The sequence below is a fragment of the Macrococcoides bohemicum genome, from assembly GCF_016865215.1.
Taxonomy (GTDB): domain Bacteria; phylum Bacillota; class Bacilli; order Staphylococcales; family Staphylococcaceae; genus Macrococcoides; species Macrococcoides bohemicum.
Genome location: NZ_CP054482.1, coordinates 173,015 through 230,685, shown reverse-complemented (window position 1 = coordinate 230,685; position 57,671 = coordinate 173,015). Strand labels below are relative to the sequence as shown.

Here is a 57,671-nt window from a genome sequence, read left to right as displayed (position 1 = left end):
GTTGAAATGCAAAAAGATAGGGCTAAAATTATTTTAGCCCTATCTCATGTTTAAACTGCTTAATATATGATCTGGATACTTGTAGCTTCACATCTTTTGTCAGTTTCACCTGATACGTGTTATTGAACCATAGCTCTGCTGATTTTATGTGGTTTTTATTAATAATACTTGAACGATGTATACGCATAAATATATCTTCTGGCATTTTTTTCTCAAAAGCACTGAGCGGTTCATTAATTATATATTCATTTGTTAATGTGATGATATGTAATTTACCTTCTTCAACATATAATGCAATAATATCATGCGTATTAATTACATATATTTTATCGTCTATCTGAATAGAAATAGTCGCCGTGGACTGTTTCGTTTCTTCTGTATGCCCTTTTTGCACTCTACTTTGTGCTTTTTCAAGCGCTGCTGCTATTCTTTTCATTTCAAAAGGCTTTAATACATAATCTAGTGCATTTAATTCAAATGCTTTCACTGCAAATGTATCATGGGCAGTTGCAAATACGATCAATGGCGGAGTTTTCATTCTATTAATCTTCTGTGCTAAATCAAGTCCACTTTCATTGATGAGATTTATATCTAGAAATAATAAGTCATAAGTATCTGCAAGTAAGGCTGTTAACGTTTCTTCAACCGAATCCGCTTCTTCTATATCGTGACTGTCATCTATCTTATTAATGAGATACATCAATTCATTGCGCGCTAACGGTTCATCATCGACGACTAATATTTTCACTTATAATAACTCCTCTCTTTCATAAGGGATATGCGTATAAAATTTCGTTCCATGCTCTCCAGTGATAAATTTCAATTTCGCATCACTATTATATAGTCCCACTAATCGTTTATTTAAATTTTCTAATGCACTGCCGGTACCAGATGTAGAATTTACTTCAATAATTCCTATTTTATCACGCTTCTCTTTTAGAATGCCGTTTCCATTATCTGTTACAGAGATTTCAATTTCATCGATATCTTTTCTAACAACGACATCAATATTATTACCAGTTTTACGATTATGGAAAGCATGCTTGATGGCATTCTCTACTAGAATCTGAATGATAAATGGCGGTACTTGTGCATTGACACAATCTTCTGCTATCTCAAAATGAATATTGAAGCGATTTGGAAATCTTGCTTGCTCAAGCGATAGATAAGCTTCTACTTGTTGAATTTCTTTTTCTATCGTAATGGTATTTTGTCTTGCACCTTGTAAATTAGATCTGAAGAAATTACTCAAATTCAATAATAATTCACGTGCTTTTTCACTGTCTACGCGTATAAGGGCTGAAATTGTATTCATCGCATTAAAGAAGAAGTGTGGATTAACTTGTGCCTGTAAAGATTTAATTTCCGCATCTTTTAACAACTTACTTTGCATTTCAATTTCACCAAGTTCAATCTGACTAGAGAAGATATCCGCTAAACCTTCCGCTAAACGGCGTTCAACGTATGTGAGCTTTTTACTATCTGTAAAATATAGCTTTAAAGTACCAACTACTTCTTCATTAACATATAAGGGAATAACAATGGCACCTTCTAACGGACAACCTGGATGCGTACAACCAATTTCTTCTGTTGTATGTGCTTCTTTTATCTCACCTGAGCGTATGACCTCTTTTGAAAGGTCTGTAATAATTTTCTTTTTCGGAACGTGATGATCGCTTGCTGCTCCGACATGCGCTAATATATCCGTTTTATTTGTTATTGAAACGGCAGACACTTTCATCAGATCTTTAATAATTTGAGCCGCTTCAGTTGCACTCGATTCATTTAATCCTAATCTGAAATAAGGTAATGTCTGATTGGCTAAATTTAAAACTTCATGCGTCTGTACAGCTTTCATATGCTGTTCCTGTTGTAACGTTGAAATAATAATAGATAAAAATATTGCGGTACCCAAACTGTTAATGAGTGTCATCGGTAAAATAATAATTGATACTAAATTCAAAGCATTATCAAAATTTGAAGCAAAACTGATAATACAGATCATTTGAATGAGTTCCATAACAATTCCAATAATCATTCCCTGAATAATTGTAGGATATTGATTGTTCTTTCTCGCTCTATGCCCAAAATATCCAGAGACTAAACCGATAATAATCGAAGAATAAACGTATGTATATGCATCTATGCCTCCTATTAAATACCTGGAAATTCCAGATACAATACCAACAGTAAGACCTACGATTGGACCACCTACAAGCCCTGCAACACTAATCGTTAATACGCGTGTATTAGCAATCGCGGCATCATCTGAAATCGTTCTGAATATTTGGCTGGATACAACATGATTATCTCGTATCTCAACACCTGTAAAGTTAGAGACAACAGCAAATAAACCAAAAATGATAATTAACTGTATTTGTGACGATAATTTTTCGCGTTCGCTCATCACCTTTTTAAAATGTGGTATGTTCATTAATATATAAGCCACAAGTATAATTAACCCAACACGTTCAAGTAATAAAATAAATAGTCCTAACATGAGCGCCCTCCTTATTCATCAACATTATAACCATAATCAAAACAAAAAGGATAGGTTCCCCCTATCCTTTTCATATATCTATTTTTCGACAACCTTAATAATTTCATCTGTAACCACTTTAACCATCGCTTTTATACCTGGGTACTCAAGATGAATCCCATCTGGGGCAAAGTATTCCGAATGGCCTTGTGAAACTTTATACCAATCTATAATGTGTACATTTTTATATTTTTGTGAAAAACGATACATCTCTTCATTGACATGTGCTTCATAATCTTTCGGGACACGGGCAGTCACTAAAAATACTTGTGCTTTATTAAATTTCTTCAGTATTGTATTCATCTGAATGTCTTCAAAATCTCCATTCGTACCTAAATAAAGCACAACAATGGCATCTCTTCTATTAAAATCTGTATATTTATCTGCCACAGGAATAGCTTTATAAATATTTCGTCCAACTTCTCCATCAATTGTAGCATTAGGAAATACTTTTCTAATCTGATAATCAATATCTACGAGCACCGAATCTCCTATTAAAAGAGGGGTGTATGGATAAACTTGCGTGATTTCAGTAGATGGTTCTGACACATTATTTATTTGTAAAGGTGATATGCGTTTTATAGCTGGTGTGATTGATTTTGTTTGAGTTATGACAATCTTTTCATTATTTGGTGACTCTGCTTTCACCGTTTTAATTAAATAAGGTGTTGAAACTAGTAAATATAGACTTAATAGTATTGTTATAAATGCTTTAAATGATTTCACATCTATAAAAGTCTTTAATCCTTTTTTTCTAAATGGTTGTTCAATCAATTGATAACTCAATACTGCCATAATTACTGTAAGAATGATAGAAATAACATGAACATACCATGGAATTTGTCCCTGTATAAAATGAGATTGCATCAAAACAATGATAGGATAGTGCCATAAATATAAACTATATGAATATCGACCAATCCACGTTAGCACTGGTAAGCTTAAAAATTCCGACATCAATGTATCAGGATGAACACTAGACATTATAAATAACAAAGTGAATATTCCTAGTATGTATAAGCCTCCCTGAAATACTGATGCACTATGCTCGGTAAACTGAAAAAATGATCGCACTAAAAAGATTGCGCCAACTAATCCTATAATTTCGATAACCCAAACGATTACTTTAGGTGGATTTTTCTTCAATTTATATGCAGGCCATATCAGTGCCAGCATTGCACCTAACAATAATGTCTGAAGGCGTGTATCTGTACCAAAATAAATACGGGAAATGCTCTTTGACGGATCGTAGAGCATCCACATTATTGCCATCGAAATCAATGACACAATCAAAAACACAACAAATATATTAGATTTTTTCTTAAATATTTTAAATAACATCAATAAAACAAAGGGGAAAAATAGATAAAATTGTTCTTCGATAGCAAGAGACCACAAATGTTTCAACGGGCGAGGTTCAAGGCTCTGAAAATAATCCAGACCATCAAAAATATACCACCAATTTGAAACATATAATAACGCAGCATACATATCTTTTTTCACTTGAAATAACAATGCTCGATCAAAGAAGATAATATACTGTATGACGATAAACATCATAAATAGAACTGGAGGCAATAGACGTTTAATACGTTTATACCAGAAATGAGCTAAGTTGATAGATTGATCAGCTTCGTATTCTTTAATAAGCAGTGTGGTAATTAAATATCCAGAGATAATGAAAAAAGTATCTACACCTAAAAATCCTCCTGGCAACCATTTCGGATTAAGATGAAATATTATAATCGCAATTACTGCAATTGCACGCATGCCGTCTAAACCAGGAAAGTATTGTTTATTCATTGTAAAACAGACCACCTTTTTAACATAAACGTAACATAAATGAAATACTTTATTAATAATACAATTATTTCTATAAATTTACAACCCAAATTATGTTGTAATATGTTTAAATTTGTCATGTTTTCAACTTTCACTGTAGCATGTTTACATTAAAATATAAAAATTTCAATCTATTTTATTTATGATATTAATTACGATTTAGAATTTCATATCATTGGGAAATTCTATAATCAAGTTAGCCACCTACGGTGTGCTTTAAAAAATAAAAAATGAGCCATGTGCATCCATGTTAATATTGTAGTTACCACAACAAACAATAAGGAATGAATGCAAATGACTCATCTAAATGGTACCACTAATCATGTTAAAGGAAAACACTTAACTGAATTTGAAAGATATCAAATTCAGGTTTTGAAGAGTGAAAATTATTCAAATCGTGCTATTGCTAAAATTTTGAATAGAGCACCTCAAACAATTAACAATGAGATCAATAGAGGAACTGTTAAACAAATTAAGCGCGTAGTTTCTAATGGTAAAGAATATTTTTATGATTATGAATGCTATTTCCCTGATGTTGCTCAACTTAAATATGAAACAAATCGTATGAATTCTTACAGGACTCCAAAACATCAGCTATCTCATGCTTTTATTGATTGGGCTGATAAGATGATGTTGAATAAAAAATGGTCTCCCGATGTCGTAGTTGCCTATGCTAAAAAGAATAATATTTTTTGTGATTCTATTATTCCTTGTGTTTCAACACTATATAACTGGATTGAAAGAGGAATTATGAAGACCTCTAATATCGACCTTATAGAGAAGATTTCACGAAAACCAAATACAAATAGAAGACCTAGTCGAAAAAATAAAAAAGTATTAGGAAAATCTATCGAAGATAGAAGTCATGAAATCAATTCTAGAGATGTCTTTGGTCATTGGGAAATAGATACTGTAATTGGTTCTAAACTTAAAAATGAAAAAGCGTTACTTACACTTGTTGAAAGACAGACACGATTTGAAATCATCGTTCCTATTAAAAGTAAAACTAATGATGCTGTCACATTAGCATTAAGTCAATTAAAAGATCAAATAGGTAATTCATTTTCACGAATATTCAAGTCTATTACTTCTGATAACGGATCAGAGTTCTGTGACCTTACAGAGACATTACCTGATACTGAAATATACTTTACGCACCCTTATTCATCATGGGAACGAGGTACTAAAGAAAACCACCATAAATTCATTAGAAGGATAATCCCTAAAGGAATCAGTATGGGATCAGTATCTGATGAGATAATTTATCGTATCCAAAACTGGATGAACAATTATCCCAGAAAAATTCTAGATTACGAAACACCTACATACCTGTTTCTGAAGTCACTAAAATCCGAAGGATTATTAAGTGAACCATTAAGTTACTATCTCTATTAATTTGGATGTTGTGGCTAACTTGCAATTGAAATTTTCGATTTCATATCATTATAACTGATAGTAAATAATAATAATGAATAAATTACAGCCACCGATTCAAAGGAATCGGTGGCTGTAATTTATTCATTATTATTAAAATTTAATCTATATTAGAAAGTTTTTGCTAAACTTTCAGCTTTTTCAATTGCTGCAGCTTTGATTGATTCTGCTTGTTCTGGTTGTGCGTTATGACCTTCAATGATAATCTCTTCAACACTTGGAATACCGAAGAAGCCTAAAATTGTTTGTAAGTAACGGTTACCCATTTCGAAGTTTGCTGCTGGACCTTCTGAATAGTACCCACCACGTGCTTGAACGATAACTGCTTTCTTATCTGTAAGTAAACCAACTGGACCTTCAGCAGTATATTTGAATGCTTTTCCTGCTACGGCAACTGCATCAATATAAGCTTTAACGATTGCAGGGAATGATAAATTCCACATCGGAGTGACGAATACATATTTATCTGCAGCAGCAAACTCATCACTTAATTCGTTTAAGCGTGTTACTTTTTGTTGCTCAGTTTCAGTTAATGTTTCGAAAGCTTCTCCTGATTGTAATTTACCCCAACCAGCGAATACTTCTTTATCAATTAATGGGATAAACGTCTCATATAAATCGATGTGTTTAACTTCGTGATCTGGATGAGCTGCTTTATAACTTTCAATAAATGCTTTCCCGGTAGCCATTGAGAAAGAAACTGTTTCATCATTAGGATGTCCTGTAATGTATAATACTTTAGTCATGTGTAATAACTCCTCTTTTGTGTTTTTTTGGTTTAATTTTTATACCTGGTATATTTATTATATTATAATTTGCAAAATAGTCAACTAAAATGTTAATTTTTAAGCTATAAAAAAATCCGGGGTAATATTCCCCGGTTTCAAATTTATTATTTTCTCCAGAAAGTTGTAACTTCCTTTTTATCTTCTATATTGTATTCAATTATCTCTTTCAATAATTCATAATCAATTTCCTGGTCCCACTTCACTTTAAATAGACCAGCAGTTTGAGCGTATCCAGCTTCTGCTATCTTATCTTTAAAGTGCGCCATCGTTTGACTTTCCGGTGCTATTGAAATATGTGCTTTCGCTATACTGACACCCAGTATAAAAGTACCGTGGTCTGAATACATCGGTGTATTCCATTTATACTCACGTTCTAATTCTGGAAAATTTGTCTCAATCCATTCAAATAAATCCTGAATCTTACCAAGATGGTTAATGTTTGTTAATTTATTATAGAATGGTTCAAATTTATGCATAAATGCCTCCATTATCATTATTTTTTATTGTAGCATGTCTTCAAATGTCCAGCCTTTATCAGTCAGGACTTGTTTGTAAAATGGATCTTTGCCAATTAATTTTATATGATCTCCAATCGCTTCAACTTCATCTAAGTGATGTGTTGTTAAAATGATGAGTTTACTTTGTTTCAGCTGATTAATAAGTCGATGAATGTCATATCTCGATTTCAAATCAATACCAACAGTAGGTTCATCCAAAATAATTATATCCGGATTTCCAAGTAAGCCGATCAACATATTAACTTTACGCTTCGTTCCCCCGGAAAGTGACTGAACTTTCGCCTTATCTTCGCGAAGATTTAAAGCATCTTTATAAATATTTAGTAGATTATCATCGATAGAAGAAGTATACAGCCCTTTAAAAAACTTTATATTATCATGTACCGATAAATGTTCAAATAAAGCGATGTCCTGAGGAATATAGCCTAAATGGTTCTTTAAAGTTTTATGACTCAGGTCCTTACCGAAATAAATAATTTCTCCTGTATCTTGAGTTTCTAGCTTAGCAATCATGCGTAACAAGGTAGATTTTCCAGCACCATTCTCACCTAACAGGATTGTAACAGCCCGCTCTTCAAAAGTTGTATTCAACTGATTAAAAATTTCTTTTTTTCCATAACGCTTAGTTAAGTTTTTAACTTCTATCATATGTTCTCTCCTATCGCCTGCAACATATAGATGGTTACGAGCACCAATGTGAAAGTGATGGTCATAAATAGACGGTGACTCGTAGTATTGATTTTAAAGAGCAATAAACTTATTACGCATTCAAAAATAAGTGTGAATAATAAGCATACACAATAAAACATGACACTCATCATTTGATTCATAATCGCTGCTGCAATTATAATCGATAACATAATAATCACTGTGTGAATTGTGATATATATGATATGTAAGAACAACTTTGTCTTATTAAACATATACATGCGTTCAAGTGCGGCATTCTGTTTTAGACGATGGTGTAATATCACTTGTACAGATGATACAAATAAAATAAGCGCGAATATTGTACTTAGAGAAATTGACCTGTCTTGTGATTTTGAAACGGCAATTTGTTTCATACGACTTTCTGGTGTTTTCTGATAATACATCTTCTTAACTTCTTCAATATTTACTTGCCTCTCTTTATCAATATGATATTTCACAATATAAGGAATCTGAGCTTCAAATAATGTTTTACTTACTATTTCCTGGGCAATAGCTCCAATAAAGTCGTCACGATAATAAAGCTGAATCGTATCTCGTAAAGATCGTTGCTTTACTTGCTCATTGAAACCTTCAGGAATTGATAAACTTATCACGGCTTCTTTAGCTTTTACACGATCTTCTATAAAACTTTCTTCATCACCAATTATTTTAACTGTCATATCATGATTATTTTTAAGCATTGCAATCAACGATTCTGATGATTGAGAATGATCTAAATCCTGCACAGCTATCGGCATTCTAAACACTGCATTCATTTTTTGTTGCATTATAAAACAAGTGAGTAACATACCAGCAATCAGCAATGATAATAATACGTATGATTTCCATTGTTTTTGCACAACGAGGTATAAGATAGATTTCATCGTCTATACCTCCATATCAGCTGTATCATCAATAGAATCAGTAATACAAAACAAATAACGTAGAACAAACCAGGTGTCTTAATAAAATAGTTATTTAATATTAATTCCAGCACTTTATTAAAGATATGACTAAAAGGCTGATGATACAAGATACCGCCCAATACATCTTTAAAGTAAATCGAAGGTATCGTTGCTCCGGAAAGTAGAATGATAAGACCTGTTATCATTACTTTAAGAATCAATTGAATCGTTTCATTATTAACGAGTTCAATAAGCATCATCACCACAAAAATCATTATGAGATATAATAATAAAATAATTAAAAGAGGCATTAGGTTATAACTTTCAAAAGATACATCTAAATATTTCAATAAAAGATATAACACTATAATAGAAAATATAAATGTATACCATACACTTATTAAACCGCGCGTCAATGTTAGTTTTTCAAACGAAAAATGAAACAGTGATAAACGTTCCTTCAATGCATGTGCCTGATTCATCTTCAAAATATTAAACAGTGATAAAAATAATACATAAATACTGATAAAATAAACTGAAACAGTATAATACTGATAGTTATCGTAAAGTTTAATCGCTTGTTCATCAAATGCTCCGTTTCGATTCAAACCCGTAAATAGCATATCTGTCATCATCATTAGCATTGCATCATCATTTGATTCAGGATATAAGGCTTTATACGCTCCAGCCCCACCAATAGACAGCATTAACCGACTATATACAGAATTCGTTAATTGATAGATGATAATACTCTCAAGCGATGTTTTATCATACGTGTACACAGAGATAGGTAATGCACCTTGCTTATAAAATGCATCAGTCATTCCTTGATCGAACACAAAATAACCATCTAGATGATGTTGCTTTAATTCATAATTAGCCGTAACTGCATCAAACTGTTTCAATTCAATATCATTACCCATACTCTTTCCATCGCCAATTGCATCTAGTATCAATTTCGTTTCTCTAGATTGATCTTCATCTACTAATCCAATCGAAAACTTATCATCTTCCTGACTTTTCATCACAGATAATCCTATAAGTGTCGCAAACAATACAAATAGCAATACTAATATATAGACCAGTAAGTACCACTTTTTCATAAAAAAAGAGTGATAAATGCTGAACAGTTGTAGTTTCACATTTATCACTCCTAATTTTTAATATTTATACTTAAGTTTTTTTAATTTAAATCTTTAGAAACGTCTTCAAAAATTTTATTAAAGTTCTCACTAATATCATCTTGTATTTTTTGAAGATCGCTATCAGACATTGTGCTTAAATCTTTAGCACCATCAGACTTCACTTTTACATCTTGCTTTAATTTTGTTACAGCATCAATCATCAACTTAACTGGTTCATTTTGAACATTTACCGATAACTCAGCTTTTTGCTTTTGTTCATTATTGCCGATATCTGTTACTAAATCATTTGTATAATTTAATTTTAAATCCTGTCCAGCTAATTGAGATAAATCAATCGTTCCTTTGTCAGTACGTTTATCGCCATCTGTTTTAGAATTATTTACAAATGATATTTCTCTTGCACCATCTTGATTAATGACAATTTTATAATCATCTTTATAATTTTCATCTTTTTTAGTTGAATCCCCTGTTAACATGAATGCATCCGTGGCATCTTTAGCAGAACCTTTTACTTCTATTTTTAAATTATCATCGACTTTAGTTAATGCATCTAATTTAACTTCTTCTCCTTTACTTGTCATTACAACATTACGTTTCATAATTTGTTTACCATCAACAAAGATTGTTGAGATAACTTTTGGGAACTCAGATTCTTTTTGATCCTTCACTTCTTTTAGTGCTTTTTCTAACGCTTTATCGTAGTCTACACCTTGTGCTTGTTTTGTAAATAAATCTTTTAATTCTTTATCATCTTTCGCTTTTTCTAACATTGCAACGATGATTTTCTTTGTATCTTTTGGTTGTAATGTCATTGTTAACTTCTCTAAATTTTTCTCTTCATCAAAGATTTTTACTTTTTCTTTATCTTTTTTAAACTGATCATCTTCAACATTATCAGCGAATGTTTTGCTGTAACGTTCGATAATTTTATTCATATCTTCCTGAGAAAGTTGTGCGCCGCCTAAAAGATTATTCAAGTTTAATGAATCATTTGTCATACCTTCTACTGAAGTTGGATCTCCAGTTAATTTTTCAAATGTATCTTTAATTTTATCATTCGGAATGCTTAATACATCATTTAATACCGGTGCAGAAAAATATTGATTTTTGCGATCTGCCTGCCACGCAAACTCACCTAATTTATTATCTGCAATCGTAGGTGTAATGCTTAAATTTGATAATTTATCTTTACTGTTATGTGCAACATCAAATACGATATTTGATGAATCAATCACTGATTTTGAAATTCCCATTTGAGAAATAAATGTTTCCGGAATATCTGCACCTAACTTCATATTTACTGCATAATTATCATCCTGCATTTTTTCCTGGAATTTTGTTTCATTTTCAAATCGATTATTGAAATAATCTTGTAAAGACTCCATTGATTCTTTTTCACTTAAAAAATACGCATTTTTCGGTGTGTTCGTTAAAAAATAATAAGCCGCTGCGCCCCCACCACCGATTAATAATACAAGTGCCGCTATGATTCCTAGGAGCAACCCTTTTGACTTTTTCATATCATATCCTCCACTTTTGTATTTAATATCTCACTCAACTTCATCATATCAAAATAAAAATCGTTGCGAAATACTTTTCTCAAAATTAACCATAAATAATATTATTTATGAAAATTAGTTTACTTAGTAATGAAATAATGTAAAAATTATTTTTAATTAACAAGTTACAGCGAAAGATTAAATATTATTTTATATGCTTTGATTTTTATTATGACTTAAACGAATTACTTTGAAATGTAATAGATACGCACCAAGTGCCATTACAAATAAAGATAAAATTGCAATACGACTTGCTAACGGCCCATAATCTTTTAAAAGCAACGTTATTGTCCCATAAACGAAAGGTCCAAATACTGCTGATAATTTACCGCTCATAGAGAACAAGCCAAAGAATTGTCCTTCATGTGCTTCAGGAGATAATTCAATAATGAGCGTTCTTGAAATAACCCAGATTGATCCCATCGCAATTCCGAATAGAATTGCACAAATATAAAACGCCGATTTAGGTAAAGGAATGCTGGCAATAATAAGCGCAATCATTAGTACAAGTGCGACATAATGCAACGCCTTTAAAGAACCGATTTTTTTAGCGATGTAACCAAATACAAATGCACCAAGTACACTAAAAATAGTTGCTATCATAAAGATTTTGATAAATTCACTTGATGTAAACCCGACTACAGTAGTGGCATAGGGTTGCATCATACTTATCGCAGTCGCCAAAGCATCATTTAAAAAGAAATAAACGATTAAAAATACGTAAATCGCAGGTTCATTCTTAGCTAACTTAAAAGTCTCCAACACTTCTTTATATCCGGATGTTAAGCTTGATTGAGACACATGTTGTTTCATCGTCTTTTTATTTCCATCTTTACCAAAGATAAAAATCGGTATGCTAAATACTAAAAATAAAATAGCGGTTGGAATAAACGTCTTTCCTGCATCTTCAGTACCTATTAAAGTCATTATCGTGAGCACACCAAATAATGTCCCCATATAACCTAACGCAACACCAAATCCGGATAACACGGAATGGTCTTCTTTCGGTGCTAAACTACTCATCATTGCATCATAAAATATGAGACTCGAGTTATACATAAATTTCGCAATCGTAAATAAAATGATGATAATCAGGAATGAAACCGGTATGCCGAACATCTGCTGTTTAATATCTGCTTCATAGATATAGCCCATCAGGAAGGTACAGATGAACACAGCTAAAGTAAAAATGATAACCCATTTCTTTTTCTTTTGTGTTCTATCGATATACACGCCATATATGGGACTTAAAACAATGAGGAGCAATGCTGCAACACTCGCTGAATAAGCTATCCAGGTGGATGATACCTGCTCAGTTACTGGATCAACACCAAATTGCTCTGTTACAAATTGAGGGAAAAACAATGTCACGATATTTGCACTAAAAATTGTATTACTGAAATCATAGAGTGCCCAGCTAAAAATAGGTAATGATAATAACAATTTAATATCTTTCTTCATTATTTGCTCCTTATGATTAGTATTACTCATAGTTTAGCGATTGTTTGACACAAAAGCTATAAATTTTCTGTTTAATTATTGTAAAGAAAAAGAAGTGAAGCGATATATTAAACCCTTCATTTAACTTTAAAATCCTATAAGTCCATTAATGCATAATGAATTTGATGATATCTCTCCAGTGGTTTTAAATCAATCAGGCGTGTATTACTACCTCGTTCAAAATATTTAGCACAGTGTTCAAAGTTTCTAAATTCTTATGAAAGTTTAACTGCTTTATTCCAGCTACGATATTACTGTAAAACCAATTAACATGGAATATATCTTTATAATATCTATAACAATCACTTGAGTTCATATAAAGGTATTAAGATATAGGTATAATATAAACAGATAATAAGAAAAAAAATAAACGCCAAATAAAAAAATAACCACTATAAAGTGATTATTTCTGTTCTTTATACCATTCACTATTTTTATACTTAAGATGATACTTAGCATTTCTCATCAAAAGATAAGCTTTACGTTTTACTGAACGATCTTTTGCATAAAATAGTGGATTATAATATTGATGTTTGTAAATGAGTTGTTTGATTTCTTTACGTAATGATTTTTGTTTTACGTATTTTAATATAATATCTTTAGGTACTACAGTAAATAAATGAGTTGTGTCCAAATATTTCACCGGATGAGATTGATTTAAAATTAAATCTTCTACATAACATCTCGCAATTGAATAGCCTGTTTCTTTGACGTAAGAACTTGAACGGCCGGCACGTAAATTAACCTCGAAAAACTTGTATTTTCCATCTCGATGATCATATTTTAAATCAAAGTTAGCAAATCCGGTATAATGCATACTTTCCATCATCTTGATCACTTTATCCATCAAATCTTTATCATATCTTGAAATGAGTGCTGTATAATTGCCGATAGCTGTCATCGCGGGTTCTTGTAACAATACTTGTGCTAGTGTAATCACTTGCGCTTTTCCATTTGAATCACCGTAATAAACGATGTCCCACAAGTCCTGATCGCTTCCTTCAATAAATTCCTGAATAATAATATCCTCACGATATCCATTATTATGAAGTAGTTCAATCGTCTCATTAATTCCAGCGTAATCATCAAGGACATAAATTTTCTGTTTCCCTTTAAACTTTAAATTAAAGTACGCTGTGCCATCATCAACTTTAATAATTGCCGGGAATCGGATAGGTTCATTAAATGTTTCGATGGTAGCTAAATTAAAGTGGTATGTCGTAGGAATATCAATACCGTATGAAGCAACCGTCACATAGAAATGTTTCTTATAATATAATTGGTTAAATAAATCTTGTGTCGGAAAATTAAATGTAAAATCTTCTCTCAATTTTGCTTCATGTTTAATTAGCACCTTAACATATTCATCTGTCGTTGCGACAAGCAATAGTTTACGATTTTTCTTACGATATTTCTTTGCAATGCGCTCAAATGTTTCTATGAAAACTTTGTCATCATAAATCATTTTATCGATATAGTAATCGCTAATAAGACTAGAAAATTTTGTGAATGATAAATAGTCAGCTGCCACGACAACTGACTTTTTCTTATAATCTTTATGAAAACTTGCTGCTGCAGCATACGCATGTATGTTTGCACCCAAAATTATTGGGATAAAGTTAATTTTAGCCATGTTCATTATCCTTTATATAGTAGTTTAATCTAGACTTTCCAAGCTGCTTAGTTCATTATATTTTTGTGTGGAAATGAATGCAAGTATACATTCACCAAGTATTGTTAAAATACAAATATTTTCTTTAACATATTATAACATTAAATTTTTAAAGCACACGATATTCTGATTTATTATCGTTCTAATAAACCTTTTCCCTGATAAATTTTCTCAGTATACTTTTCTATACGATTCCTTTTCGTCTCACTGCGATTTGCTTTACTAATTTCAATGGCGTACGCACGTTGACGACCAGGTGTTAATTTATAAAACGCTTCTCTTAAACGTTCGTTCTCTTTAAATGCTTCTTCTAATTCTAAAGGGATTTCTAGTGGTCCATGTTCTTTTTTAGGAGGTTTTACGCCTGATTTCTCAATTCGAATTGCTTCTTTTATATAACAATGAATCATATCTGCTTTTTCTTCAATCTCTTCTACTGACGAAAAGCGTAGCTGACGGTCAACTTGAACATGTTCAGTTTGCTGAATTAAAAGATTGTATTTATCTTCCAGCATTACGCCTTTCCATTAATATCAAAACCATATTTTTGATACACTTTTTTACTTTGATCATTCTGTAAATACTGATAAAGTTCCTCAGTTTCCTTTTTATATTTAGTGTCTTTAATTTTAGCAATTGGATATGTAATCGGTTCATGTAAATCATCTTGAATTTTGAGTGTATACTTTATTTTATTTGTTGATTTGAGGTCTGATGTGTATATGATGCCCGCTTCAGTATTACCGGTTTCTACATAGGTCAACACTTGACGTACGTCCTTCGTTAATACTAATTTTGATTTGACTTTTTGATATAGTTTTTTGTTTTCTAAGGCTTGTTTACCATATTCGCCTGCAGGTACTAATTCCGGATTGCCAAGGGCAATTTTTTTTATTTTTTCTTCTTGTAAATTATCAAGAGATGTTAATTTATCTTCTGAAATAAGTACAAGATGATTTTTAAGTAAAGACTTTGTATCTTCTTTATCCACAGCTTTATTTTTTACTAAATCATCAACTTTATCCTGTGCAGCTGAAAAGAATATATCAACTGGAGCACCTGACATAATTTGTTGCGCTAATGCACCGGATGCACCATAATTAAATTTAATATCAATATGCTTATGTTCAGCTTCATATGATTTTTCGATATCATTTAATGCATTTTTTAAACTTGCTGCAGCTGACACAGTGATGATTATTTTTTCATCACTTTTTATACTTTCTTTTCCTTGATTTCCACAGCCACTCAATAATATACACGTAAGAAATATTAACAATGGTTTTTTCATTATTAGCCTCCTAGTATTATTATGTATATTTTACCATATAAAAAAAGACATACTACGTAAAAACGTAATATGCCTTTTAACTTAAATCAGTATTTAATTAATTTCTGATTAAATAATCAAAAGCACTTAATGCTGCTGTTGCACCAGATCCCATAGAAATAATGATTTGTTTATAAGTTTGATCTGTACAGTCACCTGCAGCAAAAATACCTGGTACATTTGTAGCACCATTTTTATCAACGATGATTTCACCACGGTTATTTCTAGCAACTAAGTCTCCAACAAATTCAGTGCTCGGCACTAAACCAATTTGAACAAATACACCTTCAAGATCAAGTGTATGTTCTTCATTTGTATTGCGATCAACATATGTCAATGCTTTTAACGTCGTATCCCCAGTTAATTCTTTTGTTGCAGCTGATTTAATTATTTCAGCATTATTTAATGACGCTAAACGATCTTGTAATACTTTATCTGCGCGTAATTCCTCACCAAATTCTAATAACGTTACATGTTTAACAATACCTGCTAAATCTATTGCTGCTTCAACACCAGAGTTACCGCCGCCTACAACTGCAACGTGTTTACCTTCAAATAAAGGACCATCACAGTGCGGACAATATGCTACACCTTTTGTTTGATATTCAGCTTCTCCTGGTACATTCATGTTACGCCATTTTGCACCTGTTCCAATGATTAATGTTTTAGATGTTAATTTACCACCGTTCTCTAAAGTAACATGTACTAAATCATCAATTTTTTCTAACTTTTCAACACGAACAGCATTCATAACATCAATGTCATAACTATTAATATGTTCTTTTAAGTTTTGAGAAAATTCTGGACCTGTTGTTTCTTTTACTGTAATAAAGTTCTCAATACCAGCAGTATCATTTACTTGACCACCGATACGTTCTGCAACGATACCTGTACGTAAACCTTTACGTGCTGCATATATTGCTGCACTACCACTTGCAGGTCCTCCACCGATTACTAATACATCAAATGTTTCTTTCGCATCAAATTCGGAAGCATCTGTTCCACCACCAAGTTTACCGATAATCTCTTCAATAGTCGCTTTACCACTACCAAATTCTTCACCGTCTAAGAACATTGTAGGAACAGCCATAATATCTTTAGATTCTTCTCTAAATGCTGCACCATCAATCATTGTATGTGTAATATTTGGATTTAATACCGCCATCATATTTAAAGCTTGTACAACATCTGGACATTTCGTACAAGTTAAGCTGATGAATGTTTCAAAGTTAAATGGTCCTTCTAACTTTTTAATTTGATCAATTACAGATTGATCTGCTTTAGGTGCACGGCCACTTACTTGTAATAAAGCTAAGACAAGAGAAGTGAACTCATGTCCAAGTGGCACACCAGCAAATGTAATACGTGCTTCTTCTTCAGGACGTGCTAGTGTGAAACTTGGTGTGCGTTTCAAAGGTGCTTCTTTCAAAGTGATACGTGAAGACATCTCTTTTATTTGAGTGAGTAAGTCCATCATATCTTGGCTTGTTTTGTCATCTCCAGCACTCGCCGTAATTACAACGTCGCCTTCCATTAACTCTAAATATTGAGCTAATTGTTGCTTTAATGTATCGTTTAACATTATAATTCCTCCTCTAAAGGATAAATTTCTATATTTTATTGCAATAGATACCACAACGCAAAAACTTACGTTGTGGCAGCATTTTAATATTTAATTGTTAACTAATAACTTTATAAATTACAATTTATTAAATATATAATTCGGACTGATAAGTATCCGCCAAAATCTGATTAGATTTTACCAACTAAGTCTAAACCAGGTGTTAAAGTTTCTCCGCTTTCTTTCCATTTTGCAGGACAAACTTCACCGTCATGGCTAGCTACATATTGAGCAGCTTTAACTTTGTCTACTAATACTGAAGCATCACGACCGATTCCATCATTGTTGATTTCCATTGTTTGAACAACACCATCTGGATCGATTAAGAATGTCGCACGTTGTGCAAGGCCTGCTTCTTCATCTAATACATCAAAGTTGTTAGCAATAACGTGAGATGGATCACCAATCATTGTATATTGAATTTTGCTGATTGCTTCTGAATGATCGTGCCATGCTTTATGTGTAAAGTGAGTATCACAAGATACAGAATATACGTTAGCTCCTAAACCTTGTAACGTTTCATATTGATCTTGTAAATCTTCTAATTCAGTTGGACAAACGAAAGTGAAATCTGCTGGGTAGAAGCATACGATATTCCAGCTACCTTTCATTGATTCATTTGATACTTCAACAAATGCATCTGATTTTGGATCATAAGCATTAGCTGTGAATGGTAAGATTTCTTTGTTAATTAATGACATGTGTAATTCCTCCTGAGAATTTATTAAGTAATTTCAAATAATCTCTAGATTAGAATTATTCTAATCTCTACAAAACTTATTATTACATGACGAACGTATTAAGTCAACCAACTCAATCTTTAAAATTATGAAAATTATTTGTCGTATTTTTATTTTTTCTAAAATAAAAAGAATTACTAAAACTCATTTGTGGAAAATTACTTTTTACAATATCAATTACAGTGCCTCATTCTCATTTACTTGATAATCAAAGTAACAAATACAGCCAGGATAACAAGCGGAATAATATAGCGCAACAAGAAAGCCCAAATTTTAAATAAACCTCGATATTTACCATCCATTAATTCATGCTTAGCAATTGCAGTATCTAGTTTGTAACCCGCAAATAACGCATAACATAATGCTCCAATCGGTAACATAATGTTCGAAACTAAATAATCCATATTATCAAAGAATGTTCCTGCTAAAAATTTCATTTGACTTAAAGTACCGTTCGATAATGCAGAAGGTACACATAAAATAAATAATAGTAATGCGATGAAATATACATATTTTTTTCGTTTCTTTTGTTCGTGCTTAATTGCGTTCGAAACATTAATTTCAATTAATGAAATAGACGATGTAATAGTTGCAAAAAAGAATAGCGATAAAAATATAAGATAAAAGATACTTCCAAACGGTAACTGATCGAATACATACGGTAAAACGATAAACAATAAACCCGGACCTTGTGCATTATCGATGCCTAATGAAGCAGTTGCAGGAAATATTGCAAGTCCTGCAAGTATCGTAACCAGTATATTTAAACCGACAACAGAAAAGGCAGATTGAACAATGTCTGTCTTCTTATCTAAATACGATGCATATGTTAACATGCCACCAAATCCTACTGAAAGCGAAAAGAATGATTGACCCAAAGCAAAAAGTACTCCTTCAGCATTCAGTGAATTAAAATCAGGTTTCAGAAAATATACAACGCCATCCATTGCATTTGGAAGCGTTAAAGAACGAATGATAATCACAATAAATGCAATAAACAACATAGGCATCATTATTTTTGAAGCTTTTTCAATCCCATCCTGAATGCCACGGGAAACAATTATCGCAGTAAGAAAAATAAATAATGCAGCGCCAAGTATTGCATATATCGGGTTACTAATCAGATGACCAAATAATCCCTCGTAATTCTTCGTGTGTTGATTTGTAACTATTACATAAACAGTCCTCATCATATAAAGTAAAATCCATCCACCAATCACACTGTAAAAACTAAGTAAGAAGAAAACACCGACATTACCTAGATGACCTATTAAATTATAAAATCTATTGCCTGTAATTTTTCCGAACACTTCTGTGCTATATGTCTTTCCGTGTTTACCTATTACGAATTCTGCTAATAATAACGGCATACCTATAAATAATGTAAATATCATAAACAGTACTAAAAACGCTGCACCACCATTATCAGCCATGACATACGGGAATTTCCACATCGCACCAAGTCCTATTGCCGAACCTGCACTTGCTAAAATAAATCCAATCTTCGATCCCCAAACAGATCTTTTTTCCATGTGTAATCCCTCATTTCATATAATTTTTTAAACAAAAAAGAGGCCAATGCATATGCATCGACCTCAAAAAAAGAGACCTTATGCATACGCAACCGGCCTCAAGTAACGCGAATGAAGCCGTCATAGATACTTATATCTATGACGGGCATAAATATAAGTTATGACAGCTGCCACCACATATTTAATTTTGTACTGTGCTGTACAAAAGTCTTCATTCTAATTACCTCGCTTGTTTAAGATTACTGATTATTCTATCAGTATATTGATTATGCGTCAAACAAATCTATTTAACGTACATCCGTTATATGCGTTATAGGAAAATACATCGCCAATAAATAAGCAGTTACAACCATTATTAAAAAGACAACTATCAATAAAATATCCCGATAGCTAAATGGAACATGATAATAGTACGTTCTAGTTCCATTATGGAATCCTTTTTTCTCCATTGCGACAGACAAACGATGTGCACGTCTAATATTTTGACTTAATAGTGGTATAATCAAATGCTTTATTCGATTCAACCCTCTATATTGGCTCGAATCTATAACATGATAACGCATTTTCAATGCATTGCGTAATTGGAAGAAAGACTCAAACATCATCGGCACCATACGGATGGCTGCCATAAATGCATAGGCGTATTTAGGCTTTACCTTCAAATGCTGCATTAAACTATAGAATACTTTTACAATTTCACTTGTAAAGGCAATACTTAAACCAAAGAAACTGACTGTAATCGTTCTAAGCGATAAATGTATTCCTCTATATAAACTTTCTTCTGTAATATGCACAATGCCCCATTTAAAAAGCGTAGTACTTCCGTCACCATAGAAAACCATAAATAATGATGAAGTGAAACTAAACAACATCATCACACTTACAAAAGCTATAATAAGTTTCAAACGCACACCACTAAATCCAATCATAAAGATAAACATAATAATAGCTAGATAGAGCATCCAGTCAAAATTATGAATAAATATGACAAGCACAAATAGTAAGACTCCTAATATCAACTTAGTAATCACATTCACATGATCCATAAATGTATGATAAATCTTAAACTGTTCGTACATTATCACCCCTCCTCACTTCAGAAAGTATGCCACCCTGAATGCGTAACACGGTAGAAGGGTATCGCTTTATGATTTCATCATCATGCGTCACCATAATAATCGTCTGTCCGGATTGCACACGTGCTTTAAATAACTCAATAAGTTCGAACGTATTATGACTATCGAGACCAAATGTCGGTTCATCTAGTAACACAATATCAGCTTTTGTACTTAATGCCGTCGCAACACTCAATCTCCTCTTTTGTCCCATAGAAAGTTCAAAAGGATGACGATCTTTTAGATGGTACAGATTTAATTGCTTTAATAAATGCGTTGTTTTTTCTCCTGCCTGAGCTTTATCTAAAAATTGAAAATTAAAGAATATTTCATCATATACACTACCCTGGATAAATTGCAGCTCAGGATTTTGGTAAACAAGATACATGTTACGTGCTGCATCTTTCACCTTACGCAATGGTTTTCCATTATATTGTATTAAACCATCATAAGGAATAAGTTGCATCAAAGATTCTAATAATGTTGTTTTTCCTGTTCCATTCTTTCCGGTAATCGCAATCCATTCATGACTATTCACGACAAGTCCATCAATTTGATATAACTTTTTTTCTTTTCGCTTTACAGTAACATCTTCAAGCTTGAGCTCAAACTTGTGAGATGGATAATCATAATGCAATGATTTCGGTGCAAATTGATACGCATTTGGATGCCATACACCATACTTGTTTAATAAGTCTTCATGGTTATTAAGAATAAATTGCGGGGTTCCTTGCGTAACCAATTTACCATTCGCATCCATCAATAAAATCCGATCAACATATTGCCAGATATGTTCAACCTTATGTTCTACGATAAGTACTGTCTTATCCTGCCATAAATCAATCATCAATTCCCATAAATGCTTTGTCGCATCGCTATCGAGCATCGCTGTAGGTTCATCTAGAAACCACGTATCAGCATTCTGCAACAATGACCCTGCAATTGCTAGTTTCTGTTTCATACCACCACTGAGTTGATTGATTTGTTGTGAAGGTCCAACATCCAGACCAACTTTAATCAAAACATCATTAATCAAGTGATTCATTTGCGATTTATCAACGTTTTGATTTTCCAGTATAAAAGCTAGTTCTTCATATACTTTAGGCATACAAAATTGACTATCTGGATCCTGAAATATAACACTAGCATTCATATCACGTTCTAATACATCATATTTCATCGGCAAATCGATCAACTCAGGGACGATACCACTTAGTACGTTCAGTAATGTGCTCTTCCCAGAACCTGAAGGTCCTAGCAATAATACTTTTTCTTTATCTGCTATCGTAATATCGATACCGTCAAATATCTTTTCTTTTTCACCGGGGTATTTCAATCTTAAATTTCTAACAGATAACATCATCTATAAACTATCGTAATCTGATTGAGTTGACGTTCTAAACAGCTTCGTTACACCTGTCTGATCTAATGCTTTTACAATTAAATACGATAATACCCCGGTTACCAGTGCTCCACTAATCAAACGCATAATTATATAAAGCAGTACGTTCCATCCCGCTACTTCAGACATATATCCATAGAAATACTCAATCGGCAGACTTATAATTGCAGCAGCAACACCCGCTAATATACACACCATCATGCTGCGTGATTGATATTTAAATAACATGAATACAAACTCACAAGCCAACCCTTGTAAAAATGCAAATACAAACGTCGGAATGTCGAATTTCCCCATTACGATTGTCTCTCCTGCACCCGCTGCAAACTCTGCCAGTAATGCAATTCCTGCTTTTGGAACAATTAAATACGCCACAACTGCAGCCATAAACCAAACACCATATATTAACTGTTCAAAATGTAGCCCTAATGGTTTCATTGCCTCATAAGGTAACCAGACAAAATTGTATGCCACCGCAAATAATACTGCTACTAACACTGTCACTAATATATCTGACAACTTCAAACCCTGACTATTTCTGTTCATTTTCATTCCTCCATAAAAAATACGCACCCTTCTATAGAGAAGACTGCGTAAGGAAAAATAGACACATTAATACTGTGACTATACACTTCCCTACGCTAGTATCATCTAGATCAGGTTCAAAGGGTCTAAGGCTACAGCCTTATCTCAGTTTTTTTATAAAACACCCCTAGTGCGCTTATTTAATTTGTTATTTTTACAGTACTCGCGAAACTAAATTTTGTCAACACGAAATTTTATTTCATCAATATATTACTATTCAAATATTGATTGCATAAACATTCATTTAAGCTCATAATGTGATTAACAAATTGACTAAAGGAGCTCGCTTTATGAATAAAATTGTAATACGCAAAGTTACAGAAAACGATCTCAATACTCTAATCAATATAAGCAAAAAAACATTCGATGATACTTTCAGACCGGATAATAAGGATGAAGTTATCGATCATTACTTAAAGACATCTTTCACTAAAGAAAAGATGATGACGCAGCTTAATGATCCACATTCAGAATTTTATTTTGCTTTAATTGAGGATCAAGTTGCTGGTTACTTAAAAATTAATACCAATGAAGCTCAAACAGAAAATATAACGGATAGTTCACTCGAAATTGAGCGAATTTATGTCGACAAAACTTTTCAAAAACAAGGTATTGGTAAACATTTATATGAAAAGGCAGTATCACGTGCACAAGATCAGAACATCAAAAAAATATGGCTTGGTGTTTGGGAATATAACCATAATGCATTAGATTTTTATAAAAAAATTGGCTTTAAACATATCGATTCTCATGTCTTTCAAATGGGCGACGAAGCACAGACCGACTATATAATGATGCTTGATTTAGTATAATGTTCACCTTTTCACAAATTGACTATATACACGTTACTCAGTAACAGATATAATAATATTGTATTTATAACATTCATGTTTATTCATAAAATCTTGTTCAACAGGAGGCTCTACAATGGCTATTGAAATTCCAGCTAAAACTATCGAAGATACTTATGCTTCGAAAGGCAACATTGAAAATGTATTAAACCAAGTAGCAATGAAAGAGGTAATGGCAGATAAGACACCTGGGCGCTATATGTTAAAAGCGATTATGTCAGGTTTTTTACTAGCTATTATGGCAGTGCTTCAACTTGCAGCAAAGACACAATTTGCTGCAACTGAAAATGCAGGGCTTATCAATTTAGTAGGTGCAATTGCATTCAGTATCGCACTCGTAATGATCGTACTTACTAATTCTGAATTATTAACAAGTAACTTTATGTTCTTTACAGCGGGTTATTATTTCAAAACAATCACAATGGGTAAAATCATAAAAATATTTACGTTATGTTTCCTGGGAAATATTATTGGTGGATTTATCTTATTTGGAATGATGACAGGCACTAAAGTTATGACACCTGAAATGGTAGCAGCATTAACTAAAACAGTAGATGCAAAAACAATTGAATCAAGTTGGCATGCAATTTTAATTAAAGGGATATTCGCTAACTTCTTTATCAATATCGGTATTTATATTTCTTTACAATGTAAGGAAGTATTAGCTAAAGTATTCTTCATCGGTATCGGAGTAGTTATCTTTGTATTTATGGCTTACGAACACGTTGTTTACAATGCAGGATTGTTTGCCGGAATGATGTTCTACAATATCGATGCATTATCTTGGATTGACGTTCTGAAAAACTTATTTTATGCATATATCGGTAACTACATCGGTGGTGGTTTATTTATCGGATTAGTTTATGCATACTTAAACGGTAGAAGAGACGATGTCATCAGAAACTAAATAACTTTTTATTTGCGTGAAGTTTACACTTCACGCATTTTTTCACCTTGCAGTAAGCTGGGTATCTTCCCCCTCTACCTGATTACCTTGTACAAATCCAAGTTTTAAATACATGTCATGTGCAACGATATTAGGGACATCCACAAGTAACGTTATATATTTAATATGCGGAAAATTACTCATAATAAATTCCGGTAAAGCAAATAATGCTTGTTTTGCATAACCTTGTCTTAAATGTCTGTTGTCAGTCGAAAAAGATCTTAAATATATACTGTTATCTACTTCAAATTTGCTTTCAAATTCGCTATGTTCATGTAACACAAAAATACAACAGGTATTCCCTCTTCATTTAGTCCAAAAATTGGTGTGCGATTAGTATCTTCTTTTGCTACATTGATATTTATTTCAGGACTTTTCACAAACTTTAGTTGTTCTTCAGTTAACTCAAATTGTTCAAGTAAATCTTCGTGGTAATGGGTAGATTGAATAAGTTTCATAAATTCCTCTCTAAAGTCATCTTATTTCATAAGGATTATTATTAAATTATAACAAATAGATATAAATACTGTTTACTTCTATAGTTGCTAGGGAATACATTCAAAAAGTATATGGAGGGTTTCTATGGACATTAACCAATATAAAGTAATACCTAATACTAAATTTGATTTTAATAATTATAAATCAACAGAAAATGAAAAACAAAATAATGATAAGATAAAAGCGGATATCGTACCTGTTTTAACAGAAAAACTTGAAAAACTCCATCTAAAATTACATGCTGCTGAAAAGAATGGTATCATCGTTGTATTGCAGGCGCTAGATGCTGCCGGAAAAGATGAAGTTATCAGTTATATCTTCTCTAATCTAAGTGCACAGGGATTAAAGACTACTTCTTTCGGTAAGCCGAATGACACAGAACTTAAACATGACTATTTATGGCGTTATCATGAAGGTTTACCTGAGCGTGGGCAAATTGGAATTTTTAATCGCTCATACTATGAAGATGTACTTGCGCCAAGAATACATGATTCTGTTGCGACACACGAAACACCAAATAATGAAGTAGATGAATCAATTTGGAAAACACGATATCGTCAAATCAATGATTATGAACGTTATTTAACTGAAAATGGATTTGAAGTGATTAAATTCTTCTTCAACATGTCAAAAGATGAGCAACGTGATCGTTTACTTGAGCGAATGACTAATAAAGATAAGAACTGGGAATTTTCATTCAATGACGTAAAAGAGCGTGAGTATTGGGATGACTACCAAAAAATATTCTCTGAAATGTTAGAAGCAACATCTACTGAACATAGCCCGTGGTTTGTTTTACCTGCAGATGATGAATGGCATACAAGACGTATCGTTACAGAAGTTATGATAGATACGATAGAACGATTAAAGCCTGAGTTTCCTGAAATTTCACAAGAAAATCAAGAGAAACTAGAGGAATATATCAATAAATTAAAGCATAACTAACAAATGATTTTAAAATAAATGTTTGACAATTCAGAACAATCGTTTTAGAATAATGTTTAATTCTTACAACTAAATATAACTTATCCAGAGTGGTGGAGGGACTGGCCCCATGAAACCCAGCAACCTATTCAATTAGGTGCTAATTCCAGCAGGTATAACCTGAAAGATGAGCTTATGAGTCTACTTCTTTGAGGTAGGCTCATTTTTTGCTCCTCTTATTAAATTTAGTGTGGAATACAATTTAATGCCAGGAGGAATTTATAATGACAAAACAGTACAGATTTGAAACTTTGCAAGTTCACGCAGGACAAGTCATCGACAAGGAAACGAACGCACGTGCACTCCCTATTTATCAAACAACATCATTTACATTCAACGATACGGAACATGCTGCAAATCTCTTCGGTTTAAAAGAATTAGGTAATATATATTCAAGACTTACAAATCCTACAACAGCTGCTTTTGAGACACGTGTTGCTGAACTTGAAGGCGGCGTGGCTGGTGTCGCAGTCGCTTCAGGAATGGCTGCCATTACTTATGCAATACAAACTATTGCGAACAGCGGTGACCACATTGTAGCAACTACAAGCTTATATGGCGGAACACACACTTTATTTGAACACACATTCAAGAAATTCGGTATTGAAGCAACACTCGTGGATACGACAAATTTAGAACATGTAAAAGAAGCATTAAAAGAAAATACGAAAGCTATTTTTGTAGAAACTATCGGTAATCCCGAAGGAAATGTTGAAGATATTGAAGCACTTGCAAACATTGCACATAATCATGGTATTCCTTTAATCGTCGATAATACTTTTGCTTCTCCTTATCTGTGTCGTCCAATTGAGTTTGGCGCAGATATTGTCGTACATTCCGCAACTAAATTTATAGGAGGACATGGTACTTCAATTGGTGGGGTCATTATTGACAGTGGCAATTTTGACTGGAATAACGGTAAGTTTAAAAACTTATCAGAACCTGATCCTAGCTATCATAATCTCGTTTTTACCGAAGCTTTTGGTGAAGCAGCCTATGCTTTTAAGATACGTACAACACTACTCAGAGATACTGGTGCAGCAATTTCACCGTTCAATTCATTTCTATTAACTCAAGGATTAGAAACACTTTCTCTTCGTGTAGAGCGTCACGTGGAAAATACAAAAAAGGTAATCGCGTTTCTTTCAAATCACGATAAAGTCGCGTGGATTAAATATGCAGATACACCAGAGAGTCCATACAAAACATTACAAGAAAAATATTTACCTAAAGGTGCAGGTTCTATCTTTACGTTTGGAGTTAAGGGTGGACGTGAAGCCGGCAAGAAGTTTATCGAATCACTTAAGCTCTTCTCTTTACTTGCAAATGTTGGAGATGCAAAATCACTTATCATTCATCCCGCTTCTACTACACATGCACAACTTACAGAAGCTGAACAGCTCGCAGCAGGTGTAAGTCCAGAAACGATTCGAATTTCTATTGGCATTGAACATATTGATGATATCATCGCAGACCTGGAACAAGGATTAAGTGTGATTTAATTGAATATTCCTCGTATCCTTATCATTAATTTAATGCCAAATAAATTCGAGACGGAACTGCAGTTTAAACATCATTTTAATACAGCTATGATTGATTTTTTATATTTAAAGACACATCGAACTAATACCGAAAAGAGAAATTATGCTAAGCAACATTATATAAATTTCGACCAAGCTAAACAACACGATTATGATGCGTTAATCGTGACAGGAGCACCTGTAGAGCATCTCCCTTTTGCATCTGTATATTATAATGATGAACTTAAAAGCATCATAGATTGGTCTAAAGCACAACAACAAACGCGTTTATTTATTTGCTGGGCAGCACAATTTGCACTACATCACTATTACAATATTGAGAAATTCACTTTTAAAGGTAATAATAAATTGTTTGGCGTTTATTCTTATGATGTTCTGGCAGATCATCCTTTAACAAAAAATTATCAAAGCTATTATATACCCCAATCTCGTTATACTAATTTTGGGATACAGGATATTAAAGATAAGACTGACTTAACCATAGTCAGCACTCATCCTGAATTTGGTGCAGATTTATTAATTTCAAAAGATAATAAAGACATTTATATAAATGGTCATTTAGAGTATGCACCTAATACGCTTCATACGGAATATATTCGTGATTGCAAAAAAGGGCTAACAATTTCATTACCTGAAAATTACTACGCTCATGATAATTCTAGTAATTTGGTAATGCGACGTTGGAAGCCTTTTGCTGATTCATTTTTCAATGCCTTTGTAACTATGGTTAATACTGATAAAAGCAAGTAATAATATTAAAAATTCACAAAGATTTAATCATTGTGTTAATTCCTATTAAATACATTCCTTTCGTTAGAATTACTTAATTATTTGCGTTACGATAAGAGTAATACTATACGCAAAGGAATGTTCATTATGAAAAATGAAAAATGGTATCAACTCACAATCGATGACACGATTCTTGCATTTCACACCTCTATAAAAAGCGGTTTGTCCCATGAACAAGTTGAAGCAAACCGGTTAACTTATGGTCTTAATGCACTCCCAGCAAAGCGAGACAAACCTAAAATCATTAAGTTTTTCGGTCACTTTAACGATATTTTAATATATGTATTACTAGTTGCTGCAGCTATTACAGGATTTTTAGGACACTTTCTTGATATGTCGGTTATCATTCTTGTTGCAATTATTAATGCAATCATTGGTTATGTACAGGAATCTCGTGCTGAAAAAGCTTTAGAAAGCATTCGTAAAATGATGACGAGTGAGGCTGTAGTAATTCGTGATGGCCGTAGTCAAACTATTCCCGGCGAACAATTGACAATCGGAGATATCGTTATTTTATCATCCGGTGAGAAGATACCTGCAGACTTACGTTTAATCGAGGCGAATAATCTAAAGATTGAAGAGTCTGCTTTAACCGGCGAATCTGTCCCAGTCCAAAAAAATACACGTAAAATCTCAGAAGATGCTGCACTCGGTGATAGAAAAAATATGGCTTATTCAAGCTCATCTATTACTTCAGGTTCTGGAATAGGTGTAGTTGTTGCAATCGGAAAAGACACTGAACTTGGTAAAATTAATCAGGCAATGACTGACACAGAACAGATGACGACCCCATTGATGCAACAAACGGGTCAATTCGGTAAATCAGTGAGTATTGGTATTGTTGTAATTTCTATCGCAATTTATTTATTTGGTTTGTTTTATCACAATTATCCAGCAGACGAACTACTCTTATCTGTTATCGCGCTTGCAGTTGGTGCTATACCTGAAGGATTGCCTGCTGTTATTTCAATTATTTTAGCACTTGGCGTACAGTCGATGGCAAAGAATAATGCAATCGTAAAGAACTTACCTTCAGTGGAAACTTTAGGTTCAGTTTCAGTTATCTGTACCGATAAAACTGGTACGCTTACAAAAAACGAAATGACTGTGACTTCAATTGATTTAATGCATAATCGTTATAAAGTTACGGGCACAGGTTATGAGCCAATCGGAGAAATTATACCCGAGCTAACTGAAACACCCGAAACAGAACAAGAATTATACCAGTTCCTAACATGCGTCAAAACAGTCAATGAAGCACGTCTCTCACAAGATGAAAATGGTCATTTTCAAATTACCGGTGAGCCTACTGAAGGCTGCTTAATGACACTCGCCCATAAAACGGATTTAGAAATTCCAAACTTACAGGCAATCGATAAAATCCCTTTTGATTCACTATATAAATATATGGCATATCTCGTCGAAGATCAGGGCAAGAAACGTATTTATATTAAAGGAGCACCTGACAGAATATTCGATCGTGTATTTACCAATTCTGATGATAGACAAGTATGGGAAGATAAATTAAGTGTAATCGCTAAAGAAGGTAAACGATTAATTGCTGCAGGATATAAAGATGTGCCTAATGATACAACTACACTTTCACATGACGATTTACAAAGTGGCATCACTTTACTTGGGTTAGTAGGGATTATAGATCCACCACGTGAATCTTCAATAAAAGCGGTAAATGAATGTCAAAAAGCTGGAATTGCAGTAAAAATGATTACAGGTGACCATAAAGAAACTGCAATGGCGATTGGGAAACAACTCGGAATCGGTGATGGTACAAAGGCTATCGAAGGTCGCGAACTAGATAATATGGATGAAGAGACACTATACCAATCAGCGATTGAATACGATGTGTTTGCAAGAACAAGTCCGGAGAATAAATTACAACTCGTAAAAGCATTGCAAAAACATGACGAAATAACATCGATGACCGGTGATGGTGTTAACGACGCACCAGCATTAAAACGCGCCGATATCGGTGTTGCAATGGGCATTAAAGGAACTGAAGTGTCTAAAGATGCTGCGCGTATGATACTGGTTGATGATAATTTTGAAACAATTGTAGATGCGGTACGTGAAGGACGTCGTGTCTATGATAATCTAAAGAAAACAATACTATTCATTTTACCGACAAACGGTTCTCAAGGATTACTCATTTTAGCAGCGATTCTATTTGGTATTTCCATACCACTTACTCCTGTCCAAGTACTTTGGGTGAACATGGTAACAGCGATTACCATATCTTTTGCGCTTGCATTTGAACCACTAGAACCTGGTGCAATGAACAGAAAGCCAAGGCATAAATCTACACCGCTACTAAGTAATTATTTCTTATTTAGAATACTACTCGTATCAGTCATTGTAGCTGGTGGAATACTTCTTGCAAATATGTACTTGAGTCATCTAGATCTACATAAAACTGTACTGAATACAATCACATTGCAATCACTAGTATTTGCATTAATCTTCCATCTATTTAATTGCCGACACTTAAATCAATTTGCAATCAATCAAGATTTCTTTAAGAACAAAGTCGCATTTATCGTATCTGGTTTACTCATCACACTACAATTACTCATTACGTATGTGCCATTCTTTAATACGATATTAAAAACTGCCCCACTGACATTTTCACAATGGATGATTCCCATAGGTATCGGAACTGCTGTTTTTATCCTGATTGAAATCGAGAAATGGGTCACAAGAAACATATTTAAATATGAAGCATAACTATGATGAGAGGCTGGGACAGAAGTGTTCTGCCACAAGCAAAAACCGAACAAAACTAATAAATCGTTCTTTGATTTATAGTTTTTTGTTCGGTTTTTGTCGTAGGGGCAACTTCTGTTCCGCCGTTTAAGCTGTTAAACAGAAGAGGGCTAAGACTCATGTCGCACCCGCTTATTTATTAAAGTAATTCAATTATTATCGTTGTTCCTTTATCTATCTCACTATCGATATCGATAGTAAAGTCATGTACATCTAAAATCACTTTTACGATTGCCATTCCTAATCCATTTGATGTGATATTATCTTCGTTCACATTCGACTTATAGAAACGCTCAAAAATCATTTTTCTCGTCTCATCAGTCATCCCATAGCCATGATCTTCAATAATGAATAGTTTATTATCCTGTTCTTCTTTCAGTTCAATATGAATTTCACTGTCATTCGGACTATATTTAATCGCATTAGATAATAAATTAGTAATCATTTGATAGCATAGTTCTCTATTTCCCAGGACATATACATCTTCTAACGTGGTACTCAAAAATATATCTTTCTGATTAATTGTATACATATTATCTCGAATAACTTCCTGAATAAGCATTTTAAAATTAAAGTTTTGTTTCGTTAATGATATTTTATTCTGCTCAATTGAGGCTAAAAGTAATAACTGCTTCGTCAGACCACTTAAACGTAATGATTGATGTTCAATCTGATTAAGTAAACTCAAATCTTCTGTATCTTTGAATTTATTTATTTGCCCGATTAAGTTAGTAATCGGAGATTGTATTTCATGACTTACATTTGCCACAAATCGATGATTGATTTCTTCATGTTGCTTAATCTTCTTACTCATCTCATTCATTTCTTCAGCAAGAACACCTAATTCATCTTTACGATTAACCGTTGTTTGGTAACCACTTTGTTCACCAATGCGTTGCGCGGCTTTTTTTAGTTCGATTACCGGGTGCACAATATATTTTGATGAAATAAAGACAAGTAACATCGATATAAGAATAGTTAATACAAGCAATACTGCTAAAAATGAGCGGAATTCATTCATACTTTCGCCAACATCGGGTCTTATAAATACTGTATATTGCTGATGATTGATGCGCATTTTCGTTCCTACTGTATTGCTTGACTCATTATCAAAAAATCCAGTGATGAATAGATTGAATGGTCGATTTTTAATACCGTGATAAACGCCGTCTCGTTCCATTTTAATTTCATCTAATCTAAGGTTATCTATCCTGAACTTTGTGCCATAATTCTGTTTTGAATCGTTGTTATTAATCACCAGTACTTGAAAATTCAAATTTCCAAGTTGGGTAAAGAATTCTTGTGGTTTTATTTGAGGGTGTTTTTCAATATATTTTTTTTGAGATAATAGTACTTGCGTCACCCTCGCATCATTTTGTTCTTTCAATGTGACGTGATAATACATATTAGCAATAACAAAAGCAATTACTGCACTAATGAGCATGACATGGAGCGTTGTAACAATAAACCTTGTTGATAAATGTTTAAACATGATGCACCTTGTACCCTACACCACGTACTGTTACGATTTCCATTTGCGTATCATAATTTTCTAATCGCTTCCGTATGCGTTTAATATGAACATCCACGGTACGTTCATCTCCCTCAAAATCCTGTCCCCAAATTGCTTCAATTAATTGCTCTCGAGTAGCGATATTAGGTTGGTGTTTAACTAAATAATACAGAAGTTCAAATTCTTTTCGCGGCAAATAAAGTGTGTCCTGATGAATATGGAGTTCATATGTATCCTGATCAAGTTCCACATTACCTATTTTTATTGATGTGATATCTAAGTTATAACGTTTTAAGATTGCATTCGCTCTAAAAAGTAATTCGTCAAACTCAAAAGGCTTTGTAACATAGTCATCGCTACCCGCTTCAAAAGCGATGCGCTTATCACCCAATGCATCACGTGCTGTAAGCATAATAACCGGTAATTGATAACTTTCTTTTATGGTTTCACACAATTCAAATCCGTTCATCCCCGGCATCATAATATCAACTACACACAAATCTATCTTCTCATTTTCCAGTACTTTAAGAGCAACCTCTCCACTTTCCGCACTAAATACTTCATAATGATGTTTTATAAATCCTTCCACTACTTGATTTCTTATACTTTGTTCATCATCTACAATTAAAATTTTATTTTTCATCCAATATACTCCTTTGTTCATATTCTGTTCATATTGATTGTTTATGATAACACTATCAACAAAACGAGAAAGGTGATCATTATGAATTTAGCACTTAAAGAAATTAAGTATTACAAAATGAAATATGTATTGATTGCTGCAATCATATTTCTATTAGCATTCCTGGTATTATTTGTTTCAAGTTTAGCACAAGGTTTAGGAAAAGATAATATTTCATTTATAGAACATATGGATGGTAAGTATTTTGTCGTATCAGAAGATGCAGATAACAATTTGCTCAACGCACCACTTGATAAAGAAGATGTAAAAGTTTTAAAAGATTTTAATATTCCTTTAGTTCAGATGCAACCGATTAAAATTCAAAACAACGATAAGTTTTTACTGACTACCATTTCTAAATTACATGCATTGCCAAAAGATGGCGATGTCGCTTTAGATGTTCATCTTAACAAATCATATGACTTAAAAGATAAACTAAATATTGTAGATAGCGAAGAAAATTTACGTATTTCAGACTTTGAAAAATTTCAAATGTATTCTCACATGCCTGTTGGTCTTGTTAATCAAGCAACTTATAACAAAGTTGTACCTCATGAAGCAATCAACACAGCAATCATTAATCAGCATGTATTAGACAATGTTTCAATTAAAGATTTAAAACAAAACTTAAAACATTCTAAAATCATAACACCTGAAGATGCGATGAAAGCTATCCCAAGTTATGAAGCTGAGCAAATGCCTTTAAACTTAATGGTATTTTTCTTATTTTTAATCTCAGCTATCGTCATCACGGTATTCTTCTATATCATTACGATTCAGAAGACAACTGAATACGGCATTTTAAAAGCGATTGGAACAAGTCATAAAAAACTTATATTTAAACTGATTCAGGAAGTATTTATTATAGTAATTTTTAGTGTGTCATTAGCTATCATTATTATTACCGCTATCAATAACTTTATGCCGCCAGGCATGCCATTTTATCTAAATAATAATCTTATTATGATTCTAGCTGGACTGTTCTTATTTGTATCGTTTATTGGTGTAATGTTATCTATCGTCAAGGTGCTTAAGATTGATCCAATAGAAGCAATAGGAGGAGAATAATATGATTCACGTGAAACATCTTTCAAAATCATTTAAACAGGGTGATACTGAAGTTACAGTATTAAAAGATATAAATTTTGAAGTCGCACCAGGTGAAGTCGTTTGTCTATATGGTCCATCTGGTTCCGGGAAAAGTACACTACTCACGATTATTGGTGCGTTACTTAAACCAACAAGTGGTGATGTACTAATTGATAATAGATCAATAACTACATTGAAACAGCATGAGCTTACACAACTTCGTTTAAGTGAAATAGGCTTTATCTTTCAAGCCTCACATCTTGTACCATTCTTAAAAGTGAAAGAACAACTTATGCATGTAGCGCTTGAAAATAAAATGGAGAAGAAAAAAGCGAGCAAACGTGCTGATGAATTACTCAATACTTTTGGACTTGGACATCGTACAAAACAATATCCAAAAAATTTATCAGGTGGAGAAAAACAACGTGTTGCCATTGCACGTGCCTTTATGAATGAACCTTCATTAATTCTTGCTGACGAACCTACAGCAAGTCTTGATTTTGAGCGTGCAACACAAGTGATTGAAGCGATTCGTGAACGTGTAAAAGCACAACAAAGTGCTTGTATCATCATCACTCACGATGATCGTATTTTTAAATATGCTGATCATCTTTATCATTTAGAAGGTGGAAAGATGGCAAAAGAAAGATAAGTATACACAAAATAAACCAAAGACATATTAACGTCTTTGGTTTATTTTTATGGGAGAATTTCTTATTTTTCTTTAATGTGTAACTTCTGAAGTTGCGATACCAGTCACTGACTTAACTTGAACTTCCTTAAATTTCTCTTCTGTATCTGCCTTACCTAAAAATGTACCTAGAAATGCAGCGATGAAACCTGCTGGTACAGAAATAATCGCTGGATTTGCAAGCGGGAAAATAGGGTCCATATTAATAAAACCTGTTCCTGCCGGATTCATAACATTCGGACTTAAAATCACTAATATAATAGATGTCAAAAGCCCTACAACGATTCCTGCTATAGCACCTTGCGTATTAAATCTCTTCCAGAATATCGTATAAACGATTACCGGTAAGTTTGCACTCGCTGCTACACAGAATGCCAAAGATACTAAGAAAGCAACGTTCATATTTTGTGCAAATAGCGCTAATATAATTGAAAGAATAGCAACTGCTAATGAGGCAATCTTTGCTGCACTCATTTGTTCTTTCTCACTAATGTTACCCTTCTTAATAATCTCACCATAAATATCATGTGCAAATGCAGAAGCACCCGATAACACAAGACCTGCAACAACCGCTAAAATCGTTGCAAATGCTACTGCGCATACAAATGACATGAGTAAATCTCCGCCAAGTTTATCTGCCAGTAACGGTGCAGCCATATTTCCAGCAGGATTCGCTTTTAAAATTTCTTCTCGAGATAAAAGACTAGCAGCACCAAAACCTAAGAATATGGTTAAGATATAAAATATACCGATAATCCAGGTAGCCCACATTACAGAACTTCTTGCTGTTTTAGCGTCACTTACCGTAAAGAAACGCATTAAAATATGGGGTAAACCTGCCGTTCCAAATAACAGGGCAATAATCAGTGAAATATTATCAAGGGGTGATTTACCTTGCGAACCTGGATTAATATATTCTCCTTTAAAGTCAGCTGATTTAATATTTTTCATCTGACCAAACATTTCAGCAATGCTGAAGTTAAAGTGTTTTAATACTAGAAAAGAAATGATGAGCGTTCCAACCATTAGAAGAATTGCTTTGACCATCTGAACCCAACTTGTTGCCGTCATCCCACCAAACAATACATAAACCGTCATCATAATACCGACTATAATAACAGCCCAAGTATATGGAATATTAAATAACAGTTGAATTAATGCACCTGCTCCAACAAGTTGTGCTAACATATAGAATATTACAATCGTGATTGATGAAACTGCAGCCATCGCACGCACTTTCTTTAATTCAAAACGTGCTGCGATCATATCTGCTAAAGTATATTTCCCTAAATTTCTTAATGGTTCAGCAACGATGTATAATACAATTAAATACGCCGTTAAATATCCAATACTATAGAAGAAGCCATCGAATCCCCAAAGTGCGATAGCTCCGGCAATACCTAGAAATGATGCTGCCGATAAATAATCTCCTGCAATCGCTAAACCATTTTGCCAACCCGTTAAACCTCCACCAGCAGTATAAAAATCTTCAGCAGAATTCGTTCTTTTTGAAGCAAAATATGTAATAAGTAGCGTTAAACTTACAAAAAATAAAAACATGCTAATGACTGTCATATTCATGAGCGAGACCCCCTTTTGTACTCATTAATGATTCGCTCACTTGCGGCATCGAACTGCTTCGCTTTACTCATATAAATTGTGACTAATGTCCAGACCATCACAAATAATAATAATGCATAAATCCATGCCCATGAAATATTCCAGAAAGCAATATTATTCAAAATTGTCGTATAACCTGTCAGAATCGGAAAGAGCAATGTAGCAACGATAAAGAACAAAGTAATAGGAAAAATAAACTTTTTTCTCGTCGCAACTAGATCATTGAAATCTTTCGATGCTGCAATTTTGTTATAATCCTGTTGATTCATGAAATCATCTCCTCTTTATGTAGTATGAAAAATTCCTCCCAAGTTTCATTTTATTGATTTGTCAGAATATTGTCAATTTTTGAAATAAAATAACCGTTGATATATTAATCAACGGCTTTATACGAATATTTAAATGATAATAGTGCCAAAACAATAAATATCCCCCCTACAATCATTAATGCATTATATGGTAATTACCAGGCAATAATAAGACCGCCAATTGCTGCTCCTAATGCCATTCCAAATTGGGTAGATGACGTACTAAATGTTTGATTGAATCCTGCATTTATATCTGCAATTTGAATTAAGCGCATTTGTGTCGGTGCATTCATAGACCATCCAGTTAGGCCAAACAACATGACATTGATACTTAATGTCCATACATTATACTGTGTCACAATAAAAGCAAGCAGCACAAAGAAATAAACTGTCATTAGCATCGTTAATGTCTTTTTAACCCCTAGTTTCTCTGTAAATATACTTCCTAAACCACTTCCAGCTATGCCACTTATACCGTACAGTAAATATAGAAAACTCACTATAGATGCTTGTAAACCTAATTGATTAAAGTAAGGCGTTAAATACATATACAAAATACTTTAACCTACAAAAATAAGAACGATTGCATATGTGTAAATAGTATTCGATGATCTTTCAAAGCGCCCCACTGATTAAAAAATGACGTCGTTTCTTTACCTAGAGATTCAAGTTCTGCCATCACTTCTTCAAACGTCATTTTTCCATCCCCTAACAACTCATAGTATAATGAATATTACATTTATTATACTGATTACAATGGAGGTACTCCAATGATAAAAGTAAAAAATCCAGATCCAATATATTTAGAAGGAAATGAACACGCAATACTTCTTCTCCATACATTTACAGGAACAGTTAGAGATGTTAAACAACTGGGTCACTATCTTCATGAACAAGGTTACACAGTCCTCATTCCGTCGTATCCAGGGCACGGATTGCCTATCCAGGATTTTGTGAAATACGATATCGATGACTGGTGGAAAACTGTTGAAGAAAGCTATTTAAAATTAAAAGATCAATATAACACGATTTCATTAGTCGGTGTCTCTTTAGGTGGTTTATTTTCACTTAAGCTCGCAGAAAAATACGATGTTAATCAACTTATCGTGATGAGTGTACCAATGAAAAAAGATACAGAAGGAATTAAATACCGTTTAAAACAATTTGCACCGAGAATGCATAAGGTCATCTCTTCTGAACCATTCTCAGAATCAAATTATCAGCTTATCGATAATTACACAGGTGCCAGTAAGTTTGTTGATTATATTGAAAATATAATCAACAACTTAAGTAAAATTAATAGTCCAACTATCATACTTTATGGTGATCGTGATGATATGAGCTATCATGAAAGTGCTCAATTCATTTATGATAGTATTCAGTCCAAAAAATTTATTAATCATTATGGTAATGCTGGTCATTTAATGACAGTAAGTAAAGATAAAGAAAGAATTTATACAGATATATTGCATTTTTTAAAGCAGGATAACTAATATCCCGCTTTTTTACATAGATTTATATTCTGTTTCAAGTGCATCGGCCAACATTTGTATTGCAATTAATATTAATACCACAAATGTACAAGGCACCATAAATGTCCACCACGAAGAATATAATTCTGTCATATGGTACCCTAATAACGTCGTAAGCTCCGGCATAATGAGTGTAAAATCGTTACCTAAACATGCTTCAAAACCATCACATGTCTTCGTTCCCCCAAAGAAAATACGGAAAAATGAAATATGGCTAAGTACCATTAATGCTTGATATAACATACGTACAAAGATAATCAATAATCTATTCTTTATATTAGGATAGACATGACGGATTAATTTTTGTGTCTTGCTGGCACCGATTACTGTTGCCGCATCCATATATTCTGTATTTAATACCTGCCTTACCTGATCTCTAACGACCACCATCGTCGTTGGTACCATCACTAGCGCAATCACGATTAACATGTAACCTATTCTAAACGTCATATCGTAGCTGAACTTACCTTTTACAGCTGTCAGCACTGGAAATAACAACATAAATGTAACGATTGCCTGTGGTATAAAGTAATAAGCATTTAAAAATCCATCTGTAACAATATCTACCGTTCCTTTACGAAAAGCGAGATAACTTCCAAGAATAACGGCAATGATAAAAGAAATAAGTACTATCCCAATGACAAAGATAAACGTGATGCGATAACCGTGCCAGCTTTCCATAAATATTGAAGCACCAAAACGGTCTGTACCGAACCAATTCACAACGCCTGGTGGCACTGGATTTTTTATTTCACTTGTCATCACGTTAAATTTATATACTTTTACTTTGTTCTGAAAAATATCAAAGTAAAGGACACTTGTAATAAAAGGTAAGATGAGGATAATTAATGCCAGCCAAATCTTTAATAATTTCCTCATAACTTCACCCCAGTTCTAAATTCAACGAGTTTCTGAATGACAAATAAAACGAGATATATCGGAACAAACATCAGTACTAATATCGTCATTAACATAATTGGAGCATGATAGTAATATAAAAATTGTGTTGCTCCAAAATAACCTAATATCACTTCCATAATTAATAGACTGGAGAGTGTCATCCAGACAACTTGCTTAAAATTGATGTAAAATGTTATCCATACATTAGACAGCACATGTCTTAACAGGATTTCAAAATCATTAAGTCCTTTTGCGCGTGCGAGTACCACATAATCTTTGTCAAGTTCCTCGGTAATTACCTGATCCAAAATTTTATAAAGCTGTACAAAAGGAATTACAGATAGCATGATCGAAGGAAAAACAATAGCTTCTTGTTCCCCATAACTTGCTACTTCCATTATCAATATACCTGTTTGCTGATAGAAAAAGATAATAAAGACAATGACACAAGGAATATAAAAAATATCCGGTAAATAACCCAAAATTTTTACGATATGTTTCATTATGTAATCAATCACCTTAAACCTTTTGGCAATGACAACACAAAATATACTTAAGATACTTCCGAGCATTATACTCAAAAATAAAATAAGCATCGAATTTCGCCATGGTCTAATAATAAAGGATAAAAATGGATTTTCTATGTAACTGCCGGGTGTCTTAAATGTAACTTTATCAATATGTATCAATTGTTCAAGAAACTGTGGAAAAGCATCAAAAAAATGAGATAAATCAAATTTAAAATTCTGATTAAAAAGTAAAATAAAGGAACTCAATAGAAAAAAATTAAGCAATACTAATATTATTTTAATTACATTTACAAATAATTTATTCAATATCGTGTCACTCCTCTCTGAATATTAAGCACAAAAAAGACAGCGATGGCTGTCTTTATGTTTAATGTGCTTTTTCATCAAAGTGTTCTTTTCTTAAACGTTCCGGATAATCTTCTAACCAGAATGTCGCGTTCGGTAATTCTTTTGGGTCTGGATGATACACTGCATAGCGACCTGATCCTTTTTCTTTCTTTTGTTTTTCAAAGTCTTTCAATGCACGTAATGCTGGTTTATGTAGAATCCAGATTGCGATAATGTTACACCACGCCATTAATCCTACACCAAGATCCCCCATTGCCCACGCAACGTCTGCTGTTTTTATTGCACCGTAGAATGTTGCACCAACAATAATTAAACGTGTGACGTTAATTAAAAACTTATTTAAAGATACACTACCATTTTTCGTCAAATAAGATACATTGGTTTCTGCTATATATGCATATGCTAATATGGTAGTAAATGCAAAGAAGAACAGTGCAATGGCAACGAAATATGAACCAATACCCGAATATGCCGGGTCAAATTGATAACCACTTCCATGGAATGCTTTATCAATACCCGCTTGAACATACATTGCTGTTCCAGAGTAGTCCTTCTCTCCATCAGCATTTAGTGCATATACACCGCCATCGTTAATTAAGTTCGGCATATCACCCTTCATCGCGCCGTCCGTTGTATTGAATGTACCTGATAATAAAATAATTAATGCTGTTGCAGTACATACAAACAACGTATCAACATATACCGAGAAAGCTTGAACTAAACCTTGTTTAGCAGGGTGTGATACTTCTGCTGCTGCTGCCGGATGAGGCCCTGTACCTTGACCAGCTTCATTAGAATAAAGTCCACGTTTAACACCGATTTCAATCATTGCACCAAGTATCCCACCAAACGCTGATTCCATATTGAATGCTGACTTGAATATTAATGCAAATAAACCAGGAACTTTATCAATATTAAGAACAATAATAACAACCGCTAATAAAATATATAAGATTGCCATAAAAGGGACTACTGCAGTCGCTACAGATGCAATCCAGCGAACGCCTCCAAAAATAATTAATGCTAAAATCACCACAAGTGCTATACCGATAATCCATCCTTCGAATCCAAAAGCATTCTTCATAGAACTTGCAATGGCGTTAGATTGAATACCAGGTAATAATAATGCTGTTGATACTATTGCCAGTATTGCGAATAATATCGCATAACCTTTCGCAAATCTGCCTTTCATTCCTGCTTCAATATAATATGCGGGACCCCCACGATACTCACCGTTAATCTCTCTCTTATAAATTTGAGCTAGTGTAGATTCGATGAATGCTGAACTCGCACCCAAAAACGCTGTCATCCACATCCAGAATACAGCTCCCGGGCCACCGATATAAATTGCTGTTGAAACACCGACTATATTACCCGTCCCTACACGTCCAGCAAGCGATAAAGCAATTGCCTGGAAACTAGAAATTCCTGTAGGTGACTTCTCCCCTTGAAACATCAGTCGGATCATCTCTTTTAAATGCCTGACTTGAAAGAACTTCATCATTAATGAAAATGAAATCCCTGTAATTAACAACCCATACACTAACGGTTTACTCCACACAATATCATTTAGAAAACTCACAATACCTTCCATAACTACACCCCTTTAATGTATTAACGAGAAATACTTACTTCTATATTATATAGTCACATATTACATGTTGCAATAGTATTTATTTATTATTCTGAATATTTAATTAAATATTCATTCTAAAACATTGCGATTTAGGGGTTCAATGATTAATAAATAATCATTTCCAATGAATAAATAAGCGATAATCGATATAATAGTATAAAATACCAATACTGATGGAGGTTGCATATGAACATTTTAATTACAGGCGGTACAGGACTAGTAGGTTCAGCTCTTATAAACACTATTCAGCAAAAATATAAACATGCGCATATTTATATTACAACGAGAAGCGATAAACAAAGTTCGAATGGCATCAGCTATATCAGCTGGAAAAAAGATGATTGGTATAAGGCAGTACCACAATTAGATTTAGTAGTTAATCTGGCTGGGGCATCTTTAAATAAGAGATGGACGAAAGAACATAAAGAAGCGATCATCAAAAGTCGTATTGAAAGTACTGAAAAGCTTATTCCGTTATTTGAATCTCTCAACAAGAAACCTTTCTTTATATCAGCAAGTGCGGTAGGTTACTATCCAGCTTCTAAATCATTAACTTATGACGAAACAAATACATTCTTACCATTTGATTTCTTATCAAAGACTGTTTATCTATGGGAACAAACAGCTCGAAAAATTGAATCTTTAGGGGTAGAAACAGCAATCTGCAGATTTGGGATAGTTTTTTCTAACCAAGGCGGGGCATTGCCTTTGATGATAAAGCCTTATCAATTCTTTGCAGGTGGTAATATTGGTGATGGACAGCAGCCATACAGCTGGATTCATATCGAGGATCTTGCAGAAAGTATGCTTTATATTTATGACAAACAATTAACAGGTATATTTAATATGACTTCTCCTCAACCTGTAACACAACAACAGCTCGGAACAGTAATCGCGCGTGTTATACACCGACCACACTGGACGAAAGTACCCAACAAAGTAATGGACATTGTACTAGGAGAGCAATCCGTAATGGTTACAAAAGGACAAAGCGTATTACCGCATCATCTATTGCAGGCGGGATATACATTTAAATATCCTAACGTACAGTTAGCTCTGGAGCAGTTGTATGGTGAATAAAGAAGGAAAGAAAGCAGTTGAAAATCTGTGGCGAAAAGAAAAGTATAAAGTGATGTACTATAATCAGAATCAATATAACTCTATTCGTCAACTGATGCGTGAACAACTGGATGATATACACATATTAGAACAGATTATTTATGAAACATATCGCATGACACCAACGAGAGGCTCGAAGTTAAATAGCTATCAGCATATGTGGGGATATTTTAAAAAAATTGCTACTGAAGATGAAAAATCACAATATCAAACATTTATTCAAAACTTTGATAGCAACGAATCAGAACTTCATATTTTACTAAAGCAACTTGCTGAAAAATATGATGTACAATATTTAAAAAACAGCAGCATCTTATTTTAAAGATGCCGCTGTTTTATTTTATATTAAATTGCTGTTTTAATAAATTTACATCCTTTGTCCAGAAGTAGCGAACATGATTTGCCTGGTACGCGACCTGAATTAAACCATTTGTCATCCAGGCAGATAATAACTCAAAAGGCACACCCATTGCATGAATTTCTTCATCTGTCACAAAATCTTTGTGCATAATATCCCTCTTTAATTGTATGAATTAGTTCATATTTTCAACTACAATACAATTAAAGTCAATATTATAAAGATAATTTATTTTACTGTTTAACAGCACTATATCCACCTTTAATATTTATAATATCGTTATATCCTAATTGATGTAACACACTCACTGCTATCGCACTTCTGACACCTGATTGACAATGAACATAAATTCTTTCATCTTTTTTAAATGGTATTTCCTCTTTTTCTAATTTACCAAAATGCACATGTTTTGCATTATCAAAATGTGATTCTTGCCATTCCAGATTGTTGCGTACATCCAAAATATTAATTTGTGAATGATCGATTGATTTGAAATCTTGTGGTTCAATTTGATTCATTGATTCACTAGACGCATTTTTAATGTAACCAATCACATTATCAAATCCTATTAATTTTAAGTCATTTGCTGCGTTCTGAACTTCTTCGAACGAACCGATTAACTGAATCGGTGTTTCGTAGTCCAGATACCATCCTGCAAACCCTAAAAATTTACTGTTATAAGGCACGTTAATGCCGTCACTTAAGTTATTTAGGTAAATTTCTTTTGCTCTTAAATCAATAACTTTAACACTGTCAAATAATTTTTGTAATGGCGGCACCGGTTTATTATCCATCAATGCTACACCATCGCGATTCATATGTTTCATTTCTTTGAAATAATATGGTGGTTCTGGTTGCTCACTTGTTAATGTTTTAATGAAAGTTGCTTCATCTTTAATTTGAAATGCCCAACTCTTTTCACGTTCATACCCTAAAGTTGTTACCGGAACTGAACCAAGTGACTTACCACAGGCACTGCCTGCACCATGTCCCGGCCATATTTGAATATAATCTGGTAATTCATCCATCTTTTTAAGTGATTCAAACATTGCTTTTGCACCGATTTCAGTAGTATCTTTTATGCCGGCTGCTTCCTCTAATAAATCCGGACGACCGACATCTCCTACGAAGATAAAGTCTCCAGTAAAGAGTCCCATCGGTACTTCTGTTGCATTATCAAACAATAGAAAACTAATACTTTCAGGCGTATGTCCTGGTGTATGGATCACTTTAAGTTTTACATTGCCGACGTTAATAATAACGTCTTCTTTTAGTAATTGATAATCTCCATTAATATGCTGATATGACCAGTCATCTCCACCTAATCCAGAGACAAATGCTTTAGCATTTAACGTTTCATTCGCTTCTCTTAACCCAGAAGCAAAGTCTGCATGAATATGCGTTTCAGTTACTTTATTAATCGTCAGCCCTTCTTGCTCTGCAGCTTCAATATAAGGTGTAAGATCTCTCAGCGGATCGATGATGATTGCTTCTCCTGTCTTTTGACAACCTACTAAATAAGACATTTGTGCTAATTGCTGATTAAAAAATGATTTAAAATACATTGTTTCACCTCCATTATCAATTAAATAAATAAGTTTAAGTTTGCTTTTTCAGTATCACCTAAGTATGTTGCTACACCACCATATTCAACACCTTCAATTAACTCTTCACGTGAAACAGCCATAATATCCATACTCATTGTGCAGGCTACCATCTTGATGCCCATACTTTGTGCTTTTTCAATCATCACTTCTAACGAATCTACTTTCTTCTTATTCATAACATGCTTAATCATTCTAGACCCCATACCACCCATATTCATTTTAGAAATAGGTAATTTTCCTGCATGTTTCGGCATCATTTGACTAAACATTTTATCTAAACCTTGTTTATCTACTTTTATTCCTGGGCGTTTGATTACATTAAGACCCCAGAAAGTAAAGAACATCGTCACTTCTTTACCCATAGAAGCAGCACCGGTTGCTATAATAAATGACGCTAAAGCCTTATCTAAGTCTCCGCTAAACACAACCATTGTAGCACCAGTCTTAGTTTCAACTAATTGGTGACCATTACTATCGTCCATCACATTCACTGGTAGACTCTGACCTTTTTGAATAACGGCAACCACTTTACTTCCTTCTGTCTCATTCTTCACAACTGTATTGCCTGTCACTTTAGCCCATGATTCGATATCTTGACAGAAACCGAAGTCTGTAACGTGGATTTCTAGTTGTTCACCATCCTGCATACCATCTAAATTTTCTTTTACTTTTAATATTGGACCTGGACATTGCAATCCACTTGCTTCTACAAATCTTCTATCTTCTCTTAATGTCATTTGATTCACCTTTTCATTTTGTTCTGTAAAGTTTATATTTTCTTCATTATTTTTATTTATATTCGCCTCATCCTTAATTTGAGATGAGTTTGATGTATTTTGTGGTTGCGATAAGTAATTCTGTTTATATAATTTGTAACCACCATCTAAATTAATAACATCGAATCCTTCATTTTTTAAAATACGGGCTGCATTATATCCACGTTGTCCAACCTGACAATAAATAACAACCGGCATTTGCTTATCAATTTCTGACAAACGCGTTCTTAATTCACCTAACGGTATATTTTTAGCATCTTTAATATGTCCCATTTCATATTCAATAGGTTCTCTTACATCGATAATCTGATGTTCAGTATCCTCAATTTCACTCACCTGCATCAATTTCATGTCATCTTCTAATACATTTTGTGCAATATATCCAGCCATATTCACCGGATCTTTTGCAGACGAGAATGGTGGAGCATATGCAATTTCAATACGTTGTAAATCTGTAACTTTCTGGCCAAATGTAATCGCACTGGCAATTAGATCAATACGTTTATCTATACCTTTTCGTCCAACGATCTGTGCCCCGTAAATCTCTCCTTCTGGAGAAAATATTACTTTGATTGTCATCGGCGCTGCACCAGGATAATAACTTGCATTAGATTGACCAGACACATGAATAACATGATATTGTTTTCCTAAAGTTTTTAAAACCTTCTCATTTAAACCTGTACTCGCAACATTCAGGTCGAACACTTTAGCAATAGCTGTACCAATCGGATTGAATTTCTCGATTGTTTTTCCATTTAAATGATCAGCAAGCAATCTGCCTTGTCGATTAGCAATCCATGCAAGTGGAATGTGAGCATCTTGTTCACTAATCGCATGCGTTACTTCTGCAACATCACCAATGGCATAGATTGATGCATCCGAGGTTTGGAATACGTCATTTGTCTTAATTGCTTTCTTCACACCTAAATCTAATCCTGCTTCCTCTGCTAATGTAGATTCCGGTAATACTCCAATGGCCATAATGATCATATCAGCATTCACAACATCACCATTACTTGATACAACAGTGTGCTCATCTATCTTGTCTATCGATTGCTTCAATCTTAAATCTACACCTTTACTGATCATGTGGTTATGAAGCTCAACTGCCATATCCATATCAATACCCGGCATCACTTGTTCACCTAACTCAAATAAGGCAACATCTAAATCGATTGCTTTCAAGTTCTCAGCCATCTCTAAGCCAATAAACCCTCCACCGATGACTGCTGCTGACTTCACATTATTTTCTTTAATATATGCAATGATTTTATCCATATCCGGAATATTTCTTAATGAAAATACATGCTCAAGATCCGCACCTTCAATAGGGACGTGAATAGATTTTGCACCAGTTGAAAGTATTAAGACATCATATGCCATTTCACTTGGTTGTCCATCCCTCTCAATCGTAATTGTTTTGTTTTCTCTGTTAATTGCTACGACATTTGTATCTGTCATAACATTGATATTCATTCTACTTTCCATAAGTTCTGGTGTCTGAATCAATAATTTACTTCTATCTTTTATTTCATCACCAATGTGATATGGTAATCCACAATTAGCAAACGAAACGTAGCTACCTCTTTCGATTAAAGTAATTTCATCTTGTTCATTTAGTCTTCTTAAACGTGCTGCTGCTGTAGCACCACCTGCCACTCCACCAACGATCACTATTTTTCTGTTCATTAATTTTTCCTCCTCAATTAAATACCTATAGGGGTATATTAAACTATATATACCAGCATGTCAAATACCCCACCCCCTATTTTTATAATTGACAAAAATACCCCATTAGGTATATAGTAATAGACATTACAAAACAGAAAGAGGTTATAACTATGGAATACGATAAAAGTGCAATGAACAGACTTAAGCGTATACAAGGCCAATTAAATGGTGTCATTAAAATGATGGAAGAAGGAAAAGATTGCAGAGACGTTGTCATGCAGCTTAGCGCATCACGTAGTGGGATTGAACGCTTAATTGGAGTGATTGTTAGTGAAAATTTAACTGAATGCGTTAAAGAAAGCGTTAAAAATAATGAAGATACAGATGAACTTGTAAAACAAGCTGTTGATCTGTTAATAAAAAGTAGGTAATTAAAATGACAAACTATCAAACAATTAATGTCGAAACATTAAAATCACTATTAGACCAGAAAAAAATCAATCTCATCGATGTGAGAGAAGTTTATGAATATGAAGAGCATCATATTCAAGAAGCAGTTAATATACCCCTATCAGTATTAGCAGAAAATACTGATCAGTTCAATAAAGATGAACACTATCACATCATTTGCAGATCAGGTAACCGAAGTGGGCAAGCTTCTCAGTATTTAAGTGGTTTAGGAATAAAAACGACTAATGTAGATGGTGGCATGCTAGATTGGGAAGCTTTATAGTGGCATTTATATTATTTGCTATTATTGGAGCACTCGGTGCATTCCTTTCAGGGCTTATTGGTATTGGTGGTGCAATTATTATGTATCCGATGCTACTATTTATTCCACCAGTATTTAATATCGATATGACACCAACAGCAGCAGCAGGTCTCACTGCCGCTCAGGTATTCTTTAGTACATTAAGTGGTAGTATTAGCCAAAGAAAAAACGAAAACCTTAATTCTTCTATTATAATACCGATGAGTATCGGTATTCTTTCAGGAAGTATTACAGGCGCATATGTCGCATCGGTATTTGATGAAAGTATCATCAATATCGTGTATACATTTCTCGCTATTGTGGCGGTCATCCTTATGTTTATTAAAGTGAACCCAAATGACACGAATGCAAAGTATAATAAAATAGCATTATTTATTGTAGCTGCATTAATAGGAATATTATCAGGAATTGTAGGTGCTGGAGGAGCATTCTTAATCGTACCGATCCTGCTTACATTCTTTAAAGTACCCTTTAGAGTTGTTGTTGCTAACAGTATCATCGTTGCTTTCGTATCATCAATCGGCACATTCTTCACGAAATTCATAACAGGCAGTGTCGATATTGAACATGCACTACCGTTAATTATCGCCAGTTTAATATTTGCTCCACTTGGCACAAAAGTATCTAAACAAACAAATCAAACAGTATTAAGATATATACTGACTGCTTTAATAATCATCTCAGCGATTAAGATGATTATGGATATAATATAAAAGAGAGCCGAGTGGCTCTCTTTTTTAATCTATGGAGTTTTTCTTGAACAAAAATGCTGTGATAATAAACGAAATGAGTGTCCAAATCCCAATAATAATAATATGTTTTATATCATTATTTTGAGCTAATAAGTCATATTGCGCTGTAGGACTATAACTATTGAGTTTCACAAAGAAATTATCTTTATCAAACCCCATATTAGAGAAGGTTGGTGCCATTGCAAATAAAAATAGTACTGGTAAATAGTATACACTAGTTTCAGATACATTCTTAACTGCTAAACCTATAGCAATTCCTATAAATAGGAAAAATAAGAATAATAGAATAAATCCTATAATCATTTTTCCATTTGTAAGTACACTGACATCTATAATTATTAGGCTTATAAAAATCGTAATTATAGTAAAGAAACTCACTACTAAACTTTTGCCTATAAGAATATCCAACATCGATGCAGGGGAATTAACAAGTCCCCTTAAGGTATTCTTCTCTTTTTCTTCAGCTATCATTGTCATCATTGTTCCAGTCAAGACTGCCCCTAAACAAATTGCAATCATTAATATTGCCAGACTTTTCCCCCCCTCTCCTTGTAAAGGAGTTTTACTAAATATTAAAGACATTACAATTGGCAATATCGGCATCGTAAGTAACATCATATTTCTCATAAATTCTTTGAAATCTTTCTCTGCAATTGCCATTACTCTGTTCATTTTCATCTTAAACAAGCTCCTTTCCAGTCACTTTAATAAATACTTCGCCTAATGTCGGTTCGTTTGTATAAATACGTTTCACTTGTTTCGTATTGAGTAAATCTGTAATTTGCATTACATCTTCTTTATGCACTCTTTTCTTCTCTAAATTATTCATTTCCACGGTAATTGTCTGATCTGAATGTTGATATCTCAAATTATCTGGTGTATCCAGTGCAATAAGTTTTCCGTTATTAATTAACGCAATGCGATCACATAAACTTTCCGCTTCATCCATATCATGCGTTGTTAAGAATATCGTTGTGCCACTTTCTTTTAATTTTAATAAACCTTTATGAATATGTCTTGTCGTATTTGGGTCTAGGGCTGAAGTTGGTTCATCCAGGAATAATAGTTTAGGTTGATGGATTAGAGCCTTTGCAAGCAGTATTCTTTGACGCATCCCTTTCGATAACTTTTTAACCACTGTTTTCTTCTCATTTTCTAATTGTACAAATGAAAGTACTTCATCAATTCTATTTACAGGCTGCTTATAAAGCCCTGCAAACATTTTTAAATTATCAAATACTGATAACCTTTCATAAAGCGCACTATTATCTGAAAGTATCCCAATCTGTTCTCTAAACTCTGCTGTTTGAAGTGCTTTATCTTTATATTTAAATACTTGAATGCTACCTTCTGTAATAGATGTTTCTCCTGTTAGCATCTTAATCGTCGTTGTCTTTCCTGAGCCACTCGGTCCAAGAAGACCAAATATCTCACCTTCATTAATATTTAAAGATAAATGATTCACTGCTTTTTTACTGTCGTACATCTTTACTACGTCATTCATTTGTATAAGTGTCATAAAAATAGCCTCCAATCAATTTGTTACCCAAATTGTATTAAAGACTATGATTCCTCACTATAAAATGTACGTCAAATGTACTTAATTTTCCGTGAATTGTACCGTATGACTATTAAAATATCCTTGAATTTCTTTCACTTTGTTACGTGACAAAGGTACAAATGTATTTTCCAACCCATCTATTTTAATCGAATATGAATTCTTCGACCAAGTAATCATCTCTGTTACTTTCTGCAGATTGATAATATAAGAACGATGACATCTATAGAAACCATATACTTTCAGTTTTTCTTCAAGTTCATTTAAAGTGTAATCCGCTTTAAATGATTCGCCATTGAAATGAATATTTACTTTTCCTTCTGCTCCTTCAATATAATCGACATCTTCAGGATTAATAAATAGTGTTTTATCTTCTGACTTGGCGGTTATTCTAAATACGTTACTACGGGAGAAATTCGAATTTATTTCTTGGGAAATATTTTTTTGATTGTGCTTATTTATCACACTATCTAGCACATCGCTATTATTAAATGATTGAGCAGATTGTTCTTTTTCAACTGAATCAGCTGCTTCGTTCGATTCTTCTCTGTCTTCATATACTTCTAAACGTTTTAATTGAGATCTTTTCACCTGATAAATTTCATTTGATAATAATAATCCATGGTCTAAATATGAAAGAATATGTAGAATTTTATGATCAGCATTAAATTGTGAGAGTACATTTAAGATTGTATCAACTGTCTCCACTTTTAAATTATGTAATATATCTTTAAAAATGATAAATTTATTATCCTGTACATATGCCAAAGCTACTTTCAGTAACACAAATTCATCATATTCTAATTTCTTCACTTTAACATTGCTATATTCAAGTAACATAAACTGTCGTAAAATATCATCTATATTATAGGTTGCACCGAACCATCTCATATAAAATTTTAATTGTTCTTTCACTGTTAAACGTTCATGAAAAGGTGTATTAAAAGTTTCTATCCATTCATCTCGTTGATTAAAATAAGCTATAATTTCTTTTTGCTGATTCGTATTTGAAATGATACATGCATGATTCTTGAAATCTAATGTTTGTAAATGATTAATTAAGTTGGTCATACATCCTCCCAATAGTAGTAAGTTATAGGAAATATATAGATACTATAAATCTATTATACATTAACCGTGATGTGCATATTGGATTATCGAATATCAAAAAAGCCTGTGAATTCACAGGCTTTAAAAGTAACTTAATTAATCATTTTTATTTTTTCATTCATTTTTCAAATATTTATTATAGTTTTCTATCCCAATGTCTTTGTACTACAAGCGCATCTAAATATTTATTTACATCATCGCCCAATTCAACAATTCCTGGTTGTGCTACATCAACAGCAGTTTCTTCCATCGCTTTAGCAACAGATGTATCGTAACCGATTGTTTTAAAGTGACGGTTAGCTGCTTCAATGAAATCTTTCACTGGCGGTAATAATGGTGTTTTAACATCCAATACAATCAGACCATCGAATAAAGTAGAATGTACTGTATCAAATGTTTCAGAAACTTTCAATTCACCTAATTTAAATGCTTTCTCGCTCACTAATTTATAATTTACCTTATTATCAGCAAGTGTTGTTAATAGTTTTTTGATCTTAGCTTCATCTGATTGTTCAGTTACTAATACTGCAACAGATAATGTATCTAATTTTTTAACTGTATTTTCCATGCTTAATGCTGGAGATTTTTTATCTGACTTAACTTCTTCATCTGCAGTAGGTGCATCAACACCAATTTTTTCAGCAATTTGAGTCGCTAAGTCTTTATCTACTTTATTAATATTGGCAACCGCATTTTCTTTTACAAAGTCATGCTTACACTTACCTAATTCAAAAGCAAATCCATCTCTTAGATGTTCTTTTTCCGGTTGCGTTAAGCTATTATAGTATAATTTTGCTTGTGCATAATGTTCTTTAAAACTATCACTTCTTGCACGTACTTTATGCGCATCTATCTTCTCATGATATGATTCAAATCCACCTTCTTCAACTGGTGTTGTATGAGGATTATTATTATTGATCGCATTGTTATGATAAGATGTTTGTCCTTTATGCACGAATGATTGGTGCATACCATCACGTTGATTATTCGCAAATGGGCAGACAGGTCTGTTAATAGGGATTTGGTGGAAGTTAGGTCCACCTAGACGAGATAACTGTGTATCAGTATATGAGAATAATCGCCCTTGTAATAACGGATCGTTACTAAAGTCAATTCCCGGTACAAGATGTCCTGGATGGAATGCAACTTGCTCTGTTTCTGCAAAGACATTATCAACATTGCGATTTAAAGTCATTTTACCAACGCGTTTTACTGGCACTTCTTCTTCTGGCCATAATTTCGTTGGATCTAATATATCGAAATCAAATTTAAACTCATCTTCTTCAGGTAAAATTTGAAGTCCTAGTTCCCACTCAGGATAATCACCTTTATCGATAGCTTCATATAAGTCTTCACGATTATAATCTGAGTTTTTACCCGCGATGATCTGCGCTTCATCCCAAACGAGTGAATGCGTGCCGAGTAATGGTTTCCAGTGAAATTTAACGAAGTGTGATTTTCCTTCTTTGTTGATTAAACGGAACGTATGTACACCGAATCCTTCCATTGTGCGGAAGCTCTTTGGTAATCCACGATCACTCATGGTCCACATCGTCATATGAGTTGACTCAGGGTTTTGTGCAAAGAAATCCCAGAATGTATCATGCGCTGTTCCACCTTGAGGAATTTCATTATGTGGTTCTGGTTTGATAGCGTGAACTAAATCCGGGAATTTAATTGCATCTTGAATAAAGAATACCGGAATATTGTTACCTACTAAATCATAGTTTCCTTCTTCAGTATAGAATTTAGTTGCAAATCCACGCGCATCACGTACTGTATCGTTAGATCCTTTTGAGCCTTGGACAGTAGAGAAACGAACAAATACAGGCGTCTTCTTACTCGTATCTGTTAAAAATTTTGCTTTAGTATATTCACTTAAATCTTCGTATAATTCAAATTCACCATGTGCCCCATAACCACGCGCATGAACAATTCTTTCAGGAATACGCTCATGGTCAAAATGTGTCATCTTTTCTCTGAAATGAAAATCTTCTAATAATGTCGGACCACGTTCTCCTGCTTTTAATGAAAATTCATCTTCTGCCATTTTTAAACCTTGGTTTGTCGTTAACGGTGTATCTTTAGAATGGTCTCTACGAAATGCTTCCAACTGCTTATCTTTTTCATTAGTCATTGTAGTGCCTCCTATATTATATTTACATGCAAATTACTTATTCCCATTTCAAATAAACAGAAACATTGTACACTTTTTATATATAAATAAAAAAATAAAAAATTGCATTCTAATTGTAGATTGCAAATCTTCCCTTTAATACACAAAAACCGTCCATTTTAGCTTGAGCTAAAACGAACGGTTTGAAAATATATTAATTTGCTGTTCTTAATTATTTATCTAAGAAGTTACGACCTTCATCTAATTTTTGGAATCCTCTTAAGAAGTATACACCTGCCATAGCTGATAAGAAGATAATACCAATAATAACTGATACACGTGTTTCATCATTAATTAACATTCCGATTAATACCATTACTAAGAAAGCAATTGTTATATAGTTCGAGAATGGCGCGAAAGGCATTTTAAATGGATGATTTTCAGCTAAATCAGGTCTTTGTTTTCTGTATTGTAAATGACTGAATAAAATCATAAACCATGGAATCATACCTGGCAGGATAGATGCACTATAAACATATACGAATATATTTGCTGCGCCATCAATATACATTGGTAATACTACATTTAAAATCACGCCAATGAAGATACCGATCGAAATCGTAAGCACAGCATAAACTGGTACACCATTTTTCATAACTTTCGCAAATGCACGCGGCATTTTACCTTCATTTGCTAATGTGTAGATCATACGGCTTGAACTGAAAATACCTGAGTTACAACCAGACATTGCTGCTGTAATCACTACGAAGTTAATAATTGCTGCTGCAGCTGTGATACCAACTTTAGCAAATGTCGCTACGAACGGGCTACCTACGTTACCTAATTCATCCCATGGATAAACAGTTACGATAACAAAGATTGCACCAATGTAGAAGATTAAAATACGCCAAATAATACCATTGACTGCTTTTACTACGTTTTTCTGTGGATCTTTCGTTTCACCTGCAGTAATACCGATTAATTCTACCCCTTGGTAAGAACCTACTACCATTGAAAGTGCAAAGAAGAATCCTACGATACCATTAGGGAAGAATCCACCATGTTCCGTTAGGTTACCAAATCCAATAGGATTACCATTGTTACCAAATCCAAATAATATAATACCTAAACCGGCTACAATCATTAAAACAATTGTTACAATCTTAATCATTGCAAACCAGAATTCGAATTCTCCGAATGCTTTAACTGAAGCCATATTCGCTAATGCTAAAGTCACAATTACGATAATACCTGGAATCCAGGTAGGTAAATCTGGCCACCAATATTGCATATATTGTCCAACAGCGATTACTTCACTCATACCAACTACAACCCACTGGAATATATTTGCCCATGCTGTAACATAACCAAACACCGGGTGTAAGTATGTTGAAGCATAATCAGCAAATGATCCTGTTGTAGGGAATAAATAAACTAATTCCCCCATCGCACGCATTACTAAAAATAAAAATAATCCAGCAACTAAATAAGCTAAAATTGCTGAAGGTCCTGTCCATTTAATCGTACTTGATGCACCCATGAATAAACCTACCCCAATGGTACCACCTAATGCGATCATTTGGACTTGTCTTGAACTAAGACCCCTCTTTAAATGATTGTCTTCCATTTTTTCTATCCCCTTTTGTTTTTTAAATATAAAAACATTCATTACTATTCTGAAATTATACTATAATTTCAGAATATTAGAAGTACCATTTATAAACTTTAGGAGAACATGAAAAGGGTGCAAGGGAAAACCCTTGCACCCACGTGCTTTAACGCTTTAAACTTTTTAAAAAAATTATTTTTAAATAGATTATTTCCTTTTATTTTTTATAATCGTAAGCAACTTCTTGTAATTTTTCATCATATTCAATATATAAATCGTAATCTTTGAAAAACCACTCATCCATTTCGTTAACGTAGAAAATAATGCCATCTGCTTCAACTTTTGCAATTGCTTTATCATAATCCGGATCTACTGTAAATGCTAAAGAGTGACTCTCCTGAATCTTGCTTGATCCATAAATTTTCGCAAAGAATTTAACTGCCTGCCCCGCTTCTAAACCAACCTCGTCTTTGAACCATTGCAATGCTTTATCTGAAATATAAATATTCATATCGTACCTCCCATATTAAGTCTTTCTGAAGAAATTATATCATCTGACTCATATGAAAGTCTTAAATTAAGTTTTCATATAAAATGATCAATATGTTAGCGCAACCTCTTCACCCTTCAATACACGCATTACACCTTCGTATAAAGCGAGCAACTCTTCTTCACCTGGCATTACTTTAACTTCAGAAATCCACTCAACGTGTGATTTTATGTTATCAACAACATACTGGGAATAACTCACGCCGCCTGTTAAAATGATATAATCTACATCACCTTTCAATACAGCTGCCATTTCAGCAATACCTTTAGCAATCTGATAACACATACCATCAAAATAAAGCTTTGCTTCATCATCTCCGTTTAGAGCTTTTTGTTCAATCGTTTGAATATCAATTTCACCTAAATAAGACTTCATACCACCTTCTCCAGCTAATATTGATTTCACTTGTGAAATATTTAACTGTTCTTCAATAATGAGCTTCGCAAAATTTATTAACGGGAGTTGACCGGTACGTTCCGGTGAATAAGGTCCTTCGCCATCAAATGCATTGACGCAATCAATAACACGCCCTGACTGATGTGCACCAATGGAAATACCTCCACCAATATGGGTAACAATCACATTAGCATCAAAATAATCCATGCCTTCTTCGGCTAACACCTTACGTGCCACAGCTTTTTGATTTAGTGCGTGAAATACACTACGACGTTCGATACCTTTAAATCCTGAAATGCGTGCGAGATCTTCAAATTCATCAACTACAACCGGATCTACTGTATATGCTTTCACACCGTAATCACGCGCAATATCATTAGCGATGATTGCACCTAAATTTGAAGCATGCATGCCATATGTACCAGAGCGAAGATCATTTACCATCTCTTCATTCACTATGTACGTGCCTCCAACTATTGACTTCATCAGTCCACCACGGGCAACAACTGCTGCTAAATCTCCTGGATAAATATTATGAGACTCTAAGAAAGTACGTAAACGCTCTTCTCGCATCTCAATTTGATCCATTACAGTATCATACTTTCCAATCTCATCAACAGTATATCTAAAGATACTTTCGTCTACACAATTATCACTACAATATAGAGCAACCTTACTAGAAGTTGAACCTGGATTAATAACTAATATGTATTTTCCGTCCATTATAAGTCCCTCACTTGTCGCACTGCAAAGTCTAGAGCGTACATTTTACTTTCTGTAGAATCACTGCGTGAAGTAAGAACGATCGGGACTTTCGCCCCCACAATTGTCCCTCCAATTACAGCATTCCCTATTACTGAGAAAGCTTTATATATTACATTACCAACATCAATTGTAGGTACTACTAAGATATCTGCATCTCCTTGAATAACCCCGTCATACCCTTTATGATCTGCAGCTTCCTTAGAAGTAGCTAAATCAAAAGAAATAGGACCAGCTACAAGCGCATTTTCACTACTTTTAAATAATGAAACGACCTCACTTGCTAATACTGAAGATGGCATCTTCGGATTAAATGTCTCTGCAGAACTAATCATAGCCACTTTAGGTTGCGAAATACC

At 33.6% G+C, this 57,671-nt stretch carries 56 protein-coding genes and 2 riboswitches (1 of these 58 cut by a window edge); of the genes, 15 read left to right on the top strand and 41 right to left on the bottom strand.

Features of this window, described 5'->3' with window-relative positions; all coding sequences use genetic code 11:
- Positions 1 to 28: 28 nt before the first annotated feature.
- The 3 genes from HT586_RS01185 to HT586_RS01175 all read right to left on the bottom strand — a co-directional run bounded on the left by HT586_RS01185 (position 29) and on the right by HT586_RS01175 (position 4,342).
- Positions 29 to 748 (bottom strand): LytTR family transcriptional regulator DNA-binding domain-containing protein, encoded by a 720-nt coding sequence (locus HT586_RS01185; RefSeq protein WP_203546052.1) that lies wholly within the window; start codon positions 746 to 748, stop codon positions 29 to 31.
- Positions 749 to 2,500 (bottom strand): sensor histidine kinase, encoded by a 1,752-nt coding sequence (locus HT586_RS01180; protein WP_096077596.1) that lies wholly within the window; start codon positions 2,498 to 2,500, stop codon positions 749 to 751.
- Positions 2,501 to 2,578: 78 nt separating this feature from the next.
- Positions 2,579 to 4,342, bottom strand: a complete 1,764-nt coding sequence (locus tag HT586_RS01175; protein ID WP_203546051.1) for an acyltransferase family protein — start codon at positions 4,340 to 4,342, stop codon at positions 2,579 to 2,581.
- Between the two features lie 333 nt (positions 4,343 to 4,675).
- Between HT586_RS01175 and HT586_RS01170 the strand changes: the two genes are divergently transcribed.
- Positions 4,676 to 5,776 carry an IS30 family transposase gene (locus HT586_RS01170; protein ID WP_203546518.1) on the top strand — a complete coding sequence of 367 codons (1,101 nt, stop codon included), beginning with the start codon at positions 4,676 to 4,678 and terminating at the stop codon, positions 5,774 to 5,776.
- A gap of 149 nt (positions 5,777 to 5,925) precedes the next feature.
- Here the strand turns inward: HT586_RS01170 and HT586_RS01165 are convergent, their stop codons facing one another.
- The 16 genes from HT586_RS01165 to HT586_RS01090 all read right to left on the bottom strand — a co-directional run bounded on the left by HT586_RS01165 (position 5,926) and on the right by HT586_RS01090 (position 22,878).
- Positions 5,926 to 6,561, bottom strand: a complete 636-nt coding sequence (locus HT586_RS01165; RefSeq protein ID WP_096077598.1) for an FMN-dependent NADH-azoreductase — start codon at positions 6,559 to 6,561, stop codon at positions 5,926 to 5,928.
- 146 nt (positions 6,562 to 6,707) lie between these two features.
- Positions 6,708 to 7,079 carry an iron chaperone gene (locus tag HT586_RS01160; protein WP_188017849.1) on the bottom strand — a complete coding sequence of 124 codons (372 nt, stop codon included), beginning with the start codon at positions 7,077 to 7,079 and terminating at the stop codon, positions 6,708 to 6,710.
- Positions 7,080 to 7,103: 24 nt separating this feature from the next.
- Positions 7,104 to 7,769 (bottom strand): ABC transporter ATP-binding protein, encoded by a 666-nt coding sequence (locus tag HT586_RS01155; protein WP_133353806.1) that lies wholly within the window; start codon positions 7,767 to 7,769, stop codon positions 7,104 to 7,106.
- Positions 7,766 to 8,695: an ABC transporter permease gene (locus HT586_RS01150; protein ID WP_203546050.1), complete on the bottom strand. Its 930-nt coding sequence runs from the start codon at positions 8,693 to 8,695 to the stop codon at positions 7,766 to 7,768. The genes HT586_RS01155 and HT586_RS01150 overlap by 4 nt, the downstream gene beginning before the upstream one ends.
- Positions 8,692 to 9,858: an ABC transporter permease gene (locus HT586_RS01145; RefSeq protein ID WP_238999288.1), complete on the bottom strand. Its 1,167-nt coding sequence runs from the start codon at positions 9,856 to 9,858 to the stop codon at positions 8,692 to 8,694. The genes HT586_RS01150 and HT586_RS01145 overlap by 4 nt, the downstream gene beginning before the upstream one ends.
- Positions 9,859 to 9,899: 41 nt before the next feature.
- On the bottom strand, positions 9,900 to 11,381 hold the full coding sequence (locus HT586_RS01140; RefSeq protein ID WP_203546049.1) for a Rossmann-fold NAD(P)-binding domain-containing protein: 1,482 nt from the start codon (positions 11,379 to 11,381) through the stop codon (positions 9,900 to 9,902).
- 189 nt (positions 11,382 to 11,570) lie between these two features.
- Positions 11,571 to 12,881 (bottom strand): MFS transporter, encoded by a 1,311-nt coding sequence (locus HT586_RS01135; RefSeq protein ID WP_133353804.1) that lies wholly within the window; start codon positions 12,879 to 12,881, stop codon positions 11,571 to 11,573.
- Positions 12,882 to 13,323: 442 nt separating this feature from the next.
- On the bottom strand, positions 13,324 to 14,553 hold the full coding sequence (locus tag HT586_RS01130) for a carboxylate--amine ligase (protein ID WP_203546048.1): 1,230 nt from the start codon (positions 14,551 to 14,553) through the stop codon (positions 13,324 to 13,326).
- Between the two features lie 173 nt (positions 14,554 to 14,726).
- Positions 14,727 to 15,107, bottom strand: coding sequence for a YdeI/OmpD-associated family protein (locus HT586_RS01125; RefSeq protein WP_203546047.1), 381 nt, complete (start codon positions 15,105 to 15,107; stop codon positions 14,727 to 14,729).
- Positions 15,107 to 15,883: a molybdate ABC transporter substrate-binding protein gene (gene modA, locus HT586_RS01120; protein WP_203546046.1), complete on the bottom strand. Its 777-nt coding sequence runs from the start codon at positions 15,881 to 15,883 to the stop codon at positions 15,107 to 15,109. The genes HT586_RS01125 and modA overlap by 1 nt, the downstream gene beginning before the upstream one ends.
- Before the next feature lie 97 nt (positions 15,884 to 15,980).
- Positions 15,981 to 17,504: an alkyl hydroperoxide reductase subunit F gene (ahpF, locus tag HT586_RS01115; RefSeq protein ID WP_203546045.1), complete on the bottom strand. Its 1,524-nt coding sequence runs from the start codon at positions 17,502 to 17,504 to the stop codon at positions 15,981 to 15,983.
- Between the two features lie 170 nt (positions 17,505 to 17,674).
- Entirely contained in the window at positions 17,675 to 18,244 is a 570-nt protein-coding gene (gene ahpC / locus HT586_RS01110; RefSeq protein ID WP_096077608.1) for an alkyl hydroperoxide reductase subunit C, read from the bottom strand.
- Between the two features lie 236 nt (positions 18,245 to 18,480).
- The gene (locus HT586_RS01105) at positions 18,481 to 19,815 is read right to left on the bottom strand and encodes a sodium-dependent transporter (RefSeq protein WP_096077609.1); all 1,335 of its coding nucleotides are present in this window, start codon (positions 19,813 to 19,815) and stop codon (positions 18,481 to 18,483) included.
- A gap of 287 nt (positions 19,816 to 20,102) precedes the next feature.
- The gene (locus HT586_RS01100) at positions 20,103 to 20,894 is read right to left on the bottom strand and encodes an energy-coupling factor transporter transmembrane component T family protein (RefSeq protein WP_203546044.1); all 792 of its coding nucleotides are present in this window, start codon (positions 20,892 to 20,894) and stop codon (positions 20,103 to 20,105) included.
- Positions 20,878 to 22,290: an ABC transporter ATP-binding protein gene (locus HT586_RS01095; protein ID WP_133353837.1), complete on the bottom strand. Its 1,413-nt coding sequence runs from the start codon at positions 22,288 to 22,290 to the stop codon at positions 20,878 to 20,880. The genes HT586_RS01100 and HT586_RS01095 overlap by 17 nt, the downstream gene beginning before the upstream one ends.
- Before the next feature lie 3 nt (positions 22,291 to 22,293).
- Complete coding sequence (locus HT586_RS01090) at positions 22,294 to 22,878, bottom strand: ECF transporter S component (RefSeq protein ID WP_133353796.1); 585 nt, start codon at positions 22,876 to 22,878, stop codon at positions 22,294 to 22,296.
- A gap of 70 nt (positions 22,879 to 22,948) precedes the next feature.
- Positions 22,949 to 23,056: riboswitch (TPP riboswitch) on the bottom strand.
- 151 nt (positions 23,057 to 23,207) lie between these two features.
- Here HT586_RS01090 and HT586_RS01085 point away from each other — a divergent pair.
- Together HT586_RS01085 and HT586_RS01080 are read left to right on the top strand one after the other, a co-directional pair.
- Positions 23,208 to 23,729 (top strand): GNAT family N-acetyltransferase, encoded by a 522-nt coding sequence (locus tag HT586_RS01085; protein ID WP_133353795.1) that lies wholly within the window; start codon positions 23,208 to 23,210, stop codon positions 23,727 to 23,729.
- A 115-nt stretch (positions 23,730 to 23,844) separates the two neighbouring features.
- Positions 23,845 to 24,675 carry a formate/nitrite transporter family protein gene (locus HT586_RS01080; RefSeq protein ID WP_111745288.1) on the top strand — a complete coding sequence of 277 codons (831 nt, stop codon included), beginning with the start codon at positions 23,845 to 23,847 and terminating at the stop codon, positions 24,673 to 24,675.
- Positions 24,676 to 24,717: 42 nt separating this feature from the next.
- Here HT586_RS01080 and HT586_RS01075 read toward each other — a convergent pair whose 3' ends face one another.
- Both HT586_RS01075 and HT586_RS01070 read right to left on the bottom strand, forming a co-directional pair.
- On the bottom strand, positions 24,718 to 24,996 hold the full coding sequence (locus HT586_RS01075) for a GNAT family N-acetyltransferase (protein WP_203546043.1): 279 nt from the start codon (positions 24,994 to 24,996) through the stop codon (positions 24,718 to 24,720).
- Positions 24,954 to 25,172 carry a hypothetical protein gene (locus tag HT586_RS01070; RefSeq protein ID WP_203546042.1) on the bottom strand — a complete coding sequence of 73 codons (219 nt, stop codon included), beginning with the start codon at positions 25,170 to 25,172 and terminating at the stop codon, positions 24,954 to 24,956. The genes HT586_RS01075 and HT586_RS01070 overlap by 43 nt, the downstream gene beginning before the upstream one ends.
- 124 nt (positions 25,173 to 25,296) lie before the next feature.
- Between HT586_RS01070 and HT586_RS01065 the strand changes: the two genes are divergently transcribed.
- The 4 genes from HT586_RS01065 to HT586_RS01050 all read left to right on the top strand — a co-directional run bounded on the left by HT586_RS01065 (position 25,297) and on the right by HT586_RS01050 (position 31,268).
- Positions 25,297 to 26,157, top strand: coding sequence for a PPK2 family polyphosphate kinase (locus HT586_RS01065; protein WP_203546041.1), 861 nt, complete (start codon positions 25,297 to 25,299; stop codon positions 26,155 to 26,157).
- Between the two features lie 77 nt (positions 26,158 to 26,234).
- A riboswitch (SAM riboswitch) is annotated at positions 26,235 to 26,330 on the top strand.
- Positions 26,331 to 26,420: 90 nt separating this feature from the next.
- Positions 26,421 to 27,698 carry an O-acetylhomoserine aminocarboxypropyltransferase/cysteine synthase family protein gene (locus HT586_RS01060; RefSeq protein ID WP_203546040.1) on the top strand — a complete coding sequence of 426 codons (1,278 nt, stop codon included), beginning with the start codon at positions 26,421 to 26,423 and terminating at the stop codon, positions 27,696 to 27,698.
- On the top strand, positions 27,699 to 28,487 hold the full coding sequence (locus tag HT586_RS01055; protein ID WP_203546039.1) for a homoserine O-acetyltransferase/O-succinyltransferase family protein: 789 nt from the start codon (positions 27,699 to 27,701) through the stop codon (positions 28,485 to 28,487).
- Between the two features lie 126 nt (positions 28,488 to 28,613).
- Positions 28,614 to 31,268 carry an HAD-IC family P-type ATPase gene (locus tag HT586_RS01050; RefSeq protein ID WP_203546038.1) on the top strand — a complete coding sequence of 885 codons (2,655 nt, stop codon included), beginning with the start codon at positions 28,614 to 28,616 and terminating at the stop codon, positions 31,266 to 31,268.
- 178 nt (positions 31,269 to 31,446) lie between these two features.
- Here the strand turns inward: HT586_RS01050 and HT586_RS01045 are convergent, their stop codons facing one another.
- Both HT586_RS01045 and HT586_RS01040 read right to left on the bottom strand, forming a co-directional pair.
- A complete protein-coding gene (locus HT586_RS01045) occupies positions 31,447 to 32,799 on the bottom strand; it encodes a sensor histidine kinase (protein WP_203546037.1) in 1,353 nt (450 codons plus the stop codon).
- Entirely contained in the window at positions 32,792 to 33,463 is a 672-nt protein-coding gene (locus HT586_RS01040; protein WP_203546036.1) for a response regulator transcription factor, read from the bottom strand. The genes HT586_RS01045 and HT586_RS01040 overlap by 8 nt, the downstream gene beginning before the upstream one ends.
- 81 nt (positions 33,464 to 33,544) lie before the next feature.
- On the opposite strand from HT586_RS01040, the gene HT586_RS01035 reads away from it, so the two are divergent.
- Together HT586_RS01035 and HT586_RS01030 are read left to right on the top strand one after the other, a co-directional pair.
- Positions 33,545 to 34,570: an ABC transporter permease gene (locus tag HT586_RS01035; RefSeq protein ID WP_111745296.1), complete on the top strand. Its 1,026-nt coding sequence runs from the start codon at positions 33,545 to 33,547 to the stop codon at positions 34,568 to 34,570.
- 1 nt (position 34,571) lies between these two features.
- Positions 34,572 to 35,243, top strand: a complete 672-nt coding sequence (locus HT586_RS01030) for an ABC transporter ATP-binding protein (RefSeq protein WP_203546035.1) — start codon at positions 34,572 to 34,574, stop codon at positions 35,241 to 35,243.
- A gap of 72 nt (positions 35,244 to 35,315) precedes the next feature.
- Here HT586_RS01030 and HT586_RS01025 read toward each other — a convergent pair whose 3' ends face one another.
- From HT586_RS01025 to HT586_RS12480, 4 genes are all read right to left on the bottom strand, one after another.
- Positions 35,316 to 36,863: a solute symporter family protein gene (locus tag HT586_RS01025; protein WP_096077626.1), complete on the bottom strand. Its 1,548-nt coding sequence runs from the start codon at positions 36,861 to 36,863 to the stop codon at positions 35,316 to 35,318.
- Positions 36,860 to 37,171 (bottom strand): DUF485 domain-containing protein, encoded by a 312-nt coding sequence (locus tag HT586_RS01020; RefSeq protein ID WP_096077627.1) that lies wholly within the window; start codon positions 37,169 to 37,171, stop codon positions 36,860 to 36,862. Before HT586_RS01020 ends, HT586_RS01025 begins: the two co-directional genes overlap by 4 nt.
- A 194-nt stretch (positions 37,172 to 37,365) precedes the next feature.
- On the bottom strand, positions 37,366 to 37,758 hold the full coding sequence (locus tag HT586_RS01015; protein ID WP_331253713.1) for an MFS transporter: 393 nt from the start codon (positions 37,756 to 37,758) through the stop codon (positions 37,366 to 37,368).
- A gap of 17 nt (positions 37,759 to 37,775) precedes the next feature.
- Entirely contained in the window at positions 37,776 to 37,907 is a 132-nt protein-coding gene (locus tag HT586_RS12480; RefSeq protein WP_257790028.1) for a hypothetical protein, read from the bottom strand.
- A 73-nt stretch (positions 37,908 to 37,980) separates the two neighbouring features.
- Between HT586_RS12480 and HT586_RS01010 the strand changes: the two genes are divergently transcribed.
- Positions 37,981 to 38,703, top strand: a complete 723-nt coding sequence (locus HT586_RS01010) for an alpha/beta hydrolase (protein ID WP_203546033.1) — start codon at positions 37,981 to 37,983, stop codon at positions 38,701 to 38,703.
- Positions 38,704 to 38,715: 12 nt separating this feature from the next.
- Here HT586_RS01010 and HT586_RS01005 read toward each other — a convergent pair whose 3' ends face one another.
- The 3 genes from HT586_RS01005 to HT586_RS00995 form a co-directional block, all read right to left on the bottom strand.
- On the bottom strand, positions 38,716 to 39,621 hold the full coding sequence (locus HT586_RS01005; RefSeq protein WP_203546032.1) for an ABC transporter permease subunit: 906 nt from the start codon (positions 39,619 to 39,621) through the stop codon (positions 38,716 to 38,718).
- Positions 39,618 to 40,214 (bottom strand): ABC transporter permease subunit, encoded by a 597-nt coding sequence (locus HT586_RS01000; RefSeq protein ID WP_262492351.1) that lies wholly within the window; start codon positions 40,212 to 40,214, stop codon positions 39,618 to 39,620. The genes HT586_RS01005 and HT586_RS01000 overlap by 4 nt, the downstream gene beginning before the upstream one ends.
- A gap of 325 nt (positions 40,215 to 40,539) precedes the next feature.
- A complete protein-coding gene (locus HT586_RS00995; RefSeq protein WP_203546031.1) occupies positions 40,540 to 42,114 on the bottom strand; it encodes an alanine/glycine:cation symporter family protein in 1,575 nt (524 codons plus the stop codon).
- Positions 42,115 to 42,342: 228 nt separating this feature from the next.
- Here HT586_RS00995 and HT586_RS00990 point away from each other — a divergent pair, with 228 nt between their 5' ends.
- Together HT586_RS00990 and HT586_RS00985 are read left to right on the top strand one after the other, a co-directional pair.
- Positions 42,343 to 43,236: a TIGR01777 family oxidoreductase gene (locus HT586_RS00990; RefSeq protein WP_203546030.1), complete on the top strand. Its 894-nt coding sequence runs from the start codon at positions 42,343 to 42,345 to the stop codon at positions 43,234 to 43,236.
- Positions 43,226 to 43,597 carry a YbgA family protein gene (locus tag HT586_RS00985; RefSeq protein ID WP_111745305.1) on the top strand — a complete coding sequence of 124 codons (372 nt, stop codon included), beginning with the start codon at positions 43,226 to 43,228 and terminating at the stop codon, positions 43,595 to 43,597. Before HT586_RS00990 ends, HT586_RS00985 begins: the two co-directional genes overlap by 11 nt.
- Positions 43,598 to 43,610: 13 nt before the next feature.
- Here the strand turns inward: HT586_RS00985 and HT586_RS00980 are convergent, their stop codons facing one another.
- The 3 genes from HT586_RS00980 to HT586_RS00970 all read right to left on the bottom strand — a co-directional run bounded on the left by HT586_RS00980 (position 43,611) and on the right by HT586_RS00970 (position 47,705).
- Positions 43,611 to 43,784: a hypothetical protein gene (locus tag HT586_RS00980; RefSeq protein WP_157742234.1), complete on the bottom strand. Its 174-nt coding sequence runs from the start codon at positions 43,782 to 43,784 to the stop codon at positions 43,611 to 43,613.
- An 82-nt stretch (positions 43,785 to 43,866) separates the two neighbouring features.
- Positions 43,867 to 45,198 (bottom strand): MBL fold metallo-hydrolase, encoded by a 1,332-nt coding sequence (locus HT586_RS00975; protein WP_203546029.1) that lies wholly within the window; start codon positions 45,196 to 45,198, stop codon positions 43,867 to 43,869.
- 20 nt (positions 45,199 to 45,218) lie between these two features.
- A complete protein-coding gene (locus HT586_RS00970) occupies positions 45,219 to 47,705 on the bottom strand; it encodes a DsrE/DsrF/DrsH-like family protein (RefSeq protein WP_203546028.1) in 2,487 nt (828 codons plus the stop codon).
- A 152-nt stretch (positions 47,706 to 47,857) separates the two neighbouring features.
- Between HT586_RS00970 and HT586_RS00965 the strand changes: the two genes are divergently transcribed.
- The 3 genes from HT586_RS00965 to HT586_RS00955 are packed head-to-tail and all read left to right on the top strand — an operon-like array spanning position 47,858 to position 49,172.
- On the top strand, positions 47,858 to 48,118 hold the full coding sequence (locus HT586_RS00965) for a metal-sensitive transcriptional regulator (RefSeq protein WP_096077637.1): 261 nt from the start codon (positions 47,858 to 47,860) through the stop codon (positions 48,116 to 48,118).
- Between the two features lie 5 nt (positions 48,119 to 48,123).
- Positions 48,124 to 48,420, top strand: a complete 297-nt coding sequence (locus HT586_RS00960) for a rhodanese-like domain-containing protein (protein WP_188017825.1) — start codon at positions 48,124 to 48,126, stop codon at positions 48,418 to 48,420.
- Positions 48,420 to 49,172, top strand: coding sequence for a sulfite exporter TauE/SafE family protein (locus HT586_RS00955; RefSeq protein WP_238999286.1), 753 nt, complete (start codon positions 48,420 to 48,422; stop codon positions 49,170 to 49,172). The genes HT586_RS00960 and HT586_RS00955 overlap by 1 nt, the downstream gene beginning before the upstream one ends.
- A gap of 24 nt (positions 49,173 to 49,196) precedes the next feature.
- Here the strand turns inward: HT586_RS00955 and HT586_RS00950 are convergent, their stop codons facing one another.
- The 8 genes from HT586_RS00950 to HT586_RS00915 all read right to left on the bottom strand — a co-directional run.
- Entirely contained in the window at positions 49,197 to 49,889 is a 693-nt protein-coding gene (locus HT586_RS00950) for an ABC transporter permease subunit (protein ID WP_096077640.1), read from the bottom strand.
- A gap of 1 nt (position 49,890) precedes the next feature.
- On the bottom strand, positions 49,891 to 50,730 hold the full coding sequence (locus HT586_RS00945) for an ABC transporter ATP-binding protein (RefSeq protein ID WP_096077641.1): 840 nt from the start codon (positions 50,728 to 50,730) through the stop codon (positions 49,891 to 49,893).
- Positions 50,731 to 50,811: 81 nt separating this feature from the next.
- Positions 50,812 to 51,840, bottom strand: coding sequence for a LytTR family DNA-binding domain-containing protein (locus HT586_RS00940; protein ID WP_238999284.1), 1,029 nt, complete (start codon positions 51,838 to 51,840; stop codon positions 50,812 to 50,814).
- A 175-nt stretch (positions 51,841 to 52,015) separates the two neighbouring features.
- The gene (locus HT586_RS00935) at positions 52,016 to 54,016 is read right to left on the bottom strand and encodes a catalase (protein ID WP_238999282.1); all 2,001 of its coding nucleotides are present in this window, start codon (positions 54,014 to 54,016) and stop codon (positions 52,016 to 52,018) included.
- Positions 54,017 to 54,227: 211 nt separating this feature from the next.
- Complete coding sequence (locus HT586_RS00930; RefSeq protein WP_096077643.1) at positions 54,228 to 55,622, bottom strand: amino acid permease; 1,395 nt, start codon at positions 55,620 to 55,622, stop codon at positions 54,228 to 54,230.
- A gap of 199 nt (positions 55,623 to 55,821) precedes the next feature.
- The gene (locus HT586_RS00925) at positions 55,822 to 56,115 is read right to left on the bottom strand and encodes a HesB/YadR/YfhF family protein (protein WP_096077644.1); all 294 of its coding nucleotides are present in this window, start codon (positions 56,113 to 56,115) and stop codon (positions 55,822 to 55,824) included.
- Between the two features lie 87 nt (positions 56,116 to 56,202).
- The gene (gene buk, locus HT586_RS00920) at positions 56,203 to 57,273 is read right to left on the bottom strand and encodes a butyrate kinase (protein WP_133353774.1); all 1,071 of its coding nucleotides are present in this window, start codon (positions 57,271 to 57,273) and stop codon (positions 56,203 to 56,205) included.
- Positions 57,273 to 57,671, bottom strand: the 3' portion of a protein-coding gene (locus HT586_RS00915; RefSeq protein WP_096077646.1) for a phosphate acyltransferase. 435 nt of this gene lie beyond the right edge of the window; only the last 399 of its 834 coding nucleotides appear in the window; its start codon lies off the right edge, out of view; its stop codon occupies positions 57,273 to 57,275. The genes buk and HT586_RS00915 overlap by 1 nt, the downstream gene beginning before the upstream one ends.

Excerpts from the sequence above, each read along its gene's own strand:
- HT586_RS01105 (WP_096077609.1), bottom strand. The coding sequence starts at position 19,815 with ATGGAAAAAAGATCTGTTTGGGGATCGAAGATTGGATTTATTTTAGCA.
- HT586_RS00975 (WP_203546029.1), bottom strand. The coding sequence starts at position 45,198 with ATGTATTTTAAATCATTTTTTAATCAGCAATTAGCACAAATGTCTTAT.
- HT586_RS00940 (WP_238999284.1), bottom strand. The coding sequence starts at position 51,840 with ATGACCAACTTAATTAATCATTTACAAACATTAGATTTCAAGAATCAT.
- HT586_RS01050 (WP_203546038.1), top strand. The coding sequence starts at position 28,614 with ATGAAAAATGAAAAATGGTATCAACTCACAATCGATGACACGATTCTT.
- HT586_RS01140 (WP_203546049.1), bottom strand. The coding sequence starts at position 11,381 with ATGAAAAAGTCAAAAGGGTTGCTCCTAGGAATCATAGCGGCACTTGTA.
- HT586_RS00930 (WP_096077643.1), bottom strand. The coding sequence starts at position 55,622 with ATGGAAGACAATCATTTAAAGAGGGGTCTTAGTTCAAGACAAGTCCAA.
- HT586_RS01065 (WP_203546041.1), top strand. The coding sequence starts at position 25,297 with ATGGACATTAACCAATATAAAGTAATACCTAATACTAAATTTGATTTT.
- ahpF (WP_203546045.1), bottom strand. The coding sequence starts at position 17,504 with ATGTTAAACGATACATTAAAGCAACAATTAGCTCAATATTTAGAGTTA.
- HT586_RS00945 (WP_096077641.1), bottom strand. The coding sequence starts at position 50,730 with ATGACACTTATACAAATGAATGACGTAGTAAAGATGTACGACAGTAAA.
- HT586_RS01010 (WP_203546033.1), top strand. The coding sequence starts at position 37,981 with ATGATAAAAGTAAAAAATCCAGATCCAATATATTTAGAAGGAAATGAA.
- HT586_RS01165 (WP_096077598.1), bottom strand. The coding sequence starts at position 6,561 with ATGACTAAAGTATTATACATTACAGGACATCCTAATGATGAAACAGTT.
- HT586_RS00970 (WP_203546028.1), bottom strand. The coding sequence starts at position 47,705 with ATGAACAGAAAAATAGTGATCGTTGGTGGAGTGGCAGGTGGTGCTACA.
- HT586_RS01025 (WP_096077626.1), bottom strand. The coding sequence starts at position 36,863 with ATGAATATGACAGTCATTAGCATGTTTTTATTTTTTGTAAGTTTAACG.
- HT586_RS01035 (WP_111745296.1), top strand. The coding sequence starts at position 33,545 with ATGAATTTAGCACTTAAAGAAATTAAGTATTACAAAATGAAATATGTA.
- HT586_RS01040 (WP_203546036.1), bottom strand. The coding sequence starts at position 33,463 with ATGAAAAATAAAATTTTAATTGTAGATGATGAACAAAGTATAAGAAAT.
- HT586_RS01095 (WP_133353837.1), bottom strand. The coding sequence starts at position 22,290 with ATGTTATCTGTTAGAAATTTAAGATTGAAATACCCCGGTGAAAAAGAA.
- HT586_RS00925 (WP_096077644.1), bottom strand. The coding sequence starts at position 56,115 with ATGAATATTTATATTTCAGATAAAGCATTGCAATGGTTCAAAGACGAG.
- HT586_RS00980 (WP_157742234.1), bottom strand. The coding sequence starts at position 43,784 with ATGCACAAAGATTTTGTGACAGATGAAGAAATTCATGCAATGGGTGTG.
- HT586_RS01080 (WP_111745288.1), top strand. The coding sequence starts at position 23,845 with ATGGCTATTGAAATTCCAGCTAAAACTATCGAAGATACTTATGCTTCG.
- HT586_RS00965 (WP_096077637.1), top strand. The coding sequence starts at position 47,858 with ATGGAATACGATAAAAGTGCAATGAACAGACTTAAGCGTATACAAGGC.
- HT586_RS01100 (WP_203546044.1), bottom strand. The coding sequence starts at position 20,894 with ATGTACGAACAGTTTAAGATTTATCATACATTTATGGATCATGTGAAT.
- HT586_RS01045 (WP_203546037.1), bottom strand. The coding sequence starts at position 32,799 with ATGTTTAAACATTTATCAACAAGGTTTATTGTTACAACGCTCCATGTC.
- HT586_RS01130 (WP_203546048.1), bottom strand. The coding sequence starts at position 14,553 with ATGGCTAAAATTAACTTTATCCCAATAATTTTGGGTGCAAACATACAT.
- HT586_RS01000 (WP_262492351.1), bottom strand. The coding sequence starts at position 40,214 with ATGCTCGGAAGTATCTTAAGTATATTTTGTGTTGTCATTGCCAAAAGG.
- HT586_RS01020 (WP_096077627.1), bottom strand. The coding sequence starts at position 37,171 with ATGAATCAACAGGATTATAACAAAATTGCAGCATCGAAAGATTTCAAT.
- HT586_RS00985 (WP_111745305.1), top strand. The coding sequence starts at position 43,226 with ATGGTGAATAAAGAAGGAAAGAAAGCAGTTGAAAATCTGTGGCGAAAA.
- HT586_RS01090 (WP_133353796.1), bottom strand. The coding sequence starts at position 22,878 with ATGAACAGAAATAGTCAGGGTTTGAAGTTGTCAGATATATTAGTGACA.
- HT586_RS01160 (WP_188017849.1), bottom strand. The coding sequence starts at position 7,079 with ATGCATAAATTTGAACCATTCTATAATAAATTAACAAACATTAACCAT.
- HT586_RS01005 (WP_203546032.1), bottom strand. The coding sequence starts at position 39,621 with ATGAGGAAATTATTAAAGATTTGGCTGGCATTAATTATCCTCATCTTA.
- HT586_RS01175 (WP_203546051.1), bottom strand. The coding sequence starts at position 4,342 with ATGAATAAACAATACTTTCCTGGTTTAGACGGCATGCGTGCAATTGCA.
- HT586_RS01085 (WP_133353795.1), top strand. The coding sequence starts at position 23,208 with ATGAATAAAATTGTAATACGCAAAGTTACAGAAAACGATCTCAATACT.
- HT586_RS00990 (WP_203546030.1), top strand. The coding sequence starts at position 42,343 with ATGAACATTTTAATTACAGGCGGTACAGGACTAGTAGGTTCAGCTCTT.
- modA (WP_203546046.1), bottom strand. The coding sequence starts at position 15,883 with ATGAAAAAACCATTGTTAATATTTCTTACGTGTATATTATTGAGTGGC.
- HT586_RS00995 (WP_203546031.1), bottom strand. The coding sequence starts at position 42,114 with ATGGAAGGTATTGTGAGTTTTCTAAATGATATTGTGTGGAGTAAACCG.
- buk (WP_133353774.1), bottom strand. The coding sequence starts at position 57,273 with ATGGACGGAAAATACATATTAGTTATTAATCCAGGTTCAACTTCTAGT.
- HT586_RS01060 (WP_203546040.1), top strand. The coding sequence starts at position 26,421 with ATGACAAAACAGTACAGATTTGAAACTTTGCAAGTTCACGCAGGACAA.
- HT586_RS00960 (WP_188017825.1), top strand. The coding sequence starts at position 48,124 with ATGACAAACTATCAAACAATTAATGTCGAAACATTAAAATCACTATTA.
- HT586_RS00950 (WP_096077640.1), bottom strand. The coding sequence starts at position 49,889 with ATGAAAATGAACAGAGTAATGGCAATTGCAGAGAAAGATTTCAAAGAA.
- HT586_RS12480 (WP_257790028.1), bottom strand. The coding sequence starts at position 37,907 with ATGACGTTTGAAGAAGTGATGGCAGAACTTGAATCTCTAGGTAAAGAA.
- HT586_RS01015 (WP_331253713.1), bottom strand. The coding sequence starts at position 37,758 with ATGTATTTAACGCCTTACTTTAATCAATTAGGTTTACAAGCATCTATA.
- HT586_RS01125 (WP_203546047.1), bottom strand. The coding sequence starts at position 15,107 with ATGCTGGAAGATAAATACAATCTTTTAATTCAGCAAACTGAACATGTT.
- HT586_RS01070 (WP_203546042.1), bottom strand. The coding sequence starts at position 25,172 with ATGAAACTTATTCAATCTACCCATTACCACGAAGATTTACTTGAACAA.
- HT586_RS01030 (WP_203546035.1), top strand. The coding sequence starts at position 34,572 with ATGATTCACGTGAAACATCTTTCAAAATCATTTAAACAGGGTGATACT.
- HT586_RS00935 (WP_238999282.1), bottom strand. The coding sequence starts at position 54,016 with ATGACTAATGAAAAAGATAAGCAGTTGGAAGCATTTCGTAGAGACCAT.
- HT586_RS01155 (WP_133353806.1), bottom strand. The coding sequence starts at position 7,769 with ATGATAGAAGTTAAAAACTTAACTAAGCGTTATGGAAAAAAAGAAATT.
- HT586_RS01170 (WP_203546518.1), top strand. The coding sequence starts at position 4,676 with ATGACTCATCTAAATGGTACCACTAATCATGTTAAAGGAAAACACTTA.
- HT586_RS01180 (WP_096077596.1), bottom strand. The coding sequence starts at position 2,500 with ATGTTAGGACTATTTATTTTATTACTTGAACGTGTTGGGTTAATTATA.
- HT586_RS01135 (WP_133353804.1), bottom strand. The coding sequence starts at position 12,881 with ATGAAGAAAGATATTAAATTGTTATTATCATTACCTATTTTTAGCTGG.
- ahpC (WP_096077608.1), bottom strand. The coding sequence starts at position 18,244 with ATGTCATTAATTAACAAAGAAATCTTACCATTCACAGCTAATGCTTAT.
- HT586_RS01150 (WP_203546050.1), bottom strand. The coding sequence starts at position 8,695 with ATGAAATCTATCTTATACCTCGTTGTGCAAAAACAATGGAAATCATAC.